General features: G+C 48.8%; 62 protein-coding genes and 8 tRNA genes (1 of these 70 only partly in view). 18 read left to right on the top strand and 52 right to left on the bottom strand.

Annotated features, from left to right (window positions below; all coding sequences use genetic code 11):
* From hisD to J4760_RS05755, 11 genes are all read left to right on the top strand, one after another.
* Window positions 1–854, top strand: partial view of a histidinol dehydrogenase gene (hisD, locus tag J4760_RS05805; RefSeq protein WP_237605080.1) — the 3' portion only. The gene continues 379 nt to the left of window position 1, outside the view; 854 of the gene's 1,233 nt are visible here — the last part of the coding sequence; its start codon lies off the left edge, out of view; the stop codon is at window positions 852–854.
* On the top strand, window positions 817–1,890 hold the full coding sequence (locus J4760_RS05800; RefSeq protein WP_237605079.1) for a pyridoxal phosphate-dependent aminotransferase: 1,074 nt from the start codon (window positions 817–819) through the stop codon (window positions 1,888–1,890). The genes hisD and J4760_RS05800 overlap by 38 nt, the downstream gene beginning before the upstream one ends.
* Window positions 1,838–2,416 (top strand): imidazoleglycerol-phosphate dehydratase HisB, encoded by a 579-nt coding sequence (hisB, locus tag J4760_RS05795; protein WP_145289862.1) that lies wholly within the window; start codon window positions 1,838–1,840, stop codon window positions 2,414–2,416. Before J4760_RS05800 ends, hisB begins: the two co-directional genes overlap by 53 nt.
* Entirely contained in the window at window positions 2,413–2,988 is a 576-nt protein-coding gene (gene hisH / locus J4760_RS05790) for an imidazole glycerol phosphate synthase subunit HisH (protein ID WP_237605078.1), read from the top strand. The genes hisB and hisH overlap by 4 nt, the downstream gene beginning before the upstream one ends.
* Complete coding sequence (hisA, locus tag J4760_RS05785; RefSeq protein WP_237605077.1) at window positions 2,989–3,690, top strand: 1-(5-phosphoribosyl)-5-[(5-phosphoribosylamino)methylideneamino]imidazole-4-carboxamide isomerase; 702 nt, start codon at window positions 2,989–2,991, stop codon at window positions 3,688–3,690.
* Window positions 3,687–4,451 carry an imidazole glycerol phosphate synthase subunit HisF gene (gene hisF, locus J4760_RS05780; protein WP_237605076.1) on the top strand — a complete coding sequence of 255 codons (765 nt, stop codon included), beginning with the start codon at window positions 3,687–3,689 and terminating at the stop codon, window positions 4,449–4,451. Before hisA ends, hisF begins: the two co-directional genes overlap by 4 nt.
* Window positions 4,448–5,071, top strand: coding sequence for a bifunctional phosphoribosyl-AMP cyclohydrolase/phosphoribosyl-ATP diphosphatase HisIE (hisIE, locus tag J4760_RS05775; protein WP_237605075.1), 624 nt, complete (start codon window positions 4,448–4,450; stop codon window positions 5,069–5,071). The genes hisF and hisIE overlap by 4 nt, the downstream gene beginning before the upstream one ends.
* Before the next feature lie 109 nt (window positions 5,072–5,180).
* A complete protein-coding gene (locus tag J4760_RS05770; protein ID WP_237605074.1) occupies window positions 5,181–5,528 on the top strand; it encodes a PadR family transcriptional regulator in 348 nt (115 codons plus the stop codon).
* Window positions 5,500–6,345 (top strand): hypothetical protein, encoded by an 846-nt coding sequence (locus J4760_RS05765; RefSeq protein ID WP_145289846.1) that lies wholly within the window; start codon window positions 5,500–5,502, stop codon window positions 6,343–6,345. Before J4760_RS05770 ends, J4760_RS05765 begins: the two co-directional genes overlap by 29 nt.
* 234 nt (window positions 6,346–6,579) lie before the next feature.
* Complete coding sequence (locus J4760_RS05760; RefSeq protein ID WP_237605073.1) at window positions 6,580–7,941, top strand: PepSY-associated TM helix domain-containing protein; 1,362 nt, start codon at window positions 6,580–6,582, stop codon at window positions 7,939–7,941.
* Window positions 7,941–8,405, top strand: coding sequence for a FixH family protein (locus J4760_RS05755; protein ID WP_145289840.1), 465 nt, complete (start codon window positions 7,941–7,943; stop codon window positions 8,403–8,405). Before J4760_RS05760 ends, J4760_RS05755 begins: the two co-directional genes overlap by 1 nt.
* Before the next feature lie 113 nt (window positions 8,406–8,518).
* On the opposite strand, the gene J4760_RS05750 is transcribed toward J4760_RS05755, so the two are convergent.
* Window positions 8,519–10,123 carry a MutS-related protein gene (locus tag J4760_RS05750; RefSeq protein WP_237605072.1) on the bottom strand — a complete coding sequence of 535 codons (1,605 nt, stop codon included), beginning with the start codon at window positions 10,121–10,123 and terminating at the stop codon, window positions 8,519–8,521.
* A 245-nt stretch (window positions 10,124–10,368) separates the two neighbouring features.
* On the opposite strand from J4760_RS05750, the gene J4760_RS05745 reads away from it, so the two are divergent.
* From J4760_RS05745 to J4760_RS05735, 3 genes are read left to right on the top strand one after another with little or no spacing between them, the layout of a single operon-like run.
* The gene (locus J4760_RS05745; protein WP_237605071.1) at window positions 10,369–11,211 is read left to right on the top strand and encodes an ABC transporter ATP-binding protein; all 843 of its coding nucleotides are present in this window, start codon (window positions 10,369–10,371) and stop codon (window positions 11,209–11,211) included.
* Window positions 11,144–11,923, top strand: a complete 780-nt coding sequence (locus J4760_RS05740; protein ID WP_237605070.1) for an ABC transporter permease — start codon at window positions 11,144–11,146, stop codon at window positions 11,921–11,923. Before J4760_RS05745 ends, J4760_RS05740 begins: the two co-directional genes overlap by 68 nt.
* 28 nt (window positions 11,924–11,951) lie before the next feature.
* Entirely contained in the window at window positions 11,952–12,953 is a 1,002-nt protein-coding gene (locus J4760_RS05735; RefSeq protein ID WP_145289829.1) for an ABC transporter substrate-binding protein, read from the top strand.
* Window positions 12,954–13,032: 79 nt separating this feature from the next.
* Here J4760_RS05735 and J4760_RS05730 read toward each other — a convergent pair whose 3' ends face one another.
* The gene (locus J4760_RS05730; protein ID WP_237605069.1) at window positions 13,033–13,806 is read right to left on the bottom strand and encodes a hypothetical protein; all 774 of its coding nucleotides are present in this window, start codon (window positions 13,804–13,806) and stop codon (window positions 13,033–13,035) included.
* On the bottom strand, window positions 13,796–14,134 hold the full coding sequence (locus tag J4760_RS05725; protein ID WP_237605068.1) for a PadR family transcriptional regulator: 339 nt from the start codon (window positions 14,132–14,134) through the stop codon (window positions 13,796–13,798). Before J4760_RS05725 ends, J4760_RS05730 begins: the two co-directional genes overlap by 11 nt.
* Before the next feature lie 170 nt (window positions 14,135–14,304).
* Here J4760_RS05725 and J4760_RS05720 point away from each other — a divergent pair, with 170 nt between their 5' ends.
* Complete coding sequence (locus J4760_RS05720) at window positions 14,305–15,216, top strand: SDR family NAD(P)-dependent oxidoreductase (RefSeq protein ID WP_145289819.1); 912 nt, start codon at window positions 14,305–14,307, stop codon at window positions 15,214–15,216.
* A gap of 45 nt (window positions 15,217–15,261) precedes the next feature.
* Here the strand turns inward: J4760_RS05720 and pdxT are convergent, their stop codons facing one another.
* Window positions 15,262–15,843 carry a pyridoxal 5'-phosphate synthase glutaminase subunit PdxT gene (gene pdxT, locus J4760_RS05715; RefSeq protein ID WP_237605067.1) on the bottom strand — a complete coding sequence of 194 codons (582 nt, stop codon included), beginning with the start codon at window positions 15,841–15,843 and terminating at the stop codon, window positions 15,262–15,264.
* Window positions 15,843–16,727, bottom strand: coding sequence for a pyridoxal 5'-phosphate synthase lyase subunit PdxS (pdxS, locus tag J4760_RS05710; RefSeq protein WP_237605066.1), 885 nt, complete (start codon window positions 16,725–16,727; stop codon window positions 15,843–15,845). Before pdxS ends, pdxT begins: the two co-directional genes overlap by 1 nt.
* A gap of 100 nt (window positions 16,728–16,827) precedes the next feature.
* Here pdxS and pdxR point away from each other — a divergent pair, with 100 nt between their 5' ends.
* Window positions 16,828–18,171: a MocR-like pyridoxine biosynthesis transcription factor PdxR gene (gene pdxR / locus J4760_RS05705; RefSeq protein ID WP_237605065.1), complete on the top strand. Its 1,344-nt coding sequence runs from the start codon at window positions 16,828–16,830 to the stop codon at window positions 18,169–18,171.
* A 49-nt stretch (window positions 18,172–18,220) separates the two neighbouring features.
* Here pdxR and J4760_RS05700 read toward each other — a convergent pair.
* The 33 genes from J4760_RS05700 to J4760_RS05540 all read right to left on the bottom strand — a co-directional run bounded on the left by J4760_RS05700 (window position 18,221) and on the right by J4760_RS05540 (window position 43,459).
* Window positions 18,221–18,294 (bottom strand) — tRNA-Ile (locus J4760_RS05700).
* A gap of 26 nt (window positions 18,295–18,320) precedes the next feature.
* Window positions 18,321–18,393 (bottom strand) — tRNA-Ala (locus tag J4760_RS05695).
* Between the two features lie 28 nt (window positions 18,394–18,421).
* A tRNA-Pro gene (locus J4760_RS05690) sits at window positions 18,422–18,495 on the bottom strand.
* Window positions 18,496–18,507: 12 nt separating this feature from the next.
* A tRNA-Arg gene (locus J4760_RS05685) sits at window positions 18,508–18,581 on the bottom strand.
* A gap of 42 nt (window positions 18,582–18,623) precedes the next feature.
* A tRNA-Gly gene (locus J4760_RS05680) sits at window positions 18,624–18,698 on the bottom strand.
* Between the two features lie 19 nt (window positions 18,699–18,717).
* A tRNA-Leu gene (locus J4760_RS05675) sits at window positions 18,718–18,804 on the bottom strand.
* A gap of 73 nt (window positions 18,805–18,877) precedes the next feature.
* Window positions 18,878–18,953, bottom strand: a tRNA-Thr gene (locus J4760_RS05670).
* Window positions 18,954–18,973: 20 nt separating this feature from the next.
* Window positions 18,974–19,049 (bottom strand) — tRNA-Val (locus J4760_RS05665).
* A gap of 135 nt (window positions 19,050–19,184) precedes the next feature.
* Window positions 19,185–20,672 carry a lysine--tRNA ligase gene (lysS, locus tag J4760_RS05660; RefSeq protein WP_237605064.1) on the bottom strand — a complete coding sequence of 496 codons (1,488 nt, stop codon included), beginning with the start codon at window positions 20,670–20,672 and terminating at the stop codon, window positions 19,185–19,187.
* A gap of 70 nt (window positions 20,673–20,742) precedes the next feature.
* Window positions 20,743–21,219: a 2-amino-4-hydroxy-6-hydroxymethyldihydropteridine diphosphokinase gene (gene folK / locus J4760_RS05655; protein WP_145289802.1), complete on the bottom strand. Its 477-nt coding sequence runs from the start codon at window positions 21,217–21,219 to the stop codon at window positions 20,743–20,745.
* Complete coding sequence (gene folB / locus J4760_RS05650) at window positions 21,219–21,584, bottom strand: dihydroneopterin aldolase (protein WP_145289799.1); 366 nt, start codon at window positions 21,582–21,584, stop codon at window positions 21,219–21,221. The genes folK and folB overlap by 1 nt, the downstream gene beginning before the upstream one ends.
* Window positions 21,577–22,365: a dihydropteroate synthase gene (folP, locus tag J4760_RS05645; RefSeq protein WP_237605063.1), complete on the bottom strand. Its 789-nt coding sequence runs from the start codon at window positions 22,363–22,365 to the stop codon at window positions 21,577–21,579. The genes folB and folP overlap by 8 nt, the downstream gene beginning before the upstream one ends.
* 120 nt (window positions 22,366–22,485) lie before the next feature.
* Window positions 22,486–23,415: a cysteine synthase A gene (gene cysK, locus J4760_RS05640; protein ID WP_237605062.1), complete on the bottom strand. Its 930-nt coding sequence runs from the start codon at window positions 23,413–23,415 to the stop codon at window positions 22,486–22,488.
* A gap of 67 nt (window positions 23,416–23,482) precedes the next feature.
* Window positions 23,483–24,358 (bottom strand): Hsp33 family molecular chaperone HslO, encoded by an 876-nt coding sequence (hslO, locus tag J4760_RS05635; RefSeq protein ID WP_370637547.1) that lies wholly within the window; start codon window positions 24,356–24,358, stop codon window positions 23,483–23,485.
* A 46-nt stretch (window positions 24,359–24,404) separates the two neighbouring features.
* A complete protein-coding gene (gene ftsH, locus J4760_RS05630) occupies window positions 24,405–26,501 on the bottom strand; it encodes an ATP-dependent zinc metalloprotease FtsH (RefSeq protein WP_145289790.1) in 2,097 nt (698 codons plus the stop codon).
* A 74-nt stretch (window positions 26,502–26,575) separates the two neighbouring features.
* Entirely contained in the window at window positions 26,576–27,109 is a 534-nt protein-coding gene (gene hpt, locus J4760_RS05625; RefSeq protein WP_237605332.1) for a hypoxanthine phosphoribosyltransferase, read from the bottom strand.
* Window positions 27,099–28,352 carry a tRNA lysidine(34) synthetase TilS gene (gene tilS / locus J4760_RS05620; RefSeq protein WP_237605061.1) on the bottom strand — a complete coding sequence of 418 codons (1,254 nt, stop codon included), beginning with the start codon at window positions 28,350–28,352 and terminating at the stop codon, window positions 27,099–27,101. The genes hpt and tilS overlap by 11 nt, the downstream gene beginning before the upstream one ends.
* A gap of 59 nt (window positions 28,353–28,411) precedes the next feature.
* Window positions 28,412–28,792 (bottom strand): S1 domain-containing RNA-binding protein, encoded by a 381-nt coding sequence (locus J4760_RS05615; RefSeq protein WP_145289785.1) that lies wholly within the window; start codon window positions 28,790–28,792, stop codon window positions 28,412–28,414.
* An 85-nt stretch (window positions 28,793–28,877) separates the two neighbouring features.
* Window positions 28,878–29,276, bottom strand: coding sequence for an FtsB family cell division protein (locus tag J4760_RS05610; protein ID WP_145289782.1), 399 nt, complete (start codon window positions 29,274–29,276; stop codon window positions 28,878–28,880).
* A gap of 62 nt (window positions 29,277–29,338) precedes the next feature.
* Window positions 29,339–29,614: an RNA-binding S4 domain-containing protein gene (locus J4760_RS05605; protein ID WP_145289779.1), complete on the bottom strand. Its 276-nt coding sequence runs from the start codon at window positions 29,612–29,614 to the stop codon at window positions 29,339–29,341.
* Window positions 29,604–30,782 (bottom strand): MazG nucleotide pyrophosphohydrolase domain-containing protein, encoded by a 1,179-nt coding sequence (locus tag J4760_RS05600; RefSeq protein WP_237605060.1) that lies wholly within the window; start codon window positions 30,780–30,782, stop codon window positions 29,604–29,606. The genes J4760_RS05605 and J4760_RS05600 overlap by 11 nt, the downstream gene beginning before the upstream one ends.
* Window positions 30,779–34,249: a transcription-repair coupling factor gene (gene mfd / locus J4760_RS05595; RefSeq protein WP_237605059.1), complete on the bottom strand. Its 3,471-nt coding sequence runs from the start codon at window positions 34,247–34,249 to the stop codon at window positions 30,779–30,781. The genes J4760_RS05600 and mfd overlap by 4 nt, the downstream gene beginning before the upstream one ends.
* Window positions 34,242–34,814 (bottom strand): aminoacyl-tRNA hydrolase, encoded by a 573-nt coding sequence (gene pth / locus J4760_RS05590; protein ID WP_145289770.1) that lies wholly within the window; start codon window positions 34,812–34,814, stop codon window positions 34,242–34,244. The genes mfd and pth overlap by 8 nt, the downstream gene beginning before the upstream one ends.
* 63 nt (window positions 34,815–34,877) lie before the next feature.
* Window positions 34,878–35,546, bottom strand: a complete 669-nt coding sequence (locus tag J4760_RS05585; RefSeq protein ID WP_145289768.1) for a 50S ribosomal protein L25/general stress protein Ctc — start codon at window positions 35,544–35,546, stop codon at window positions 34,878–34,880.
* A 118-nt stretch (window positions 35,547–35,664) separates the two neighbouring features.
* Entirely contained in the window at window positions 35,665–36,639 is a 975-nt protein-coding gene (locus tag J4760_RS05580) for a ribose-phosphate diphosphokinase (RefSeq protein WP_145289765.1), read from the bottom strand.
* A gap of 12 nt (window positions 36,640–36,651) precedes the next feature.
* Window positions 36,652–38,013, bottom strand: a complete 1,362-nt coding sequence (glmU, locus tag J4760_RS05575) for a bifunctional UDP-N-acetylglucosamine diphosphorylase/glucosamine-1-phosphate N-acetyltransferase GlmU (protein WP_145289762.1) — start codon at window positions 38,011–38,013, stop codon at window positions 36,652–36,654.
* 129 nt (window positions 38,014–38,142) lie between these two features.
* On the bottom strand, window positions 38,143–38,535 hold the full coding sequence (gene spoVG, locus J4760_RS05570) for a septation regulator SpoVG (protein ID WP_237605058.1): 393 nt from the start codon (window positions 38,533–38,535) through the stop codon (window positions 38,143–38,145).
* A 61-nt stretch (window positions 38,536–38,596) separates the two neighbouring features.
* Window positions 38,597–38,977, bottom strand: a complete 381-nt coding sequence (locus J4760_RS05565; protein ID WP_237605057.1) for a RidA family protein — start codon at window positions 38,975–38,977, stop codon at window positions 38,597–38,599.
* Between the two features lie 18 nt (window positions 38,978–38,995).
* A complete protein-coding gene (gene purR, locus J4760_RS05560; RefSeq protein WP_145289757.1) occupies window positions 38,996–39,844 on the bottom strand; it encodes a pur operon repressor in 849 nt (282 codons plus the stop codon).
* A gap of 63 nt (window positions 39,845–39,907) precedes the next feature.
* Window positions 39,908–40,753, bottom strand: a complete 846-nt coding sequence (gene ispE, locus J4760_RS05555) for a 4-(cytidine 5'-diphospho)-2-C-methyl-D-erythritol kinase (RefSeq protein ID WP_145289754.1) — start codon at window positions 40,751–40,753, stop codon at window positions 39,908–39,910.
* 77 nt (window positions 40,754–40,830) lie between these two features.
* A complete protein-coding gene (locus tag J4760_RS05550; RefSeq protein WP_145289751.1) occupies window positions 40,831–41,535 on the bottom strand; it encodes an ABC transporter permease in 705 nt (234 codons plus the stop codon).
* 1 nt (window position 41,536) lies between these two features.
* Window positions 41,537–42,385, bottom strand: a complete 849-nt coding sequence (locus J4760_RS05545) for an ABC transporter ATP-binding protein (protein WP_145289748.1) — start codon at window positions 42,383–42,385, stop codon at window positions 41,537–41,539.
* Window positions 42,386–42,547: 162 nt separating this feature from the next.
* Window positions 42,548–43,459: a response regulator transcription factor gene (locus tag J4760_RS05540; protein WP_237605056.1), complete on the bottom strand. Its 912-nt coding sequence runs from the start codon at window positions 43,457–43,459 to the stop codon at window positions 42,548–42,550.
* Between the two features lie 193 nt (window positions 43,460–43,652).
* Between J4760_RS05540 and J4760_RS05535 the strand changes: the two genes are divergently transcribed.
* Window positions 43,653–44,216 carry an NADPH-dependent FMN reductase gene (locus J4760_RS05535; protein ID WP_237605055.1) on the top strand — a complete coding sequence of 188 codons (564 nt, stop codon included), beginning with the start codon at window positions 43,653–43,655 and terminating at the stop codon, window positions 44,214–44,216.
* 82 nt (window positions 44,217–44,298) lie between these two features.
* Here the strand turns inward: J4760_RS05535 and J4760_RS05530 are convergent, their stop codons facing one another.
* The 5 genes from J4760_RS05530 to metG all read right to left on the bottom strand — a co-directional run bounded on the left by J4760_RS05530 (window position 44,299) and on the right by metG (window position 48,915).
* The gene (locus J4760_RS05530) at window positions 44,299–44,562 is read right to left on the bottom strand and encodes a Veg family protein (RefSeq protein WP_145289740.1); all 264 of its coding nucleotides are present in this window, start codon (window positions 44,560–44,562) and stop codon (window positions 44,299–44,301) included.
* Window positions 44,563–44,636: 74 nt separating this feature from the next.
* Window positions 44,637–45,533 carry a 16S rRNA (adenine(1518)-N(6)/adenine(1519)-N(6))-dimethyltransferase RsmA gene (gene rsmA, locus J4760_RS05525; RefSeq protein ID WP_237605054.1) on the bottom strand — a complete coding sequence of 299 codons (897 nt, stop codon included), beginning with the start codon at window positions 45,531–45,533 and terminating at the stop codon, window positions 44,637–44,639.
* A gap of 1 nt (window position 45,534) precedes the next feature.
* Window positions 45,535–46,089 (bottom strand): ribonuclease M5, encoded by a 555-nt coding sequence (gene rnmV, locus J4760_RS05520; protein WP_145289734.1) that lies wholly within the window; start codon window positions 46,087–46,089, stop codon window positions 45,535–45,537.
* 75 nt (window positions 46,090–46,164) lie between these two features.
* Window positions 46,165–46,929 carry a TatD family hydrolase gene (locus J4760_RS05515; protein WP_237605053.1) on the bottom strand — a complete coding sequence of 255 codons (765 nt, stop codon included), beginning with the start codon at window positions 46,927–46,929 and terminating at the stop codon, window positions 46,165–46,167.
* 12 nt (window positions 46,930–46,941) lie between these two features.
* Window positions 46,942–48,915, bottom strand: coding sequence for a methionine--tRNA ligase (metG, locus tag J4760_RS05510; RefSeq protein WP_237605052.1), 1,974 nt, complete (start codon window positions 48,913–48,915; stop codon window positions 46,942–46,944).
* Window positions 48,916–49,215: 300 nt separating this feature from the next.
* Here metG and J4760_RS05505 point away from each other — a divergent pair, with 300 nt between their 5' ends.
* The gene (locus tag J4760_RS05505; RefSeq protein ID WP_145289725.1) at window positions 49,216–49,494 is read left to right on the top strand and encodes a transition state genes transcriptional regulator AbrB; all 279 of its coding nucleotides are present in this window, start codon (window positions 49,216–49,218) and stop codon (window positions 49,492–49,494) included.
* Window positions 49,495–49,512: 18 nt separating this feature from the next.
* Here J4760_RS05505 and rsmI read toward each other — a convergent pair whose 3' ends face one another.
* The 9 genes from rsmI to J4760_RS05460 all read right to left on the bottom strand — a co-directional run bounded on the left by rsmI (window position 49,513) and on the right by J4760_RS05460 (window position 55,622).
* A complete protein-coding gene (gene rsmI, locus J4760_RS05500; RefSeq protein WP_145289721.1) occupies window positions 49,513–50,337 on the bottom strand; it encodes a 16S rRNA (cytidine(1402)-2'-O)-methyltransferase in 825 nt (274 codons plus the stop codon).
* Window positions 50,297–50,587 carry a GIY-YIG nuclease family protein gene (locus J4760_RS05495; RefSeq protein ID WP_237605051.1) on the bottom strand — a complete coding sequence of 97 codons (291 nt, stop codon included), beginning with the start codon at window positions 50,585–50,587 and terminating at the stop codon, window positions 50,297–50,299. The genes rsmI and J4760_RS05495 overlap by 41 nt, the downstream gene beginning before the upstream one ends.
* Window positions 50,580–51,308, bottom strand: a complete 729-nt coding sequence (locus J4760_RS05490; RefSeq protein WP_145289715.1) for a tRNA1(Val) (adenine(37)-N6)-methyltransferase — start codon at window positions 51,306–51,308, stop codon at window positions 50,580–50,582. Before J4760_RS05490 ends, J4760_RS05495 begins: the two co-directional genes overlap by 8 nt.
* A 37-nt stretch (window positions 51,309–51,345) precedes the next feature.
* Window positions 51,346–51,660 (bottom strand): initiation-control protein YabA, encoded by a 315-nt coding sequence (locus J4760_RS05485; protein ID WP_145289712.1) that lies wholly within the window; start codon window positions 51,658–51,660, stop codon window positions 51,346–51,348.
* Window positions 51,660–52,469 (bottom strand): PSP1 domain-containing protein, encoded by an 810-nt coding sequence (locus tag J4760_RS05480; RefSeq protein WP_237605050.1) that lies wholly within the window; start codon window positions 52,467–52,469, stop codon window positions 51,660–51,662. Before J4760_RS05480 ends, J4760_RS05485 begins: the two co-directional genes overlap by 1 nt.
* Window positions 52,470–52,474: 5 nt before the next feature.
* A complete protein-coding gene (locus J4760_RS05475) occupies window positions 52,475–53,329 on the bottom strand; it encodes a hypothetical protein (protein ID WP_237605049.1) in 855 nt (284 codons plus the stop codon).
* Between the two features lie 72 nt (window positions 53,330–53,401).
* Entirely contained in the window at window positions 53,402–53,731 is a 330-nt protein-coding gene (locus J4760_RS05470) for a cyclic-di-AMP receptor (RefSeq protein ID WP_145289703.1), read from the bottom strand.
* On the bottom strand, window positions 53,728–54,360 hold the full coding sequence (gene tmk / locus J4760_RS05465) for a dTMP kinase (RefSeq protein WP_145289701.1): 633 nt from the start codon (window positions 54,358–54,360) through the stop codon (window positions 53,728–53,730). The genes J4760_RS05470 and tmk overlap by 4 nt, the downstream gene beginning before the upstream one ends.
* Window positions 54,357–55,622: an Orn/Lys/Arg family decarboxylase gene (locus tag J4760_RS05460; protein WP_237605048.1), complete on the bottom strand. Its 1,266-nt coding sequence runs from the start codon at window positions 55,620–55,622 to the stop codon at window positions 54,357–54,359. Before J4760_RS05460 ends, tmk begins: the two co-directional genes overlap by 4 nt.
* Window positions 55,623–55,731 lie beyond the last annotated feature (109 nt).

Below are 55,731 nucleotides of genomic sequence, written 5' to 3'. Positions count from 1 at the left end.
TGATGACAGTTGTGCCGGCACTTGCGGCAGGCGTCAAGGAAATCCACGTCGTTACACCGACGTTCGAAGAAAACAACATCACCTTCGCCGCTCTCCATATATGTGGTGTCGAGAATGTCTATACAGTCGGCGGCGCGCAGGCGATTGCGGCACTTGCCTACGGTACAGAGACGATTCCTAAAGTCGACAAGATCGTCGGCCCAGGCAACTATTACGTGGCACTCGCAAAAAGACTGCTGTTCGGTGAAGTCGGCATCGACATGATAGCCGGACCGAGTGAGATTCTGATCTATGTCGATGAGAACGTCCACATCGACGCCATTGTCTACGATATATTCGCCCAGGCCGAGCATGATGCGAATGCCCGCACGTTTCTAATCAGCGAGGATGAAGCGGTCATCCAGACCATAGAAGACCGTCTCAAGCAGCTGATGGATGATCAGCCACGCAGTGACATCATCAAAGGTTCCATAAAGAACAACCACTACGCCGTCGTCGATTCCCAGGAAGCATTGATCGGCATGATCAACCATATCGCACCGGAGCACGTCTCCATCCAGCATCGTGATGCAGATCGAATCATCCGCAATATCAGATACGCGGGTGCTGTCTTCAACGGGTACTATTCACCGGAAGCCATCGGCGACTATGCAGCCGGCCCCTCCCACGTACTGCCGACCGATAAGACCGGACGGTTCAGCCATGGACTGAACGTCAATGACTTCCTGACGAGCCATGCGGTGATTTCACTTGAAAAAAGCACCTACAGCGAAATCGCGGGGCCAGCAAAGACCATCGCCAGACGCGAGCAGCTGGATGCCCACTACCAATCCCTACACATTCGAACGGAGTGATGACATGATCCATATGGACCGCAATACGAGCCCGATCTCCCCGCTTGGTGACGACGCCATCGCCGAAGTCATCAAGGCGACAAAAATCTACGAATATCCGGGAGACGAAATAAATCAATTTAAACAGCTGTATGCCGGCTACTATGATATCGACCCGGGCGCCATTGAAGCGGCCAATGGATCCGACGAATGGATCCAGAAAGCCATCATGACACTCGGTCGGAATGGCGTCATGACACTTGATCCAGATTTCGTCATGTATCATGAGTACGCCAATCAGGTGGATGTGCCCGTCCATACTATTTCATGTGATTCAGACTTCAAATTCGATTTCGATATGGTCATTGAAGAAATAAAAATACACGAGCCGTCTTTATTTTTGATATCCGTGCCGCATAACCCGACCGGGCGCATGTTCAGGGCGGAAGAACTCCAGGCACTGGCCGATGCCATGCAAAGGGTAGGCGGTTATCTCGTACTCGATGAAGCCTACTTCGAATTCGGTCCGGCATATACACGACCGGAAGGTAAGCATGTACTGATCATCCGGACGCTCAGCAAGATGTTCGGTGTGGCGGGACTCAGGATCGGCATTGCGATTGCCAAAGGTGAGACATTTGATAAAATCACCCGTCTCAACCACCCTTATCCGGTCAACTCACTATCATTGAATCTGGCCAGCAAGGTCTTCAGTGATCGAACAGCACTTGACCAATTTGTCCGCTACCAGCTCGATTCGAAAAAGCAGCTATCCGAGTCACTCCGATACGCATCTGATAAAATAAACATCATCGAATCCAGCACGAACTTCATCCTGACCTATGGCGACAATGCCCGTGATCTTGCCGACTATCTCATAGGGCATGGGTACCAGCCGAGAATATACAACAAGGCACCGCTTGAGAATGCCGTCAGATATTCAATCATCGGAAGCGAACACTATGAACGTTTCAACCAACTAATCAAGGAATGGAGCGATCAGTATGATAAAGAAGGAACGCGTGACAAAGGAAACAAAAATATCCATAGCACTTGATGAAGGCAAATCACCCGACGATTCCACCCTCTCGACCGGAGTCGGCTTCTTCGATCATATGCTGACACTGCTAAGCTTCCACTCCGGCCTCCATCTCAGTGTTGAAGCAGACGGTGACCTTGAAGTGGATGATCACCACACTGTCGAGGATGTCGGCATCATTCTCGGTCAGATGATCCGGGAACTCTATGTGGAAAAATCATCCTACCAGCGCTACGGCACGACCTATATACCGATGGATGAATCTCTGGCACGTGTGGTACTCGATCTCTCCGGCCGTCCGCACCTCAATTTCCAGGCACACTTCTCGAAAGAGAAGGTCGGCATGTTCGATACGGAACTGGTCATGGAGTTCTTCAATGCAGTGAGCATGAACAGCCGGATGACACTGCATATCGATCTGCTCAAAGGTGGTAACACGCACCACGAGATCGAGGCCATCTTCAAGGCATTTGCGAGAAGCCTGAAGGACGCACTTGCACCGAGTGATGCAGGCATCCCTTCTTCAAAGGGTGTCATCGAATGATCGGTATCATAGACTATTCCCTAGGAAATATACAGAACATAAAAAATGCACTCGAGAAGCTCGAATATGAATATATCCTTTCAAGCAAATATGAAGACCTGAAAAATTGCGACGCCATTCTGCTGCCGGGGGTCGGCCATTTCGGCAATGCCATGGAAACCATCGATCGCCTCGGCATCAGGGAAGATCTGCTGGCATTGGCTGAAACGAAGCGCTTCATCGGCATCTGTCTTGGCATGCAGCTGCTTTTTGAAGAGAGTGAAGAAGGCGATGCAAAAGGCCTCGGCCTGCTGTCAGGAAAAATCACTCGAATGGAAACGCCATATCCCGTGCCACACCTCGGATGGAATACACTCAGTAGCCAGAGCCCTGTGCTGGACGGCAAGGATGTCTATTTTGTACACAGCTTCATGGCTGAAAATACAGACGCCGTCATCGCCACAGCAGAATATGGCGTGACCGTACCGGCGGTCGTCAAAAAAGACAATATCATCGGCATCCAGTTCCACCCGGAAAAATCCGGAGACATCGGTGTGGACATGCTGAAGCAGGCCATCGAAGGAGGACTATAGATGAACATCATCCCAGCAATCGATATCATCGACGGTCAGAACGTCCGTCTGACACAAGGCGACTATGACAAGAAGACATCGATGAAGCGTACACCAGAGGAGGCCATCGCCTTCTACAGCAGTTTCGAGCAGGTTTCCCGCATCCATATCGTCGACCTGATGGGTGCACTGAAGCAGAATGCCCAGGAGTCGACAGTCATACAGGAACTGAAGACCAGAACTGCCCTTCCCCTCCAGATCGGTGGTGGACTGAGAAATACCGAAACGCTCGAAAAATATGACGCCATCGGCATCGACTATTTCATTCTCGGCACCCGAGCCATCACGGACCTTGAATGGCTCGGTTCTGTCGTTGCAAAATACCCGGGCCGCATATTTGTGGGTGTCGACGCCAGAGAGAATGATATCTACATCAACGGCTGGACAGAGAATAGTGGCATCACCATCGACGACTATATCCGACAGATTGAAGACCTTGATATCGCCGGCATCATCTATACTGATATCAACAAGGATGGCATGAACCAGGGGCCAAACTTCGACAATACAAAGCGGATCAGCGAGCTCACCCGGCATCCGGTCATTGCGAGCGGCGGTGTCAGAAACAAGACGGATCTCGATCAGCTCGAATCGATGGGTATTACTCAAGCGATCGTCGGCAAGGCGAGCCACAATGATGACTTCTGGAGGGATATCAGATGATCAAGAAACGTATCATCCCCTGCCTCGATGTTAAAGAAGGCCGTGTCGTCAAAGGAGTCAACTTCGTCGGACTGAGAGATGTCGGCGATCCGGTGGAGCTCGCAAAAAGATATAACGCAGAAGGCGCAGATGAACTCGTCTTCCTCGATATCTCCAAAACTCAGAATGGGCACGACCTGATGATCGATGTCATCCGTGCCACCGCGAAAACACTATTCATCCCCCTGACGATCGGTGGTGGCATCTCGACAGTCGATGACATCCGGCAGCTGCTGAACGCCGGTGCGGACAAAGTCAGCATCAACTCCGCAGCCATCAGAAATCCGGAGCTGATCCGTGAGGCGAGCGAAGTATTCGGCAGCCAGTGCATATGCGTCGCAATCGATGTGAAGTATGACCCGGAGGAAAAGGACTACTTCGTCCACACCCACGGTGGTTCGAAAAAGACCGATATCCGGGCTTTTGAATGGATTGCACAGTGTGCATCACTTGGTGCCGGGGAATTCCTGATCACCAGCATGGATCATGACGGCGTCAAGCAGGGCTTCGACATCGAATTCCTCGAGCGTGCAAACAGAATGGTGGATATTCCAATCATCGCAAGCGGCGGTGCCGGGGAAGCCGACCATTTCACCGAACTGTTCCAGAAAACCGGTGTATCCGCCGGTCTCGCGGCATCCATCTTTCACAACAAGGAAGTAGAAATAAAGGATCTTAAGACAGATCTCCATCAATCAGGAATCGAGGTGAGATTCATATGAAACCGGATTTTGACAAAGGCAATGGACTTCTTTCCGTCATCCTGCAGGACGACAGTACCGGCCAGGTGCTGATGAACGGCTTCATGAATGAAGCCGCCTACGAGAAGACCGTCGAAGAGAATGTCGTATGGTTCTATTCCCGCTCCAAGGAGCGTCTCTGGAAGAAGGGTGAGACGAGCGGACATATCCAGGTCGTCAGGAGCATGGCCCTCGACTGCGACGCTGATGCACTGCTCATCCAGGTCGATCCAAAAGGGCCGACATGCCACCTCGGCACACAGAGTTGCTTCGGCGATGATCACTTCAGTCTGCAGACACTCAGCCGGATTGTCGAACGTAAAGTCGACAATCCTGAGGAAGGCTCCTACACCAAGTATCTCACTGAAGAAGGCATCGACAAGATTCTCAAGAAATGCGGCGAGGAGATGACGGAAGTCGTTATTGCTGCTAAGAACAACGACAGCCTGGAACTTATAAATGAGACAAGCGACCTCTTCTATCACATGCTCGTGCTAATGAAGCACCAAGGTGTTTCATTGAAAGAAGTGGAAGAAAACTTGGAATCCCGTCATGGACAGAACCTGTCATACAAGGTACGCGGAGATATTAAAGAATGGTAGTACAACCAGCTGGATATGATTCCAGCTGTTTTTCTTCATCTAACTTGCTTTACAAGCTAATGTGTTTGCTCTACACTATCACTAAGTTGTTAAACAAGGATGTGATATTTTGAAGTCGCAAATGTTGAAGGGCATTCTCGAAGGATGCATATTGAAACTGATTGAGAAAGAGACACTCTATGGCTATGACATTATCATCCGTCTGAAGGAATTCAACCTCAGCATGGTCAGCGAAGGCAGCATCTATCCCCTACTCCACAAGCTGCAGAAGGCCGGATATATTACCGGCAGGCGTGTCAAATCTGCAGAAGGGCCAATGCGGAAGTATTATAAGATCACCGAGGCAGGCAAAGAGTACCTCGAAGAATTTGAGCTCCATTGGCAGGAACTGGACGATGCAGTCAATCAGATATTTGAGGAGGATCCCAATGACTATCCCGCTCGAAAGAGAATATAGACATATGCTATCGACACTCGATGAGCCAGATCGGCTGCATTTCCAAGAGCTTGAAGGTGTACTTGATGCCCATTATGTGGATGCAGCCGAAAAGTGGGATATCCTCCACGAAATGATGACGCACTTCTATGAAACAGAGCACACATCCTTCACCGAAATGTTCGGAAGTGATCCGAAGTCCTATGCGCTCGATCTGGCTTCAAGCACAGGCAGATCACCCGGCGGTTTCTGGCGTGACTACAAACTCATGCTCGGCTACTATACATTCATCTACTTTCTATGCGTCATCATTGTCGGCCGCCTGGCCTTTTCATGGCTCCTGATTGCCGTGCCTTTCCTGGTTCTCCTCATGGTCCCGCTGATGAATAGAAGCATCAAGCAGCAAGCGTTCAGAGGACCTGCCAAACAGACAGTGACCACCATCCTGTTCATTGTTCTTTTTGCAGGCACGAAACTCTACATCATATTCTCATTGCATGACCGTTTCGACCAGTTCTTCCTGTTCAACCATGAAAGCAGCATATTTACCATTCTCAGAGTGATGATCATGATCGCAGTCATCTTTGTCGGTATCAAAATCTTTCAATACTCAAAGGGCCTGTTCCAGAAAGCATTTGCCAGTGTGCTTATACTCTATGCGATAAATTCGATACTACAGACCTTGGAAGTCATATGGCCGGGGCATACAATCTTCAATGAGATTATCGATATCGCTACCATCGTGACGGTCATTGCATTTGCCATCCATGAGCTTAAAAATGAAAACAGGTTCTGGAACCGTAAAAATATCGACAGTGATGCAAGCAGAATACAATGACGATCCATTACAGCGAACGACCAGTGAACCTCTGGTCCGTTCGCTTTTTATTTTCTCTTGAACGTACTGTGACTGATCCATTCTGCCAGATCTGTCGTATATGTAATAACTAATCCGGATAATGCCAACCCTTTGAATTGGATGGAATTTTGTCGCCTTTATTACATTTTCGCCTTAACCCTATTTCTTAAGCATGCTATCATATATAATTTGACGTATTGAGGAGGAAATGAATTGAAAAAAACGCAAAGGAAACGCTATGCTGCCATATGGCGTTGGCATTTTTATGCAGGCATCATCATTACGCCGATACTGCTCCTTCTTGCCATTACCGGCTCAGTCTATCTCTTCAAATATGACATAGAAGCCGCTTTATATAAAGATTATTATCAGGTGGAGGCCACGGGAGAGCGTCTGGCGCCTGAAGAACAAGTAAATATTGCACAGAATGAAATAGAAGGCAGTGTCACCCGCTACCGCCCAGGTGAAGATCCCGAGCGCTCTGCTGAGGTCGCCATCGCAACCGAGGACGGAACTTCCTATACAGTCTTCGTCGATCCGTATGAGGGGACAGTTCTCGGTATACTGAATGATGACAGGCGCATCATGGATATCATTGAAAAGGTCCATGGTGAGCTGATGGCCGGTACGGTAGGTGACAGGATCGTCGAACTCGCTGCCTGCTGGACGATCATCATGATCATCACGGGACTCTATCTCTGGTTTCCAAGAAAAGCGAAGGATATCAGCGGCATACTGCTCCCCCGTCTGAAGCAGGGCAGGAAGATCATGATCCGCGACCTTCATGCTGTCACTGGATTCTGGTGGTCCGGCGGTCTGCTCCTCTTCCTTCTGACCGGCATGCTCTGGACCGGACTGTGGGGCAATAGTGTGCAGAATATCACCACCATGAGTGGTGCCGGCTATCCACCGTCCATCTGGATCGGACCCGCACCGGAATCCGGTGTGAAAACCGAAGAGATTGCAGATGTCTCGTGGGCAGCAGAAGATCTGCCAGCACCGAGGTCTGAAAATCTTTCCGGCCGCCTTCCAGTCTCCATCAACGATATTGTCGCCAGTGCTGAGGAAATGGGTGTCCATCCTACATATGATATCTTCTACCCAAGTGGTGAGACAGGGGTGTTCACACTGTCGACCTTCCCGAACCAGGCTCAGGATGAGGCCACTGTCCATATTGACCAGTATTCCGGAGTCACCCTTGCAGACTACCGCTTCCAGGACTACGGCTTCATCGGAAAAGTCATGGCACTCGGCATCACCACCCATAAAGGACTCCAGTTCGGGCTGATCAACCAGCTGTTCGGCCTTGTCATATGTCTCGGCCTCATCAGCATGATCATCACCGGCTTCTGGATGTGGCTCAAAAGAAAACCGCAGGGCAATACCGGTGCACCTGCCTCCGACAGGCTGATCCATCATAAAGTACCTTTCATCATTCTGATTGTATTGGCAATATTCTTCCCGCTTGTCGGAATTTCATTGATTGCAGTGTTCCTTTTCGATCTGCTTATCGTACAAAGAGTACCGATGCTCAGAAAATGGCTGAATGTCAAAGAGAAACGGAGGACTGATTGATGTATAGGCTACTGTTCGCCATCTTCGCAACAGCCCTGCTGACCGCCTGCGGCAGTGTAAGCAGTGAAACCCATGAGAAGTATACCGATATTCCTGAAATATCAGTGACAATGGATGCACGTGGCATTCCGGATGCAGCAGAAGACCAGCCACTCTTCATCGAGGTCAATAAAGACGGGAAAAACGTTGATACTGCAGACGTCAGTGTGGAAGTATGGAATGCAGCGGAAGACCCTTCGACCAGCACGACATATTCTGCCACACGTAGAGAAGACGGAATATACGTTGCACCCATTGATATAGAGATGACCGGCCTCTATCTTGCAAAGGCGCATGTATCGACCGGCGAAATAAAAGCCACACCACTCCAGTATTTCATGGTCGGCCACCTTAGCGCCAATGAATTCGATCTGCTCGAAGAACTTGTACCCGGAGAGAACAATGCTGTTGGAGGCCACCACTAGCATAAATCATATATAAAGAAGAAGGTTTTTCACTTGCCCTGTCGAGGTGCAGCGAAAAACCTTTTTTTATTCCATATTAACTGATGATTGCATCGAATTCGTTTTCCCAATATCTATTGACTGATCACCTTGCGCTTCGCTTCCTGATAGACTGCATCCGGAAAATCGTAGAGTCTGAGCAGTTCGATGGCGTTGGAGGTCGAAGCGACACCTTCCCGCAGCTTGTAGTCGAAGTAGATGTCATCACCTTCGAGATGTTCCCTGAAGTGGTAGAAGGTATACTGGTCTCGAAGAAGATGGGTCAGTTCCATATCATGGGTTGCCGCAATGACGAAAACGTCTGCTCTTTCATTCAGATAGCGCAGTACCGTTTCTGCTGCAGCGACTCTCTCCACAGTATTGGTCCCCTTGAAAATTTCATCGATGATGCAGTAGACATTGCCGCTGAAGTGCTCCACTTCCTCCATGATCCGCTTCAGTGATTTTATTTCGCTGATGAAGTAGCTGTCCCCTTCGATGACGCTATCCGTAATATCCATCGAGGAAATGACTTTGCCCGGCTTGTACTTGAAACCCGTGCTCGTCGATGTGTTGAGACCGTTGCTTATGATGACGTTGAGACCGAGTGCCTTCATGAAGGTCGATTTGCCGGCAGCATTCGATCCTGTCAGCAGAATGTCGTTATCATATTCCAGATCGTTTTCCACCGGATCTGCGAGCAGAGGATGATAGAGATCATCCGTGCTAATGTGCGCCGCTTCCGCTTCTTCCGGCACAGTATAGTAGGGCAGCGTCTCCCGCCAAAGTGCCACACTGTAGTTCACGTCCAGTTCGGCCAGATAGCGCCAGCTTTCCTCATATAACGTGTGGTTCCTGCTCAGTGATCTGATGATCTGGTGGTACAGATGATAGTCCAGAAGAAACGCGGATTTCAGTCCAATGAACAGCTGGATCCCGATGTTCATTTCACGCGTGCTTTCATCTGTCACAGATAGCGGGCTGATGAATGACAGCCGCTTCAGCCCTTCGCGGTTGTATTCAGGATTGAGCTTCCCTGCTGCAATGATGATATTGATGGCGTGGAAGATATCCGGATAGTCGAATCCTGTCGAGGCCTTGTGTTTTTGCGATATGGAGAGATTGGCGCCGAGCCCTCCAAGTACTGTCGCAATTGCCAGTAGTGGATGGATGAAGAACAGGAATACGCCGATGATCGGCAGCAGAGACAGCAGTATGAACAATGGGTTATATTCCATTCTTGGTCTGAATTCATACATGAACTTGCTTGTGTCCGAGTTCCTCGATTTGCCCAGTTTAGCAAGCGCATATGAAATCCGCTCCCGATATGAACGGTCATCCGTCAGCCTCCCGATCAGATCTTCGTCAATGACGCTGCTTTCGGTCGCATTCCTGAGCGAGGCATACAGCAGTTCATCACCGATCGTCGTAAATGTAAAGTTGATCTTCGGCAGCAGCTGGCCGACGTCGAGATCGCTCCATGTCTGGTCATCCACCACATTCCGATCATCCGTATCTTCATTTTCCATGATATTAACGAAATAGTTATGATAATGAACGTAGGGATTGTTGTTGTCGGATAAAGCCTGCTTCCTATCCCATAGTGTTTTGATATCACGCTTCATCTTATATTTTTCATAAATGCCCATCCCTATGGAAAGCAGGAAAGTCAGCGCAACGACAGTCAGAATCAAATACAACGTTTGAATAAAAATCACCCGTTCCAATAGATTATGTATACATCCACATTATACAGAAGTTGGAAGGTTCAATCTGTCGGAAACCATCATGAATTACAAAATAACTTTCACTTTTCCTCGACTATCAGCACCCGCCCCCAATAATCAGCATTTTATTAATTCCTACTTATGCACTTGTAATTAATTTTCCTCTCATATATAATTCGTATCATATAACTATGGATTAAAAGGAGGGCAGTTATGCCATGAAAGTGGATCTGAATAAAGTGAACAAATCATATACCAAAGGAAAAAACGATTCGCTCCATGTACTCGAGGACATCGACTTCAGTATTAAAGAAGGAGAATTCGTATCTTTGCTCGGTCCCTCCGGATGCGGCAAGTCGACCATCCTGAAGCTGATTGCAGGACTGAACCATCCGACATCAGGCGACCTCAAGGTCAATGGTACACCTGTTGAAGGGCCCGGCACCGATCGTGTCGTTGTATTTCAGGAAGGCGGCCTCTTCCCATGGATGACCGTGCTGGAGAATGTTACATATGGTCTTAAAATCAAAAAGATGAAGCGGATCGAAGCAGAAGAGAAGGCAATGGAAGGTCTACGGATGGTCCATCTGGCCAACTTCACCAATGCCTATCCTCATGAACTTTCAGGCGGCATGAAGCAACGTGTGGCGATTGCCCGGGCCCTTGTCATGGACCCGGACGTCCTGCTGATGGATGAACCTTTTGCTGCTCTGGACGAGCAGACCCGCCTGATACTCCATCAGGAGCTTCAGGATATCTGGCAGAAGACAGGCAAGACGATTCTGTTCATCACCCACAATATCCGGGAAGCATTGACGCTATCCGACCGGGTGCTCCTGATGAGCACGCGACCAGGCACGATTAAGCAGACATTCAATGTCCAGGCTTCAAGACCGCGCAATCCTTCCGACAGTATCATCGTCGATCTGGAGAAGCGTGTAATGGCTGAACTGGAAGAAGAGATGAATAAAGTACTGAAGGAGGAATTTGGCGATGACTACCGTTATAAGACGGATTCTATTCGTGACCGTGATAATAGCGATATGGGAAGTCATATCTAAACTGCAGCTTTTTCCGACTTTCATGTTTCCGCCCCTGATCATCCCCAATGATCCGGGGGGTGTCACCGTAATGAAGACACTGGTTGATGGCATAATATCCGGTCAGATACTGGAAGCGACCGGCATCACTCTCGGGCGCCTTCTTATCGGATTTTTCATTGCTGTCATACTCGGACTGACGTTCGGGTTTCTCATTGCCCGTTATAAATGGGTCGATGATACACTGGGGTTCTTCGTTACTGCACTGCAGTCCATACCGAGTATCGTATGGTTCCCTCTCGCAATCGTCTGGTTCGGCCTCGGCAATGTCGCTATACTGTTCATCGTGGCCATCGGGGCGACATGGACGATGACCGTCAACTCGAGTGCCGGATTCAAAAATGTGCCGAGCATCTATATCGATGCCGCACGGACGCTCGGGGCTTCAGGTCCCCACCTGCTCAGAACCGTCATCATACCCGCTTCAGTGCCGCACATCATATCGGGACTGCGCGTCGCCTGGGCATTTGCATGGCGTGCCATCATGGCCGGTGAGCTGCTCGGCGCTTCAGGCGGCCTCGGGTATCTGCTCGACCTCGGACGGTCCATCCAGGCCATGGATCTCGTCCTCTCCATCATGATCGTCATCGGCATCATCGGAACCATCATCGACAGCCAGGTATTCCTGAGAATGGAGCGCTCCGTCGCAAGGCGATGGGGCCTCAGAACGTAAATCCAATACGAGAGGATAGATCAATTTTATGAAAAAAATAATGGCCCCACTTGCTGCCCTGCTGCTTGTACTTATTGCAGGATGCGGCGGCGAAAACAGCAGTGCTGAAAATGGCGCTGAACAGGTGCGCATCGCTTATTTCCCGAACTTTACACATATCGCAACAATCGTTGCATTGGAACAGGGTTACTTTGAAGAGGCATTCGGAGAAGATATCACTATCGAAACCATGACTTTCCCGAACGGCAGTGCCTTCATGGAAGCATTGTCCACTGATGAATTCGATATCGGTACTGTCGGTCCGACACCTGCTACAACGACGTATCAGCGCAACTCGGGGCATGAAATCATTGCCGGTGCTGTAAACGGAGGAGCCGTCCTGGCTACAGCAGAAGGTTCAGGTATCGAAAGTGTCGAAGACCTTGATGGCAAAAGTGTCGCTGTACCGACCATCGGCTCCACACAGGACATCATGCTCAGAAAAGAACTGCAGGAAGTCGGATTGAACATCGAGGATGCCGGTGGTACAGTGAGCCTCGTACCACAAGCCCCTGCAGATACATCCACCCTTTTCCTGCAGGGGGATGTTGATGCGGCAGCCACACAGGAGCCTTGGGGCGTCTTCCTGGAAAATCAGGCCGATGCATCCATCCTGCTTGATGAAGAAGAATTCGCCTGGGGTACCGACCTGACTACGACAGTCGTAGCAGCAAACAATGCATTCACAGACAACAACCCGGAACTTACACAGGACTATTTAAGCGCACACCTCCAGGCGATTGAATTCATCGAAAACAACAATGAAGAAGCCGTACAGATCTTCGTTGATCATATCGAGGAGATTACAGGCAATACACTCGACTATGATGAAACACTCGAAGCCAGCAACCGACTGAACCCGGCATATGAAATCAATGAGGATGTACTTCAGGAGATGGCCACAATCAGTATGGAAGCAGGATATATTCCATCTGATGATATTGAGGGTCTCGTAAACAGAGAATTTCTGGATGCGGTCTTGGAAGAATAGAAATGGGAAGGAGGCAGCATGCCAGACGGTATGCTGCCTCCTCGTTTATTGCCAGAATTATCATTTGCCGATAGGCCATTCATGACTCACTTTTCTTACCTTCCTTTTTTCCCGTATATAACAGGATGCTCATGATGACGATGGAGCAGACGAACAGCGAGATGCTTGAAATGATCAGGTAGTTCTCACTCGTCGGCGAAGCGCCATCAGTTACGAACCTTGCGATGAGTTCGGGTGCAGACAGCAGAATCGGCAGTAGTGCAAAGAACCAACGTCTCATGATCAGGGTGACGGCGACTACAATGATGAGTAGTGACAATCCGATGATGAAATTCAAGTTCGGGCTGCCTTCATAGATGACGAATCCCGGATGGGCACGGATCAGGAACTGTCCACCGACCATTCCGGCAAATATGATGATGCCGTATAGAATCGAATAGATATATGTTTTTTTACTGTCCCCAAACTTCAGAATCATCTCTTTCATGACATAGAGCGATCCATAGCCCAGGAACAGAATGACGAGCAGATAATATATGATCATCGAAGTGGATAGCTCGAACTGTCCGCTGATCAGCCTTGGTATGGTGAACAGGCCGAACAGGTAGATGATGAGCTGTGTCCCTTTCTGCTTCAGTCCAGGCTCCAGTGACAGCTCTTCCGATATCGACCGGATATATGACTTCACTGAGCCGCCTGTAACACTGTCGACGCTTTTGCCATGTGCTTCCGCTTCAGTCAGATGATCACGCAATTCCTCCTCCATCTCTTCAATGTCATCGCTGCTTTTGCCCCGGGCCATCAGCTCCACTCTCAGATCCAGCAGAAATTTCTCCGACTTCCTACTCAGCATTTTCAACACTCCTCATCAGATTATTCATTCCTTTATTAAGATAGGTCCATCTGCTTCGAAAAATCTCCAGTTCATGAAGACCACTTTCAGTAATGGAATAGTACTTTCTCTTCGGGCCTCCCGTATCCGATTTCTTCGTCTGCGTACTGACATAGCCTTTCCTGCTCAGCCTCAGCAGCACCGGATATATGCTGCCATCGCTGATTTCCGGAAAATCCTTCTCCTTCAGTTTTTCGAGAATTTCATAGCCATACGTCTCACCCTGGGCAATCAGCCCCAGTATGGCACCATCCAGCAAACCTTTCATCATCTGATCCGATACCGACATAAACTTCCCCCAATCAACTAACTTATAATGTAATATAGTTCATCATAAGGCAGTTGTCAACTATGTTACATAAAAAGATAGTTCGCTGTTCTTTACATGAAGCCACGAGTAATTTCTAGTATTAAGGGAAAAGAAAGATGGAGACTGAATATAAATGGGGGGATCCAATTATGAGCAGCAATCGCGAAGGACTGACAGTTGTCATTGCCGGCGCATCCAGTGGGTTTGGCAAGGAAACCGCAAAGCAGCTTGCTGAAGAGGGCGCCAATGTGGTCATCGGTGCCCGCCGTACCCGACTGATCGAGGAGCTTGCAGACCAGCTCGGTGCATCTGTCATACCTGTAACAATGGATATCAGCAAGGAAGCGGATGTTAAAAAGCTGTATGATACTGCCTTGGACAATTTCGGAAAGATTGACGTGTGGATCAATATGGCCGGCATCGGCCTGATCGGCAACTATACTGAAATACCCGTTGAGGACATGAAGCGCATGCTCGACATCAATGTGCTCGGAACGATGATCGGCAGCCAGTATGCACTGAAGCATTTCAGGCAGCAGAAGAAAGGCACCATCATCAATCTCGGCTCGGTAGCCGCCCAGGTGCCGTTCCCATACTATACAGCCTACAGCGCAAGCAAATACGCCGTGTCATCCCTGAGCTATGCACTGCAGCGGGAAATGGAAGTGGATGGCTATGAGGACATCCACGTCTGCACCGTCCACCCCTGGGCAACGGATACACCATGGTTCGACCATTCGGCCAACTATTCCGGTCACCGCGCCCAGATGAAGCCGATGGACAAGCCGGAAAGTGTCGTCAAAGCGATCATCGGACTGATAGACGAACCTGAGGAAAGCGTGGAAGTCGGCATCAAGACAAAAGGCACCGGCATCTCTGAAAGCCTGCTGCCGGGACTGACCGAGAAATTCAATGCCAATTATGTGAAGAGTGTCATCGAAGATGCACCGGAAGCACCATATACGTCAGGCAGCCTGCATGAACCGATGGAAAGCGGCACTGAAACCTCAGCCGGTATGAAAACTCGGATGAAAGCGGATAAGAAATATAATAACGACTGATACGAAAAACTGCCAGACCTCGTTTTAGGTCTGGCAGCTTTATTTCTAGACAGTCATTTCCTTTGAAATGTTCTCTTTTACCATATCCATGAAATACTGATGGAACACGAGTGAATCCGTCAGCTCCGGATGGAAGGAGATGCCGAGGTGGCGGTCGGAGCGCACAGCAACGATCTTGCCTTCCGCTTCCGAAAGTACTTGTACACCCTCTCCGGCCAAAGCGATATGCGGCGCCCTGATGAATACGGCGAGTGCACGTTCTTCCACGCCCTCGACCGTAAGCTCAGCTTCGAAGCTGTCGACCTGTCTGCCGAAGGAATTCCTCTCTACCGCTATGTCCAGTTTGCCGAGATGCTTCGTCTCTTCACCGACGACCTCACGAGCGAGCAGGATGACGCCGGCGCATGTGCCGAACATCGGCAGTGTGCTCGATCTGAGAACTTCTGTGAAACCGTAGCGGTCCATCAGCCTTCTGATGGCTGTCGATTCCCCACCAGGCAGGATGAGCCCATCAATCTCGGACAGCATCTCCACTTTTTTGACAAGCACCGCTTCCTCACCGCACGCTTCGACCATCCGCTGGTGCTCCCTGAATGCACCCTGTAATGCGAGTATGCCGATTTTCATTACCAGCCACGCTCCTGCATCCTGTCTTCCAGTGACAGCTGGCTGATTTCGAGGCCTTTCATCGCTGTACCGAGCTCCTTGGCGAGCTTGCCGATCAGTTCATAGTCCTGGTAGTGTGTTGTCGCCTCGACGATGGCTTTCGCAAATTTCTCCGGGTTATCGGACTTGAAGACGCCGGATCCGACGAAGACACCATCTGCACCGAGTTCCATCATCAGTGCCGCGTCCTGCGGTGTTGCGACGCCTCCTGCTGCGAAGTTGACGACCGGCAGCTTGCCGAGGGCCTTGATCTCTTTCAGAATCTCATAAGGCGCACCGTGGTTCTTCGCTTCAGTCATCAGCTCGTCATCGCTCATCACAGCAATCTGACGCACCTGCTGATTAACCATTCTCATATGTCTGACCGCTTCAACAATATTGCCGGTACCGGGCTCCCCTTTTGTTCTAAGCATGGACGCGCCTTCTGCGATACGTCGGGCTGCTTCTCCGATATTGCGGCAGCCGCATACGAACGGGACTATGTAGTCGTCCTTCTTGAGGTGGAATACTTCATCGGCAGGCGTCAGCACTTCCGACTCGTCTATGTAGTCGACACCCATTGCTTCAAGTACTCTTGCTTCCGTAATATGTCCGATCCTGCATTTTGCCATGACCGGGATGGATACGGCATTCATTACGTCTTCCACAATCCTCGGGTCACATGCCCTTGCCACACCACCGGCTGCCCGGATGTCGGACGGGACGCGCTCAAGTGCCATGACTGCGACTGCACCGGCTGCTTCAGCCACACGCGCCTGCTCCGCATTGACAACGTCCATGATGACACCGCCCTTCTGCATTTCGGCCATTCCTCTTTTGACTCTCTCTGTACCTGTCTGCTGCATTCAAAACGACTCCTTTATTTTCAGATTATTATATCGTAGTATAGAGATAAATCTGATTACCTGAAAGTATCAGTTTGGAATCATTTAAGGAGGTCAGATTATGCTGATCACACTCGACAGACAATCGGAAACACCGCTTTTCAAACAACTTTATAATGTACTCAAGTCCCAGATACTGGACGGCTCCCTCGACAGTGACGAAAAACTGCCGAGTAAACGCCAGTTGATGACGGACCTGTCCATCAGCCAGACAACCGTCGAACATGCCTATCACCTGCTGCTGGACGAAGATCTGATCTACAGCCGGGAGAAGAGCGGCTTCTACGTCTCCGTCATTGAACAGCTGAAGCAGACGGATCGGCGTATGCAGCCTGAAATCAGACGACCGAAGGAGAAGGAATATGCGCTGCCGCTCGGTACCATCGATACGACACTTGTCCAGAGTGATGTCCTGAAGCAGATTGCCCGGGAAGTCCATGCTGATCCGGAACTGCTCAATAAAGGAGATGACAGCGGGGAAAGGGCTTTGAAGGAACAGCTCAGACAATATCTGCATATCAATCGGGGGGTCACATGCGCAGTGGATCAGATATTCATCGGGCCTTCCACGGAATTTCTGCTCGAGCAGGTACTGTATCTGCTCAAGCATCCGAAAATGACCATTGAGGATCCCGGCTATCCAATCATACGACGCGTGCTCGACCGCCTCGGCAGCGGCATGGACTTCGCACCGGTCCAGGAGGATGGCATCGACATTGATGCCGTTGAAGCGCTCGATAACCCGGTCACCCATGTGACCCCGTCCCACCAATTCCCGAGTGGTGCTGTCATGTCGCTGCAAAAACGCATCCAGCTATTGAATCATGCCAGCACCCGCGGACACTACATCATCGAAGATGACTACGACAGCGAGTTCAGATATACCGGCCGGCCGCTCCCGTCCCTCCAGGGACTCGACCAGAACGACCATACAATCTATATGAGTACATTTTCGAAATCACTCTATCCCTCACTAAGATTATCCTGCATGGTGCTCCCCGCCGCTCTGGCAGAACGCTACTACCAGGAGGCACTCTCCTGCAACGTTCCCAGGCAGATGCAGCATATAGTGGCACAGTTTATGGCTGAGGGCTATCTGAACCGCCATATCAACCGGATGCGCAAGATGTACAGGAAGAAGATGGCGGATGTTACACAATGGCTCAGAGCGGCCCACAGCGTGGAAATATACGGTGAGCATACCGGCATGCACTTCATGCTCAGAATACCTGGAACAGACCTTCAGGAACTTGCCAGAAAGCATGGCCTGGTTCCTGGTAATATCTACGCCAATAATGGGGATCTCCGAGATACTGTCGTCATTGGTATCGGGGAGAAGGAAGTGGAGGAGATAAGGCAGATTCTCGATGCTTTCCTTGAAGATGCACCAATAACAAGAGGATGACCATTTCAAGGCATAAAAAAAAGACATGGATGTTTCCATGTCTTTTGAGTGGGCCTAAGTGGACTCGAACCACCGACCTCACGCTTATCAGGCGTGCGCTCTAACCAGCTGAGCTATAGGCCCAAGATTATGTATTAAAATAAAAAAAGTGGAGACTAGCGGGATCGAACCGCTGACCTCCTGCGTGCAAAGCAGGCGCTCTCCCAGCTGAGCTAAGCCCCCATCATAAGATGAAAATTAAAAACAAGAGTCGGGAAGACAGGATTCGAACCTGCGACCCCTTGGTCCCAAACCAAGTGCTCTACCAAGCTGAGCTACTTCCCGTGAATTACTGAGCGCGCCCGAGAGGAGTCGAACCCCTAACCTCTTGATCCGTAGTCAAACGCTCTATCCAATTGAGCTACGGGCGCATGAAAAAAAATAAAAACGGTATCCACCGCTTAAAATAATAATGGAGCGGAAGACGGGATTCGAACCCGCGACCCCCACCTTGGCAAGGTGATGTTCTACCACTGAACTACTTCCGCGTCTTATGAAATTAAAATATGGTGCGGGTGAAGGGACTCGAACCCCCACGCCGATTAAGGCACTAGATCCTGATTCTAGCGCGTCTGCCAATTCCGCCACACCCGCATATGTTAATTCGGAGGATTTATCCTCTGATGATTTCTGTTGTTCCGTCAACTGGCTTCCGATTTGAATCAGATGGTGCCGGCCAGAGGAATCGAACCCCCAACCTACTGATTACAAGTCAGTTGCTCTGCCAATTGAGCTAGACCGGCTGAATCACCAAGTTTATGAATGGTGGAGAATGACGGGTTCGAACCGCCGACCCTCTGCTTGTAAGGCAGATGCTCTCCCAGCTGAGCTAATTCTCCTGAGATGGTTGAGTTGGTTAACAACGACTGTTTTATATAATACTACATTTCAGCATAAAGTCAACAAATTTCATGATTTTAAAATGGAAATAATACACCGGAGCGCGTTGCCCGGTGTATTATTAAATATAATGATTATTTTTGCCTCATATAAGGGAAGAGCAGTACGTCACGGATGGACGCAGAGTCGGTCAGCAGCATGATGAGACGATCGATTCCGATACCCAGTCCACCTGTTGGCGGCATACCGTATTCGAGTGATTCGAGGAAGTCCTCGTCCATTTCATGAGCTTCGTCATTACCCGCTTCCTTCTCGGCAACCTGTGCTTCGAAACGCTTCCTCTGATCGATCGGATCATTCAGCTCCGTGAAGGCATTGGCATGCTCGCGGCCCACGATGAACAGTTCGAAGCGGTCCGTGAACCTCGGGTCTTCCGGATTCTGTTTCGCGAGTGGAGAGATTTCAATCGGATGACCGAAGATGAACGTCGGCTGGATGAGTGTCTCCTCGACCTTCTGCTCGAAGAATTCATTCAGAATATGTCCGTATTTCATCGTTTCTTTCACTTCGATGCCATGTTCTTTGGCAAGCTCGTGTGCTTCCGCGTCGGATTTGACTGCATAGAAGTCGACACCAGTCTGCTCCTTGACTGCATCCACCATGTGCACGCGTTTCCACTGCGGCGTCAGATCAATTTCTTCTCCGCCATACTCGATGACTGTCGTACCATTGACGTGCTTGGCGATGTGCGCCACCATCTCTTCAGTCAGGTCCATGATGTCATGGAAGTCTGCATAGGCTTCATAGAGCTCGATCATTGTAAATTCAGGGTTGTGACGTGTGGATACACCTTCATTTCTGAATACACGGCCGATTTCATAGACCTTCTCCATTCCGCCGACAATCAGACGCTTCAAGTGCAGCTCGATCGCAATACGCATAAAGAGCTCCATATCGAGTGCATTATGGTGCGTCACAAATGGACGCGCCTGTGCGCCGCCTGCAATGGTATGCATCATCGGTGTCTCCACTTCAAGGAATCCACGCTGATTCAGATAATTGCGCATCTCCTGGATGATCCGGCTGCGCTTGATGAATGTATCCTTGGAGCCTTCACTTGTAATCAGATCGAGATAGCGTTTGCGATAGCGCTCCTCCACGTCCTTCAGACCGTGATACTTATCCGGTAGTGGGCGCAATGCTTTCGTCAGCAGCGTAAATTCCTTTGCCTTGATGGAAAGCTCTCCAGTATTGGTCTTGAACATGACACCTCTGACACCGACGATGTCCCCGAGATCCGCCTGGTTCCATACATCGAATGCCGCGTCACCGACCTGGTCCTTGCGTACATACAGCTGGATCTGTCCTTTTATATCCTGGATATGTGCAAATCCCGCCTTGCCTTTACCACGTTTCGTCATCAGACGACCCGCGATGACTGTCTCGGATTCCGCTTCCTTGTCTGCAAGTTCCTCTTTGGAAAATGCATCCCACGTCTCTTTCAATGCGTCCGTGTAGGATGTACGTTCAAATTTCTCGCCGAACGGATCGATGCCGAGATCGATGAGCTGCTGCATTTTTTCTCTTCTGACTGCTATCTGGTCATTTATTTCTTCACTCAATGATTTTCTCTCCTATACTATCTGTTGTTTTTCAAGTTCATCCCTTACCACCTGGTGAGACATCCGTCTCTCAACTGTTCGTTTTTCCTGCCTCAAGCTCCTGTCTGAGCGTTTCGATTGTCCTGCCGAATCCCGGATGCACGACATCTCCCGCAATTTCTGCAAGCGGCTCAAGCACAAAAGCACGCTTGTGCATTTCTGTATGAGGAATATTCAGTTCATCCAGGGACAGCTCCAGATCCTCATAGAGCAGTATGTCTATATCAATTATACGCGGTCCCCATATTTCCTTCCGGACACGCCCCATGTCGTGTTCGACAGAGAGGACAACTTCAAGGAGGTCAAGGGGAGAAACGCGTGTTTCAACCATGATGCACATATTCATGAAATCCGGCTGGTCTGTTTTTCCGTATGGTGCTGTCTCAAGGATGGATGAGCGTCTGACCACTTCGATGGATGCATGGTCTTCAAGCTTGTGTATGGCAGATTCGAGGTTCTCCCTGCGATCTCCCAGGTTACTTCCAAGTCCCAAATATACAACCGCCATTAATCTTCCCGCTTTCTATTCAATGTAATACTGACGTTATCATAATTACCCTCTATCGGAGGATTTATTTTAGTGATGGTCACTTCTGTCCCTACTATTTTATCATACTGGTCAAACAGCGCCATCGATACCTTTTCTGCAAGATGTTCGATCAGATCGACCGGCTCCCCTTTGATGATCTTCTCGATCATCTGGTACGCTTCGCCGTAATGGACAGTCTCGGTCAGGTTGTCGGTCCTGGAGGCAGCGGACAGGTCCAGATACATGACGACGTCGGTAATGAAAAACTGTCCGAGCGTACGTTCCGCCTCAAGGACGCCATGATATGCATATGTTTTGATGCCATTGATTCTGATATTATCCATCGAACCCCTCCTTGAGCTTCATATAGGCGTCAGCGAGCCTGCGGTTGAGGGCCACATTATGCACGCGGACCGCACTGATGCCCTTGTCGATGCCATAGATGGTCGTGGCGGCTGTCGCCTCATCCCGCTCCGTGGCCGTGGTTTCCTGTCCGATCAGTTCCTTGATCATGCGCTTCCGGCTTGTTGCGAGCAGCACCGGGAAACCTGTTGCCACAAGTTCTTCCAGACGGTGCATCACCTCAATCTCCTCGCTGCGCGATTTGACGAAACCGATGCCCGGATCGAGCCATATATTCTCACGGGGAACGCCGTGGGACTCCGCAAGTTTCACCGAGGCCATCAGCTCTTCAATCATTTCCGGAACGACATCCAAGTATGTAGCATGCGTATTGTTGTGCATCAGGAATATCGGCACATTACAGTCACTCGCCACATCAAGAATCGTTTCGTCATATGTTCCACGCCACTGGTCGTTGATCATCGTTGCGCCTGCTTCCACTGCCCGCCTTGCCACTGCGCCACGGAAAGTGTCGACTGAAATATCCGGACCGATATTGCGGATTGCTTCGATGACAGGAACGACCCGGCTGATCTCCTCCTCTGTACTGACCTCACTATGGCCCGGACGTGTGGAATAGCCGCCGACATCGATGATATCCGCGCCCTCCCGGGCCATCTGCTCTGCCTGCGCCACTGCATCTTCCACAGTATGGTATCTGCCGCCATCACTGAAAGAATCCGGTGTCACATTCAGTATGCCCATGATCTGAAGTCGCTTCATACTATCCCTCTATTCCATAAGAATAGCAATATTATAACATGTATGGACAACGAAGCATAAGTCTCCACCACGGAAAATAAAAAACCATATCCCCCGGGGGATATGGTTGTGCGCAGGCTATCAGCCTTCAAAGTTGAATAATGGTGTGGACAGGTAGCGCTCGCCATTGGACGGCAGTACTGTGACGACACTCTTGCCTTTGCCGAGCTGCTTCGCCACTTCAAGGCTCGCCTTCACTGCTGCGCCGGAAGAGATGCCACCGAGGATGCCTTCCTTCGCTGCCAGTTCACGTGCCCATTCCATCGCGACTTCATTGCCGATCTGGATGACTTCATCATATATTTCCGTGTTGAGGATCTTTGGTACAAAACCTGCGCCAAGCCCCTGCAGTTTATGCGGTCCCGGCTTCCCGCCACTCAGAACAGGAGAGTCTTCAGGCTCCACTGCATAGATCCTGATATCCGGATATTTGTCTTTGAGCACCTTGCCGGCACCTGAGATGGTGCCGCCTGTACCGATGCCGGCAACAAACGCCGCAACATCCAGTCCTTCGGTCTGCTCGACAAGTTCCGGTCCTGTTGTGTTTTCATGGATTTCAGGGTTCGCCATGTTTTCAAACTGCTGCGGCATGAAATAGCCGTGCTTCTCGGCAAGCTCTTCCGCTTTCCCGATTGCCCCCTTCATGCCTTCGGCACCCGGTGTCAGAATCAGTTCTGCACCATATGCCTTGAGCAGGTTGCGTCGTTCCTTACTCATCGTATCTGGCATGACGAGTACAGTTCTGTAGCCTTTGCTTGCTGCAACCATCGCCAGCCCGATGCCGGTATTGCCGCTTGTCGGCTCGATGATTGTCGTATCTGCGTCGAGGACACCTTCTTTTTCAGCGCGTTCGATCATGGACAGTGCAATGCGGTCCTTGACCGAGCTTCCGGGATTCATGAATTCCAACTTTACGTAAATGTCTGCCATGCTGTCGTCTGTCAGGTTATTAAGCTTCACAAGTGGCGTGTTGCCAATCACTTCTGTAATGCTATTATAAAGTTTGCTCATAACAGTCTCCTTTATCCCTACTTATTTACTATGGAAAATATACCATTTCCATTGTCAGAAATCAATTCTAATGGGTGATGAGCTCCTGCAGTTCTTCCTTCTCGATCCAGACTTTGTTGCGGCAGAAGTGGCAGTCCGCTTCGGCGCCGCCATCTTCCTGGATCATGGAAATGATTTCAGACGGGTCAAGTGATGCGATGGCGTTCAGGAAGCGGTCCTTGGAACAGCTGCATTCGAACTGGACCGGCATTTCATCAAGTGATCTCCAGTTCTCCTCGCCGATAGCCTCATTGATGATCTCTTCGGGCGTGAGACCCTGGTCGATCAGTTTCGATACAGGTGTCATCTCTTTTGCACGTCTATCAAGAAATTCGACCGTTTCGTCACTGGCACCTGGCAGCACCTGGATGATGAAGCCGCCTGCCGCCTTGATCGAATTGTCCGGGTTCACCAGCACACCCAGTGCCACGATGGATGGCACCTGCTCACTGGCATAGAAATAGTAGGAGAAGTCTTCACCCAGTTCGCCGGATACGATCTCCGTCGAACCTGTAAAGTGCTCCTTCAGACCGATATCCTTGGCCACATTCAGGAAGCCATCTGTACCGACTGCACGTCTGACATCAAGTTTGCCGATATCATTGAGTGGAAAATGGACATGCGGATTGCTCAAGTACCCACGGACGTTCCCTTTGGCGTCGCTGTCCACAACAATTGCACCAATCGGGCCCCCACCTTGTATGGTGATGGTCACCTTCTCTTCATTTTTAAGCATTGCACCCATCATGAGACCTGCTGTCATGGAGCGGCCGAGTGCTGCGGCCGCTGTCGGATAAGCGCCGTGCCTTCTTACTGCTTCGTTTACTGTATCTGTTGTATCAACAGAAAAAATACGAATTTCATCATTCATTCCAATTCCTCTGATCATGCGATCCACTGGAATTCCTCCTTATAAATGACCAAAAGTCGCCCAGGAGGGCGACTTGGCATCAGTTTCTTCGGTTATCTTCTTCCCATCGCTGTTCTCTTTCTCTCTGTTCATCAAGTGATGGGCTTTCCTGCGGGTAGTTACGCTGTTCAACCGGCTGTTCACCAGGTTCAGCGAAACGGGATGTTTCTTCTTTTTCTGCTTCTTCTTCAGCTGGGTCTTCTTCAGAACGCTTTTTCAGCTCTTCTTTAGCTTCTTCATAGGATGGACCAATCTTGTCGTCCTCTACATGACTATCGTCATAATTGCGTTCAGGCAATTTGCCATTGTAGAAGAGCCCTTCGATCTGTTCACGGTCCAGCGTCTCTACTTCAAGCAGTGTTTCTGCAATCAGGTTGAGCTGTTCCTGGTGTTCAGTCAGAATCTGGCGGCAGCGTTCATACTGCGTCTTGATGATATTCTGCATTTCCTGGTCGATTTCATAGGCAATGCTGTCGGAATAGTTCGGGTCGGACTGCATGTCCTTCCCAAGGAACACCTGTCCATTGGAATCACCAAACTGCAATGGCCCAAGCTTTTCGCTCATACCATATTCCGTCACCATGCTGCGTGCAATGCCTGTGGACCTCTGGAAGTCATTGTGGGCCCCTGTGGAAACTTCACCGAATGTAATTTCCTCGGATACACGGCCACCAAGAAGGCCGACGATCTTGTCTTCGAGTTCCGGCTTCGTCATGAAGTAGCGGTCCTCTTTCGGGAGCATTACTGCATATCCACCAGCCTGGCCACGAGGGACAATCGTCACCTTATGGACCATATCTGCATCATCCAGCACCATGCCGATGATGGTGTGGCCTGCTTCGTGGTATGCCACGATATTGCGCTCTTTCTTCGAAATGACGCGGCTCTTCTTCGCTGGACCGGCAATGACCCTGTCCGTCGCTTCGTCCACATCACGCATATCAATCTTCGACTTTTCCTGTCTGGCAGCAACAAGTGCCGCTTCATTCAGCAGATTCTCAAGATCTGCACCCGAGAAGCCTGGTGTTCTGGCGGCGAGTGCACCCAGATCCACTGTATCATCGAGCGGCTTGTTCTTGGCGTGTACTCTGAGTACCGCTTCACGTCCTTTGACATCCGGACGGCCAACTGGAATCTGTCTGTCGAAACGACCTGGGCGCAGGAGCGCCGGGTCAAGGATGTCCGGTCTGTTTGTCGCTGCAATCATGATGATGCCTTCGTTCTCTCCGAAACCATCCATTTCAACAAGCAGCTGGTTCAGTGTCTGCTCACGCTCATCATGACCGCCGCCGACGCCTGCGCCACGCTGGCGTCCAACCGCATCAATCTCATCAATGAAGATGATGCACGGTGCGTTCTTCTTGGCATTCTCAAACAGGTCACGTACACGGGAGGCACCGACACCAACGAACATCTCTACAAAGTCGGAACCACTGATTGAGAAGAATGGTACACCTGCTTCTCCAGCGACCGCTTTTGCGATCAATGTCTTACCTGTACCCGGCGGGCCGACAAGCAGCACACCTTTAGGGATTTTTGCACCGATGCGGTCGAAACGGCGCGGGTCTTTCAGGAAGTCGACCACTTCGACGAGTTCCTGCTTCTCTTCGTCCGCACCTGCAACATCTTCGAAGCGGACTTTCTTCTTGCTCTGGTCATAGAGCTTCGCCTTGCTCTTACCAAAGTTCATGACGCGGCCGCCACCGCCACCGCCGCCCTGTGCCTGACTCATCAGGAACAGGAAGAGGAACAGGATGAGCAGCAATGGAATGAACGTGAACAGCATGCTCGTCCAAGGACTCTGCTCTTCAGCAGGTTCGATCGAGAAGTTCAGTCCTTCCTGGGCTCTTGCTGTATCAAGAATCTGATCGAGGTCTTCGGTGCTGTTGTATGGAATCACGGAAGTAAAGGATTCCTGTTCGTTCTGTCCAGCCAGACGTCCTTCAACGAGATAGACGTTCTGCTCCGGCTGTATCATCAGTTCTTCTATGTTACCGGCATCCAGTTCCTCGAGGAATTCACCATACTGGAGCTCCTCTTCAAGAGCTGAATTGCCATTGAAACTTTGAAATATACCAAACATGATGACTGATAGGATGAGTATCAGCAAAATGTTACGGCCTACATTCTTAGGCATCCGTAAACCTCCATTTCTAATACGACTAAGAGAAATAATACCATATTTTCACAAGGTTATTCCACTGTTTTGCCTTACTGGTAGAGCTCAGGCTTCAATAGTCCGATATATGGCAGGTTACGATATTTTTCATCAAAATCCAGTCCATATCCGACAACAAAACCATCGGGTATTTCCGTTCCTACGTACTTCACGTCAACTTCAAGTTCTCTGTTTATCGGCTTATCCAGCAGTGTCACTATTTCCAATGAAGCTGCGTTCCTGTATTGAATCAGATCGACGATCGAATTCAATGTTGTGCCGGTCTCTATGATGTCTTCCACTACAAGCACATGGCGGCCATCCACTGAAGTGGAAAGGTCTTTCAGAATTTTCACTTCACCGGAAGATTTTGTTCCGACATAGCTTGAAACATCCATGAAATCTATTTCCAGATGCGTATCTATGTACTTGATCAGGTCTCCCATGAACATGACGGAACCTTTCAGAAGGCCGACCAGTATCGGTGTCTTCCCTTCATAGTCTTCAGTGATCTTTCTGCCGAGCCGTTCTGCTATTTTCTGAATATCCTCTTCAGAAAGCACAATCTCGCTAATGTCATTTCTCAGGCCCATTCGTAAACTCCTTTTCAATAATTAATCGACGGTTCTTTTCCTTGCTATCCATTATATTATAAATTTCACCCAGTGCAATAATTTGACGATTTTTATCCACGACAACAGGCATCGTGCCACGCTCATCCGCTGGTATCTTATTGTCGATGAAGATGCGTGACAGCTTCTTTGTACCTACGCCGGGGATGTACATGCGATCCCCCTCAGCCCTGGTCCTGACTGTCATTGGATAGCATTCCGCGTCCAGGCGGGATGTTATCGTATAGCCATTGAAGCGGTAGATGCCGTCGCCACCCATCTGCAGCATCTCCATCTTCTCATCCTGACCCTGCTTCTTCACGATACGGTCATATGAGATGATGATCCTGGTATGATCCATCTCAAAAGATGCATTCGAAATATCAGACCAGATGGCATCCATGATGGCATCGATATGACGGCGTCTCGGTGCATCGCCATGCTGCGCCAGCCAGGCTTTCAGTATATAGAATCTGACGATGCGCTTTTCCCTGTTGAAGGCATGCCGGTCGATGTTTTTCTCATGATGTGCCAAAAAGGCAGCCGCCCTGGCTTTCAATATGTCATCGACATCGCTCATGTCCTGCTTTACACGGAGCAGCTGATGCGCCTGCAGGTGCGCGCTCTCCCTGATCGGCGGCATGAGCCGGTGGCGGATATAGTTCCTTGTGTAGTCGGTCCCGCTGTTCGTTTCATCCTCGAAATAGTGGACATCGTGCGCTCTGGCATAGCCTGCAATCTCTGCGCGTCCGATATCGATCATGGGGCGGACGATCGTGTATCCGGGCATATGCCTTTCTGCCGGAATCCCCATTTCTCCAGGCAGATGCCGTCCAGTAAGAACGGCATGGAGTATGGTTTCATACTGGTCATCCAGATGATGTGCAGTGAGCAGCATTGATGCACCGTGCCTGGCCATCATCTCATCAAAGAAATGATAGCGTGCTTCCCGTGCGCTTTCCTGGCTGAACGTACCAGGCGGGATATCAAGCACCACCATTTCGCACACACGGCCGTCCTGCTGCGCCATTTCCATGATGTATGCCGCCTCGTCGACCGAAGCCGCCCGCTGCCCATGATTCACATGGAGCAGAATGAGTGACCCATAACTCTCTCTATATACCGTATTCAGCAGGTTGTACAGGACCATGGAATCCATTCCGCCCGAAATTGCGAGCGCAATCTTTTCCTCTCGCCCCCAGGGGGTGAAGAGTTCCATACTATCATCCTTCTCGGAAAATAAAATAAGACGATTACTGGAATCGTCTGTATGTTTATTTATCTTTTACCTCTTCCACCACGACGTGATTCGGCCTGTCTCTTGATTGTCGACATGCGGTCTTCGCTGTCTTTCAGGAAGCTTGAAAGTTTCTTTTCAAAGTCTTCCGGAGACGGATCTTTACGTGGTTTCGGCTTAGGTTTTTGATCTTTGGCTTTTTTGATGGACAGACTGATTTTACCGTCATCCCCAACGGTCAGGACCTTAACTTCTACTTCTTCTCCTACACTAAGGTGCTCATTGATATCCTCTACATACTGATCTGCAACCTCACTGATGTGAACGAGCCCTGTCTTTCCTCCCGGAAGTTCTACGAACGCTCCGAAATTCTTGATACCGGTGACTTTCCCTTTTACTTTACTGCCCACTTCGACTGACATCTTAATATATTATCCTCCCAATTATCATTTAATCTTTCTTTATCATATCACTAAAAAGAAAAATAATCATTACATATTGCAATGATTATTCCTCGTTTTCATTTTTTTCAGGCTTCTCTTCCTGTTCTTCCGATTCAGCAAGATTGAACACAATTTCGCCTTCTTCGGAGAGGAAGAATTCGCTTCTTGCAATTCGTGTAATATAGTTATCGTCGTTCAATTGTTTGATCTGCTGTTCCAGATCTTTCGCTTCATCCACACGCTCATCCAGTACAACCTGCGCCTGGACCAGTTCTTCATGAAGGAGCTGATTCTGGTTCTTCTGATTAAAAGCAACAATGAGCAGAATACCCACTATTACCAGCAGCATGCTGCCGAACAGCAGCGTCCGTTTCTTCGCTGCACGATTTTCGTTCTGTTTTGTCTTCTTTTCCTTTTCGCGTCTGCTAGTGTAATTATTGATGACCTTGACTACCTTGCTCACGGCTCCACACCTTCAATCTGTCCGTTGTCTATCTATAAAATACACCATACACACGCTGTTTGCTAGAGAAAACTGGTATCCTTTTCAATTTTCTGTTCTTTTACCACTTTGTACATCCGGTCTGCGTCCTCCTTGCGCGCATGCGCCCCGAGCTGCAGAACTTCAAGCGTCACAATCTTTCTGCCGAATTCAATCTCCACGATGTCGCCGACAGACAGTTCCGTCCCTGCTTTTGCGACTCTGTCATTGACCTTCACCCGACCATCATCACTGATCTCCTTGGCGAGTGTCCGTCTTTTGATTACTCTGGACACTTTAAGAAATTTATCAAGTCTCATCGTTTTGCCCCCTCTCCTTCAGAATATCCTCCAATGGCTTCCCTTCATGGATAGTCTCCTTCATCCATTCAAGCACAATGCTGCCATAGGATTTTTCGTACTTTATCTTTTCCTTCTTGCCCTCTTTCACCTTCGCCTCGGACCATACACGGTCCAGGTCGTCAAGCGTTTCAACAGAGGCATCGCCAAATACATGCGGGTGGCGTCTGATGACTTTCGCCGTCACACTGTCCAGTACATCGAAGAAGTCGAAGTATCCATCCTTCTTGCCGATGGCACTGTGAAGGGCGACCTGCAGCAGAATATCGCCAAGCTCCTCGACGATTCCTTCATCATCCTGCCTCTCGATGGCTTCGATCACTTCATACGTCTCTTCGAGCAGATAGCGTTCAAGCGATTCATGCGTCTGCACCTTGTCCCACGGACAGCCATTCTCGCCGACGAGCGTATCGAATACTTCCGTCATATGATGGATGTCGCGCTGTGACAGCCGTGCATCTTCAACTTTCGGAATATAGAGGCAGAGCAGATTGCTCTGGATGTCCAGATGATCGATTTCATGCAGTGGTCGGCTTATGACCTGCTCATGGGTGCTGCCGGCAGCATCGACAATCTTCACCTGTGTCTCCGCGGGATAGTATTCGAGCAGTGACAGTTTGACTTCGCCGAGACTGTACTGGTCATATACCTGTGTAATCAGAGTGTGCTGATGGTGGTCGAGGTCCCGCGTCTTGAATGCCATGCCGTCAAGCACCTGGAACCCTTCATTTACAGGAACTTTCACCGCTGAAATGACTGCATCGATAAAGCTCTGGCCGCCGGATACCGATACTTCCAGTCCACCCTGTTTCTCTTGTTCGAGCAGAAGCTCGGTCGTCGTTTCATAGAATAGCGGGTGCCCCGGCACCGCATAGACCACATCCTCATGTTCTGCTGCTGCTACGAGGCTGTCGACGATTGCTTGATACGTGCCTTCGAATGTTTCATTCTGCTCATATATATGATCCAGATTGACCAGTTCAGCACCTTTCTCCTTCAAGGCTGATACAGCCGGATGATCCTCGGTGCGCAAATGGATGCGGTCCGCCTGTTCAAGGCGCCGCCATACACCAAGCGGCATCTGATCCAGGTCCGAACTTCCAAGTCCGATCACTTCTATACGCTTCATAGCACTTCCTCCATTCTACTGTTCTGTACCGCTTCAAGAATAGTGACAAGCTGATTGATATCCTTGTTCCGGATCGTTATCAGCATTTCACCGTCCTGTACGGATATTTTCATGATGCGACCATAGTCCTGTGTATCGTTGAACAGCTTCTCACCATCGATCTGCCCGGTTGCTTTCCTTGAAACCTGCAGATAGAAGTTACGACTGTCCTCTTTGACGTGGTAGATGCCGAACATCAGTGAGAAGACTTTGATACGGACAAGCTGGAGCAGACGCTCCACTTCGATCGGGTACTCCCCGAAACGGTCCAGCAGCTCGTCCTGGATATCATGGATGACATCGATCGACTCCGCCTTCCTAAGCCGCTTGTATATGTCGATCTTCGACTGCTCATGCGAAATATAGGATGCAGGGATATACGCATCAACCGTAATATCAATCGGTATATTGACCGGTTCCGGCTCAGGTTCAAGCCCCTGCTTCTCCTTGACTGCCGTCTCGAGCATTTCGGAATAGAGCTCGTAACCGACCGAATCGATGAACCCGGACTGGTGCTTGCCGAGCAGATTGCCGGCGCCACGGATGTTGAGATCCCGCATCGCAATCTTGAAGCCGCTGCCGAGTTCCGTATATTCCTTGATTGCCTCAAGACGCTTTTCTGCCACTTCGGTCAGCACCTTGTCCGGCTGGTGGAAGAGGTAGGCGTAGCTGATGCGGTTGCTCCGTCCGACACGGCCGCGCAGCTGGTACAGCTGGCTCAGCCCGAAACGGTCGGCATCCTCGATGATCAGCGTGTTGGCATTCGGCACGTCGACGCCCGTCTCGATGATGGTCGTCGTCACCAGCACATCATACTCGCCATTGACGAAAGCAAGCATCGTCTCCTCAATCTCCTTCTCATTCATCTTGGCATGCATGACGCCCACTTCGGCATCCGGCACCATTGCTTCGACATGCGCCTTCTTCTGATAGATCGTATCCACCCGGTTGTGCAGATAGAAGACCTGCCCATCGCGTGCCAGCTCCCGCTCTATCGCTTCGCGCACGAAATCACCCTGGTACTCGAGCACATACGTCTGCACCGGGAAACGGTTCTCAGGCGGTGTCTCGATGACGGAGAGATCCCTGACACCGGATAGACTCATATGGAGTGTCCTCGGAATCGGCGTCGCCGTCAGAGTCAGCACATCCACATTCGTCTTCAGCTGCTTGATCTTCTCCTTGTGTCTGACACCAAAGCGCTGCTCTTCATCGATGATCAGCATGCCGAGATCCTTGAACTCGATATCTTTTGCCAGCACCTTGTGCGTACCGACCACGATGTCGACCGTGCCCTTCTTCAAACCTTCCTTCGTCTTCTTCAGCTGGCCTGCTGTTCTGAAACGGCTCATCATATCGACGTTGACAGGAAAGTCCTCAATCCGCTCGATCAGGCTTTCATAGTGCTGGGCTGCAAGTATGGTCGTCGGCACGAGGAAAGCCACCTGCTTGCCATCCTGTACAGCCTTGAAGGCAGCCCGTATGGCCACTTCCGTCTTGCCGTACCCCACATCACCGCAGAGCAGCCGGTCCATCGGCTGCAGGGATTCCATATCCTTCTTGATCTCGCCGACCGAAGCCACCTGGTCGGCCGTTGGTTCATAAGGGAACCGCTCCTCGAATGAAGCCTGCATGTCCGTATCCATTGAAAATGCAAACCCTTCGGCCTGGCTTCTCTCCTGATACAGCTTGATCAGTTCATCCGCAATTTCATTGACGTTGGCTTCCACTTTCGCCTTCGTCTTCTTCCAGTCGGTGCCGCCAAGCTTATGCATCTTCGGCTGGCCATCATCACTCGCAACATACTTCTGCACAAGGTTCATCTGATCGACCGGAATATAGAGCTGGTCGGTCCCCTTATACTGCAGTTTCATATAGTCATTGTGTATGCCGCTGATTTCAAGCGTTTCGATGCCGAGGTAGCGGCCGACACCGTGGTGCACATGGACGACGTAGTCGCCGACATTGAGCTCCTGGTATGACTTGATCTTTTCTGCATTTGAGATTTTGCGGGCCCGCTTCTTCTTGCGTGATGTCTTGTTGTACAGCTCTTTCGAGCCGAGGACGGCCACTTTCATGAAGGGCAGAATGAAGCCTTTCGACAGCACACCCTTCGTCAGGACAATACCTGAATCCACCGGGATTTCTTCAATGTAGCTCGGAATCTTCAGATCTTCGAGCAGCTGACGGGTCTTGTCGATCTCATCATCATCCCTCAGCACCAGATTGATCATGTATTCATCATTCAGCATCCTGTTGAGATTCGAGGCAAGAATATCATATTGCCCATAATAGACTTCCGTCGGCCGGACAGATATCTTTACGATATGGCCGATCTCGACCGGCATGCTTTTTGTAAACAGGTTGAAGTAGGTGCTGCCTTTAAGCGACAGCAGACGTTCATACTGGCCCTCGAGGAAGTTGCCCCCGCCCTTGAACATGCGGCCGGCTTCAACCATCGATTCATAGTAGCTACTGACCGAATTGAACTCCGATTCGTAGGCTGCAGCCATATTCTTCACTTCGTCGACGATGACACGGTGGTCGTCAGTAATATAGTCGATGATCGATATGCCCCGGTCGGTGAGCAGCCGGCTGTAGTGGACCAGATGATTGAATGTCTGATCGGGATGGGTGACCGTGTCATAGTATTCATCCAGCGCCTCCTGTGATGTCTGGTCGAGATGCGGTCTTGTGTCCTGGTACATCTGTTCGATCTTACCGAGCAGCTTTTCACGCTCATCCCGTTCAATAATGTATTCGGCATGCGGCTTCATTTGGACGGCATCGATATTCTCGATGGAACGCTGGGTTTCGGGATCGATCGATCTCAGTGAATCCACTTCGTCATCAAACAGCTCGATCCGGATGAGCTGTTCGGACATATAGACGTCTATGATGTCTCCTCGGACCGCAAATTCTCCAAAGTGCACCGCCTGGTTCATCCTTCTATAGCCGAGGCTCACCAGATCTTCGATGAACTGGTCATATTCGAGGATGCTGCCGACTTCTATCGTCTTTTCAAAACCGAGCAGCTTGTCTTTCGGCATCATCGGTTTCAGCAGCGCATGAACCGGTACGACAAATAGCCCTGGTTCATTATGCGCCAGAGCAAAGAGGCTGCTCATCCGCGATTTCATGAATTCAGGACTCTGTTTGGCATGGTTCTCAATCATAATATCTCCAACCGGGAACGTATGGACATTATCCATCATGTCCATCAGAGGCGCAGCCAGTTTCTCCATCTGGTGGTTGTTCTGCACAAATAGAACAACCGGACGTCCTTCAGACTGCACCAGTTCATATAGCAGAGCCGGCTTGAAGTCATCATTGATGCCCGTGACCATCATGTTCAGATCATCTTTATGATTGGCGACTTCAAGAAAACGTTCATCATTCTGTATTCTTTTTGAAACTTTCTCATTCATCTACATCACCGTTATATTCCGTCATCACTTCTTCGAACGGCTCCGTCAGAAACGCAGTCGAGGCTTCGGAAGAACGTGTGACCACTTTTTCAATTACAGGCTGTTCACTTCTAGTAAATCTGCCGAGGACATAGCCGGGAATCGAGCCGCCAGGTGCCGGGCGGTCGATGCCGATCCTGACCCTTTTATACTTCTCGGTACCCAGATGCTGATTGAGCGACTTGATGCCGTTATGACCCCCGCCACTCCCCTTCTTACGAAGACGCAGTCTGCCTACAGGAAGATCCAGATCATCATATAGGACAAGGATGTCATCAACATCGATCTTGTAGTAGTCGAGGAGTGGACGTACACCTTCACCACTCAGATTCATGAAAGTCTCGGGCTTTACGAGCATCACTCTTTGACCTTTGTAGTAGCCTACACCGAAAAGACATTTGAATTTTCTGCTGGATAATTCGATGCCGAGCGCGTCCGCCATATGGTCGATCACCATGAAGCCGATATTATGCCTCGTATAGTCATACTTCTTCCCTGGATTTCCAAGTCCAATCACACATTTCATTTCATCACCTCATACAACGTTAAAAAAGGCGATGGGAAATCCACCGCCATGATCATGCTTATATTACGCTTCGTCTTTGTTATCTTCGTCGGAAGATTCTTCAGATCCTTCTGCTGCTTCTTCAGATCCTTCAGTTTCTTCACCTTCAGTTTCAGCGCCCTCTTCCTCTTCAGGCTCTTCTTCGAGCTGAGGTGGAACGATTGAAACGATTGCTTCTTCATCTTCATTCTCGATTGTGAAATTGCCTTTGGAACGGATGTCGGATACGTAGAGTGTATCGCCGATCTGCATTTCCTCAACATTGACCTGGATGGATTCCGGAATGTTGTCCGGTGTTGCTGTAACGGAAACTTCGAAGATCGGGTGTTCAACTATACCACCTTCAGCTACACCAGCTGCTTCTCCAACTGTTTCGATTGCTACATCCACTGTAACTTCGGACTTCATGTTGATTGCTACGAAGTCGATGTGTGTGATCTGGTTCTTGAGGGAGTCAGCCTGGTACTCGGTTACCATTACTTTAACCGGTTTACCGGAAACATCAAGATCGATGACACCGTTACGTCCCACTTCACGGATGACTTTGATGAATTCGTTCTCGTCTACAGCGACTGGAGTGTTGTCCACTTCATAGCCGTATACAACAGCAGGAATCTTGCCCGCTGCGCGCAGTTCAGTTACTTCTGAACGCTTTGCTTTGCCTTCTCTATTCGTTGAGGCCAATTTTGCCATGGTATATTTCCACCTTTCATTTACAGACAGTTTTGCATTACTTCATTTAACACATAGCCATGCATAATAATAGCATACTACCCGTGTGTTTGTAAAAAAAACATGCAGGATTCCGGGATCAGTTGTCAAACAGTATGCTGACGGACTCCTCTTCGTAGACACGGACAATGGCCTGGGCCATGAGTTCGCCTACGGAAAGTTCTACGATTTTGCTGCTCTTCTTCTCTTCAGGCAGCTGGATGGAGTTTGTCACTACCAGTTCCTTGATGACGGATTCTTCGATTCTCGAGATTGCCGGTCCTGACAGTACCGGATGTGTACAGCATGCATAGACTTCCTTGGCACCCTTATCGAGCAGTGCCTGTGCTGCAAGCTTCATCGTGCCGCCAGTATCGATGATGTCATCGATGATGATGGCAGTACGCCCTTCAATTTCACCTACAATATTCATCACTTCCGCAACATTCGGTTTCGGACGGCGCTTGTCGATGATGGCGATCGGTGTCTTCAGACGATCCGCCATCTTGCGTGCACGTGTCACACCGCCGTGGTCCGGGGAAACGACAACCACTTCATCAAAGTTGAAGTCCTTGTTCTCCTGGAAGTAGTCACTCAGAATCGGTACCCCCATGAGGTGGTCGATCGGAATATCGAAGAATCCCTGGATTTGTGGTGCGTGCAGGTCGAGGGAAATGACACGGTCCGCACCAGCTGTTTCAATCAGGTTGGCAACCAGTTTGGCAGTAATCGGCTCGCGGGAACGGCTCTTCCTGTCCTGACGTGCATAGCCATAGTAAGGCATTACGATATTGATTGTTGCTGCAGAGGCACGCTTCAGTGCATCAATCATGATCAGAAGCTCCATCAGGTGTTCATTTACCGGCTGGCTTGTCGGCTGGACAATGAACACATCGCATCCACGGACGCTTTCTTCTATATTGATCTGGACCTCTTCGTCGGAAAATCGTTTGACCTGGCATTTTCCAAGTGGAATGCCGATATGTTCAGCAATCTCCCTTGCAAGGGGTTCATTGGCCTGCAGGGAAAAAAGGCGTAGATTTGAATTCTTGTACTGGTTGCTAGAAGCTAACATGTTCTTCCTCCATTAATTATCTTTTTTGTAGTATCCGTCTTTTGTCGTCTGCCTGTTTCTGGCAATCGCAAGGCTGTCGTCAGGCACCTCATCTGTAATTGTGGAGCCGGCGGCTATGAACGAACGCGCGCCGATCTTCACCGGTGCCACCAGATTCGAATTGCATCCGATGAATGCATCCTGTCCGATTTCAGTCCTGAATTTGTTCTTGCCGTCATAGTTTACGGTGATGGTGCCGCAGCCGATGTTGGAACGCGCGCCGATGGAGGCGTCTCCGATATAGCTGAGGTGGGAGACCTTGGCTTCATTTTCAAGTTTGGCTTTTTTGACTTCGACAAAGTTGCCGATCTTCACTTCTTCACCAAGCTCCGATTCAGGTCTGAGCTGGGCGAACGGTCCGACTTTTGTTCCTCTGCCCACTTTTGAGGATGTAACAACGGACTGTCTGATTTCCACTCCATCGCCGATGATGGAGTCCTTGATCTCGGAACCGGAGGAAATCATTGCACTCCTGCCGATTTCCGTTTTGCCGCGAATGATGGCACCTGGATAGATGACCGTATCGCTGCCGATTTCAACTTCCTTGTCGATATACGTCATTTCCGGGTGGATCAGCGTTACACCGTTCTGCATATGCAGTGTATTGATGCGTTTTCTCATGACCTCTTCGGCATTGGCCAGAGCGACCCTGTCATTGATGCCGAGTGTCTCTTCAAAGTCAGGTGTCACATATGCTTCCACCCGTGCCCGCTGATCACGCAGAATGGAGATGACATCAGGAAGATAGTATTCGTTCTGCGCATTATCGTTATTGACCTTGTCGAGTGCTTCAAACAGCGTGCGGTTATCAAAGATGAATGTCCCGGAACTTACCTCTTTGATCTCCCGTTCCAGATCAGTCGCATCCTTCTCCTCCACAATGCGCTTGACAGAACCATTCTCTTTTCTCACAATACGCCCATAGCCGAATGGCATCTGTGTACGTGAAGAGAGGATGGTCGCCTTCGATCCGGTCTCGAGATGATAGTGCATGAACGCCTGCATCGTCGTATCACTGATGAGTGGAGTGTCTCCGCATACGACCATCGTATGGCCGTCCTTATCATGAAGCGTATCCTGCCATTGGCGTACTGCATGCGCTGTACCAAGCTGTTCTTCCTGGATTGTCGTATGTATACTCTCACCCAGGTAGTTGCTGACTGTTTCAGAACCATGTCCAAGGACTACGTAGATGTCTGAAATGCCTGCTTCCCTCAAATTGCCAATGACGTGCTGGATCATTGGAGTACCGCACACTTCATGCAGTACCTTGTACTTTTCGGACTTCATCCGTGTACCTTTTCCGGCCGCCAGGATAATTGCTCTCGTTTGCATAGTCTACCTCCATTTTATAACTAACCCAATTATATTTTAGAAGCGGGGGAGTTTCAAGGTGTAAGCGGATACAACCACAAAGTTCTTCATGGCAAAAAACCCACAAAGCATGTGCTTTGCGGGCTGCCGCTATTTATCGTCTTCAGTGTTGTCCTGTCCTGATTCTTCCTGATGGTACTCTGCGTCTTCACGGCTTACTGCATCCTTCGTCGGGTCGACAATCGTTTCGGATGTTTCAGGCGCGTCCTCTATCTGTGGTTCAGGGTCTTCCGTCTCTTCATATACCCGCATCACTTCTTCCTGGACGTGCTGGCGCATATCGGAATGGATCGGGTGGGCAATGTCCCTGAACTCTCCGTCAGGTGTTCTTTTGCTCGGCATTGCTACAAACAGACCATTATTCCCTTCAATGACCCTGAGGTCATGGATGACAAATGCATCTTCAAAAGTAATGGATGCCAGTGCTTTCATTCGAGTGTCTTGGTTATTTACTTTCCGCAGTCTAACATCTGTTATCTTCATCGTTTGTTCCCCCAATAATAGTTATTGTTGGATCGTATGTGTACTGCTTCAGCCAACCAATCTATTCGTTCATTTCAGATGCAATCACTTCAATTTCCACTTTCACATCTTTCGGTAAACGACTGACTTCTACACATGATCTTGCTGGTAGTTTACCCGTAAAATAGGCGCCGTAAACTTCGTTGATCAGTGGGAAATCATTCATATCACTGATGAAAATCGTGGTTTTGACAATATTTTCATAACCCATGCCTGCTGCTGCGAGAACATGACCGACGTTCTCCATCACCTGCTTGGTCTGTTCCTGGACATCATCGGAGACGATCTCCCCTTCAAGGTTGAGCGGAATCTGACCTGAGGAATAGAACATATTCCCCACTTTCATGCCGTGGCTGTAGGGTCCGAGTGCTTCTGGTGCTTTTGAAGAATTGATGGTTTCCATTGTACGGATCTCTCCTGACTATGCTTTATATTTATCATTTCCACTTTCAATATACTCTAAACAGTTGCCCTCTTCCACCAGGAAGGACTGGTTGAATTCATCGATCTCCGATACTTTCAATAGAGAGGTGTAGTCATTGAAACGGCGGTTTTCCACCTGTTTCGCCTCGACAAGCACACTGACCCCGATCACTTCTGCAGAAAACTCCTCCATCAGATTGATCACACCTGTAATAGAGCCGCCGGCCCGCAGGAAATCATCCACAACGAGCACTTTGGAGCCTTCCTTCAAAGTGCGTTTCGACAGGACCATCGTCTCTATCTTACGCGTCGATCCCGACACATAGTTCACAGAGACAGTAGACCCTTCCGTCACCTTGTTATCCTTGCGGATGACGGCCACTGGCACATTCAGTTTTCTTGCCACTGCATTGGCAAACGAGATGCCTTTGGTTGCGATGGTGACGACCGCGTCGATTGTTTCATCACCATACATCGTTGCAATCAGTTCGCCGATGTCATCCATCAGATGCGGATTGCCCATGATATCGGACATATAGAGATATCCGCCCGGGAGCAGCCGCTCCTTCGTTTTAAGTACTTCCATGAAGTTCCCGACAATTTCTCGAGCCCGCTGGCAGCTGATCTTCGGCTGGAATGTGACACCGCCACCTGCACCGGCTGTGGTCCGCACAGTGCCGATGCCTTCATTCTCAAAAACATCCTTGATGATGCGGATGTCTTCGCTGATTGATGATTTCGCCTGGGTAAACTTGTCTACAAAATATGTAAGTGGAATCAGCTGATTCGGATGGGAAGTGAGATGCTGGGTCATGAAGACCAGTCGTTCACTGCGTTTGAATTTCATAAAATAACTCCTGATACCGTATTTAATATAGCGATTTTACCATAAAAGTTCGGTTTTCAGCAATCATCCGAGCAATCTTACTTTGTAAACTTCGTGACAGCAGCCTTTGATGGCATTATATAATTGTGTCGCCTGCCGTTCCTTGTGGGTGAAACCGAAAACGGTCGGACCGCTTCCACTCATCATTGCACCATCCGCACCGTTGTCGAGCATGGTATCAATAAGCTTTTTGACATCAGGATGCTTTTTCATGGTCACTTCCTGCAAGTCATTCTTCATCAGCTTCATCATCATCTGGTAGTTTCCTGCTTCTATTGCTTTGACCATATCCTCTGAGGCTGGATGGTTCTTGCCCGGTTCCAGTGCCTGATAGATGGTCTTTGTAGAAACGTTCACTTTCGGTTTGGCCAGGATCACCCAGGCATTCGGCGGTTTGCATAGATGTTCGATCCTTTCTCCCCTGCCTGTTGCCAGTGCCGTGCCTCCGTAGACGCAAAATGGGATATCAGAACCGAGCTGACCGGATAGTTCGGCCAGCTCGTTGATATCAGCGCCCAGATCATAGAGCGCATCGATCCCCCTGAATGTAGCGGCAGCGTCAGCTGACCCCCCTGCAAGCCCTGCAGCGATGGGTATGTTCTTTTCTATCGCAATGGTAACGCCAGTATCGATACCGTACGTACGAATCATCAGAGCCGCCGCCTGATAAGCCAGGTTGCGCCGATCCGAAGGCACATACTGGTGTTCGGTTTCAATGACGATTCTTTTATCATTTCTCTTCTCAAAAGTCAGCTGATCATTCAGATCGACGGTCGTCATGACCATGTTCACTTCATGGTAGCCGTCTTCCCTTTTGAACAGTGTATCCAATGTCAGATTGATTTTTGCTGGTGCAGTTTCAAAATGCATACTTTCACATCCATTATACGGTCATTTTTGTATCAGTTTATCATAAATCGGAACGATACAATATGACTTTGGGACATCTATTTCGCCTCGTCACTCATACGTTTCCTGAAAGCCCATGTGACATAGAGGAAACTGGCAAGTGTCCAGGCGGCCAGAATGAGCAAGGGAACCACTGTTTCGCCGTCATGGATCGCTATATTCTGATAGAGCGGCAGGTAATCGGTGATCTGTCTTACAAAGTGGTCCGGTTCAGGTACGACTATTTCAACCATTGGAGTAAATCCGAATATGAACATGATCGGCAGCAGATAGACTGAAGTCGTTGCCACACTATCAACGGTGAGACCGACGGCTATGCCGACATTGAGGAAAAATAGTGCGAGCAGCAGCAGAGCTCCGATTGAGGCCACCGACCATTCGAGCGCCGCGTTCATGAGCAGAAAGGCGGCAGTGAGGGAAGCGGCAGTCATCAATGTAACGACAAGGCTTTTACCAATCAGGATATCCATCATCGAGGCAGGCGATTGAATCAGCCCTCTTAACGTATTCTTCTCATTCTCTTCAGCCATCATGGTCATGATGCCGCTGCAAAGTATCGCCGAAAACGCGACACCTACAATGAGATAGACGAGCATTGCGGGAAGGGCTGCCTCTCCATCACCCATGCGTGAATACATGAATGCCAGAAAAATAGGGAGCAGTATTGTCGTGAAAAGCATCATATTGCGGGTGAACTCTTTAAGGTCCTTTTCAAAAATTGCCATGATTCTACCTGTATTCATATCAGACAAGCTCCTTTCCTGTTACTTTTTTGAACACTTCACCAAGTGTCGGGTAGTCACTCTTCATATTGACGACATTCGTGTCGAACAGTGCTGCTTCAAGCTGTACTTTATTTTCCGGACTCAGTGATATTTGCTTTGTCCTACCATCGTCATAGGTGATATGCATGTCATTGGTTTTATAGGATTGTCTCAGTGCATCCGGCGACCCATTGTCGATGATGATCCCCTCGTTCAGAAATGCAACTGTATCGCACAGTACCGTCGCCTCGTCCATATTGTGTGTCGTCAGCATGATTGTCGTACCCCGTGCTTTGATTTTGAGGAGCATATCATGGATGCTGTCTGTCGTCACAGGGTCGAGCGCACTCGTCGGCTCATCAAGGAAGAGTACTGCCGGTTCATGCAGCACCGCCTTGCAAAGCAGTATACGCTGCTTCATACCTTTGGATAGATCCTTGACCCGCTTGTTGATATGCTTTTCCAGTCCGACATCCTTCAGCACCTGATCCACTTTTGATTGTTCTGTGTTATACAGCTTCCTGAAAAGTGCCAGATTGTCCTTTACTGTAAGACGTTCATACAATGAGCTGTTATCGGAAAGTATACCGAGCGACCTGACATATTCGGATTTTTTGAATGCGCCATGCTGATAGCCGAGCACCTCCACAAGGCCCCCGGACGGTTCCAGTTCCCCGGTCAGTATTTTGATGGTAGTGGTCTTGCCTGAGCCACTCGGTCCGAGCAACCCGAAAATCTCTCCTTTACCGACCTCGAAGGAAATGTCTTTCAACGCCTCTTCATTATCAAATTGTTTTTTCAAGCCTTCCACACTAATTACAGACTTCATAAATTCGACCTCCATTTCTAGGATGTCTCCATTCTAGAACGGTGGGATGACAGCTGCGATATATACTGGATGAAATGTTGCCAGATTGCTCTTAGAAGTATGGATACAGGGATAAACTGCTGTTTCATCTGCTGAAGTGTACTCTATTCCAGACAGAGTGTACTAGCGAAGCACGAGCAGTTCCTGAATTTCATTATATTTTGTTCTGGACAGTGGAATTTTGGTCTTATCCGGGTTGTCTATGACGACAGAGTATGTATTTTTCGACCAGTTGATGATTTCCTTCACCTTTTTCAGATTGACGATATACGAACGGTGACACCTATAGAAGCCGTAATCCTTCAATTTCTGCTCCGCTTCAGTCAGATTGCCCTCTATCACGAACTTTTCCCGGGAAATATTTATATAGACTTTCCCATCGCTGCTCTCCAAGTATTCAATATCTTCCAGATCCACGAAAATCGTCTTGTCTTCAGATTTTGCTTTCATACGGTTGAGCGCACTTTGTGGTTCGTCAGACATTTCCTCTGTTTCCACCGATTTGATTCCTTGATCATTAAGTTTCATAATATCCTGGGAGATGACGAAGGCATCTTCTGTACTGTGTGTGACGACCATGACAGCCTTGCCCATCCGCTTCATCTGATCGATCGCTTTATGAAAAAGATGGATGTTGTCCACTGTTGCATTATATAGCGGATTTACGGCCAGCACACATGTGCGGTCGGACATCAGCGCATGGATGTAGGACATTCGCTGGGTAATCTCGTCACTGCATTTCCCAAGCCGCATCTTCTTGAAAGCTTCCAGCTCGAACTGTCTCAGGATATTATCGATATCCAGATCACTGTTGTACCACTTCCTGTAGAACTTGAGCTGCTCCTTTACCGTCAGACGGTCGTAGTTCCGAGCTGAACTTTCAAGGCGGAAGACCTCCGGTGAATGCTCGGTCAGTGCCATGACCTTATGGATATACTCGATGGGCATCTGGATGACAGTTACATCCTCACTTCTGAATCTTATGAACTGTTCATTCTCTTTATCAATTACTTTGGAGACTTTGATTTCAAGCATGGCTCTCACCTCACGATCCGTTTATATTCATCAATTATATTATACTTTGCCTTCTGATGCTGTCATCCGCAGTATTCACATCAGCAGACAAAAAAGTTGAATTTCGGCCTCATTGCTTTATCATGTACATAGCAGGTTACTTTTTATTACTATAAACGTCCAGTTGTATTGATGGACATTGGAGGAATTCAGTATGGTCAGAATCGGAATCATTACAGGCAGTACACGTCCTGCGCGCGTCAATCTTCAGGTGGCCGAATGGGTCAGGACATTTGCAGAGGAACTCGATCTCGATGCCCAGTTTGAAATCGTTGATATTATGGAATATGACTTCCCGATGTTTAGTGAAGATGTTCCGCCTGCAATGGCCAACAAGGAATATTCAAAGGATACGGTCAATGCCTGGTCCAGAAAAATAGATGATCTGGATGGTTTTATTTTCATCACGCCTGAATACAACAAGAGCATCACTGCATCGCTTAAGAACGCAATCGACTATATCGGCCCCGAATGGGCGAATAAGGCCGCTGGAATCGTCGGCTACGGTTCCACATTGGCTGTCGCAGCTACGCTCTCGCTCCGGCAGATTCTTGGGAATCTGAATATCGCCACTGTAACGCCGTTCGGCGCCTTCAGCCTATTCACCGATTTTGAAAACATGAAGACATTCAAGCCTGCAGAGATACATCATGCAACAATGGAGAATGTCGTTACAACGACGGTGAACTGGTCAAAAGGACTTAAGACGATCCGATAGCAGACACAGTGGGAAAGGTCGTACGCGGCCTGTTTTTTGTATACAAAAAGGCTGCTATCCTGGGATAGCAGCCACCGTTCGATTATTGGATTACAAATGCTTCTCTCTGTTCATTATAGAATGTCACTTCAACGTTGGATGTCAATACATCAGTATATGTATATGACACTCTTTCAAAGCTATGTTCCTCCTGATCGAGTTCTACGACGAAGACAGAAGGATATGTCTCTCTCAGAATACCTCGTCGTTCAATCAACTTCTTGCGTCCTCCATTTGCACGGAGTAAAACTGGACAACCCAATTGACAATCAAGAATTTTTTTGATGTCGACTAAAGTTTTTGGCATTTGGCCCACCTCACTACTGATAGTATAGCAAGTTTACATAATTCTGTCAAAATTTCGCGTAAATTCTGTCACTTCTATGCCCCGCCAGAGACCTTCAGATCGGGAAAAGAGCGGACCGACTGGTATATTTTTGCGAAATCCTCAATCGAAAGACTCTCCCCACGTCTTCTCGGGTCGATACCGGCCTGCTCAAGCATCTGATGGAGTGCTTCCTTCTTCTCTTTGCCATTTTCAAAGATGTTCGAGTAGTTGTTGAGTATCGTCTTTCTTCTCTGGCCGAACGCCCCACGCGTCAACTTGAAGAACAGTACTTCATCATCAACATCCACTTTCGGCGTCTTGCGGCGCACCATCTCCACGATGATGGAATCCACATTCGGCGGCGGCATGAAGACGGATTTGGGTACATTCTGAACAACGCGTGCCTCCGTATAGTAGTCGATGGCGATGGATAGTGAACCATATGATTTGCTGTTCGGCCCGGCGCTGATCCGCTCCCCGACTTCCTTCTGCATCATGACATAATAGCGTTCAATCGGCAGGTTCTGCTCGAGGAAATGCATCAGTATCGGCGTTGTAATGTAGTACGGCAGATTGGCGACGACAATCACTTCATCGCATCCCGCTAGCGACTCCGAAATGGTGGCCATGACATCCGCCTTCAATATATCCTCATTTACGACCTCGACATTATCATATGGCGACAGCGTATCCTCAAGTACAGGGATCAGCCGCTGATCTATTTCATAAGCAACCACTTTTCCGCCGCGTTTCGCAAGCTGCTCTGTAAGAGAGCCGATTCCCGGGCCCACCTCGATGATGCCGGTCCGGTCCGTGATATCCGCCTTGTCAAGCACTTCCCTGATCACATTCAGGTCGACCAGGAAGTTCTGGCCGAGACTCTTCTTGAAGGTGAAACCATGGTCATTCAATATTTGTTTTGTTCTGCCTACTGTGGCAATATCCTTCATTCTACTCACCTTCTAGTTCATTTAATGTCCGTTCAACCTGTGCATGCGAAATGCTGTAGCGGTTCAGCTTCTTCCTGAGCTGGCCCGCATTGGCATACCCGATGTTCAACCGGTTGCACAAGTATGTTCTGCGGCTGGCAGCTTCCCTGTTACCGGACAGCCGCCACCTCACCATGTCCTGTATGGTGATATTTTCCTCATAACCCGAAACGCTCGTATATACTTTCGACAGACTGTCGATGATGTCCTCTATGGATGCATGCTCTATCCCGATGCCGCCATTCCGGCCCTTCGCCTTTGCACGCGGCATGAACGCCTCTTTTATGTCCGGAAAGCGCTCCAGTATCGTATTTCTGATCTTCTGCCCCGGATAGTCCGGGTCCGTGAATATAATGGCACCTCTCGTTGATAGGGCCACCTCGATTTCACGCATCACCGTCTCATCGATGGCTGACCCGTTCGTCTCTATTGTTTCACAGGAAACAGCTTCATTCAGACGCCGTGTATCATCCCTGCCTTCGACAACGATGACTTCCTTTATTATCGGTTTTTCCATTCGTGCACCTCATTTCAATCATATCACATTTTTCATATAAAAAATAAAATCACCGCAATGACGGTGATTTCATCTCTATATCTTGAAGAGTGCTTCGGCGTTTTCTGTCGTCTGCTTCGCCAGATCCTCATAGGATATCTCTCTAAGCTCTGCTATTTTTTCTGCCACCAGTTTCACCAGGGCAGGTTCATTCCTTTTGCCACGGTAGGGGTGAGGCGTCAGAAATGGTGCATCCGTTTCGACAAGCAGCCTGTCGAGCGGCACATGCTTGGCAATGTCCTTTGGGTCCTGTGCGTTTTTGAATGTGACAGGGCCTCCGAGAGACACATGGAAGTTCATATCGATGACTTCATCTGCGACATCCGGTGTACCGCTGAAAGCATGCATGATGCCGCCAATCTCGTCTGCACCTTCCGCCTTCAGTATATCGACACAGTCCCGCGTGGCTTCACGGTTATGGATGATGATGGGCAGCTTCACCCGCTTCGCCAGAGCAATCTGTTTCCTGAAAATCTCTTTCTGAACATCTTTCGGAGATTTATCCCAATGATAGTCGAGGCCTGTTTCTCCAATACCTACTATCTTCTCATGACTGGACAGTTCTTCGATCCACTTGAGATCTTTATCCGTACAGTCCACCGCATCCACTGGATGCCAGCCGATGACACCATAGATGTTGGCATATCTATCGATCAGATCCATAGTGCGTTCAATTGTTTTCCTGTCGAAACCGACTACAACCATCTTCTCGACACCGGCTTCCTCTGCACGGCCGAGAACCGCTTCGAGATCTTCATCATACTGGTCAGCATTCAGATGTACATGAGTGTCTATCAGCATGAAAATCCTCCTCTACTTGACTGTACTGCCATTTTCAATACCATTCGGCACTGAGATCAGTGTGAGATGCTTGCCCATCTCTGCAGTCAGAATCATTCCTTCCGACATCTCTCCCCTGAGTTTGACAGGCTCAAGATTCGTTACGACAAGCACTTTCTTGCCGACAATATCTTCAGGCTCATATGCTTCGCGTATGCCGGAGACGATCTGCCGTTTCTCCTCGCCAAGATCGACTTGGATCTTGAGTAGTTTATCCGCCTTTTTGATGCCTTCTGCATGGATGACTGTCGCCACTTTGATTTCAACCTTATTGAAATCATTGATTGTAATCTTGCCGGATGCATCTTCCGCTTCGTCTTCCTCTGCCGGTGCATCCGGTGTCATCAGATCTTTCAGATGAGCAACTTCCGCCTCCACATCGAGACGTGGATAGATCGGTTCAGGTTTACTGATCATCGATCCAGCTGTTCTGATGCTGCCGTATGTCATGATGGAGTCGAATGTCTGAAGTTCTGTATCCGTCACATTCATCTGTCTGAAGATTTCCTTCGGTCCGTGCGTGAGGTAAGGTTTCAGCAGGATGGCAACGATGCGGATGTTCTCAGCCAGATGTACCATGACATTGCCGAGCGCCTGACGATTCGATTCATCTTTCGCAAGCACCCACGGTGCTGTTTCATCAATATACTTATTCGTACGGCTGACGATCGACCATACCGCTCTCAGCGACTTGCTGAATTCCGTCTCATCCATGCTCTCTTCATACAGTCTGATATTCTCATATACTGTCTGCTCAAGTTCTTCATCAAATTCCGTTTCATGTCCGGTATACTCCGGCAGCTCACCATCAAAATATTTGTTGATCATGGAGATGGTACGGTTGACCAGGTTGCCAAGATCGTTTGCGAGATCAAAGTTCGTCCGGTCAACAAATGCTTCCGGTGTGAATACGCCATCAGAACCAAACGGCACTTCGCGCATCAGATAATAGCGAAGGGCATCAAGACCATACCGTTCAACAACTGTTTCAGGATAGATGACATTGCCTTTCGACTTCGACATCTTGCCATCCTTCATGACGAGCCAGCCGTGGCCGAGAATCTTCTTCGGCAGCGGCAGATCGAGTGCCATCAGCATGATCGGCCAGTAGATTGCATGGAAACGGACAATTTCCTTACCTATCATATGTGTGTCCGCCGGCCAGTATTTCTGGAACAGTGCATCGTCATCGGAACCGTAGCCCAGAGCAGTAATATAATTGCACAATGCATCTATCCACACATATACAACATGCTCAGGATCGGACTCGACCGGAATGCCCCAGTCGAATGTCGTACGGGAGACCGCAAGATCTTCGAGACCTGGACGGATGAAGTTGTTCAGCATTTCATTCTTGCGGGATTCCGGCTGGATGAAGCCCGGATTCTCCTCATAGAATTTTTCCAGACGGTCTGCATATTTACTCATTTTAAAGAAATAACTTTCTTCTTTTACGAGTTCCACTTCATGACCGCTCGGTGCCATGCCACCAATCATTCTACCTGCTTCATCGCGGTACACTTCATCGAGCTGGGTTTCTGTAAAAAATTCCTCATCTTCGACGGAATACCAGCCTTCATACTCACCAAGATATATATCGCCCTGCGCGTAGAGCTTATTGAAAATCTTCTGGATTGCCGCTTTGTGACCCGGACTCGTCGTACGGATGAACTGATCATTCGTAATCTCAAGGAGTGACCACAGGTTCTGCATATATGCAGCCATTTCATCCACATAATCCTGAGGTGAAATGCCCATTTTTTCTGCTTTCTGCTCTATTTTCTGACCATGCTCATCGGCACCTGTCAGATAGTATACATCGAAGCCGCGCATGCGCTTGTATCTCGCCATGACATCGCACGCAATGGTTGTATAGGCATTGCCGATATGCAGCTTTCCACTTGGATAATATATCGGTGTGGTGATATAGTAAGTTGGTTTTTCCATGCTCTTCCTCCTATTTGTTCATTTACTAAATATAACGAATTTAAGTCAAATTTTCAATAATATCGGTTGTTTATGTTGGCGGAAGGCGAAGCGGTATGCTATAATCAGCAAGAACTCAACAGAGGGGCGGTATATGTTCATTGACATTCATCTGCCTTTATGTTAGGTCATGTTTCAACCGATTTATTTTGGGTAGCCAATCTAAATACCGATCTTCCCTTCTTCATGATATCTTCTGGAGACATAGATAGGGAGATGGAATAGGTCATGTGGATGAATGAAAATTTGGAGGGATTCTTTATGAAATCAACTGGAATTGTACGCAAAGTGGATGAACTTGGACGGGTAGTAATACCAATAGAACTCAGACGTGTACTTGATATCGAAGTCAAGGATGCGCTTGAAATATATACTGATGACGACACAATCATACTGAAGAAATATAAACCGCAGATGACTTGTGCCGTTACAGGAGATGTCTCCGAGCAGAATATGCGCCTTGCTGATGGCCGCATCATTCTGAGCCAGGAAGGCGCAGAAAAACTCATCGAGGAAATCCAATCAAAAATGGACAAATAAAAATAAGCGGTGCGCCGCTTATTTTTTTGTTTCATGAAATTCGTCATATACATCCTGCTTCTTCAGCCCCCGCACGTCCGCTACCTTCTTGATTGCCTGCTTTGGTGTCATGCCTTCCTTTATCAGCGCTTCCACATGTTCCATGACCGGTATATCGAATTCGACCGCTTCTGATTCCGCCCCTTCAATGACGAGGACAAATTCCCCTTTTAGAGAAATTTCCGAACCCAGCATCTGAAGCATCTCATCGGCTGGCCGTCTGACGTGCTGCTCGAACTTCTTGGTGATTTCCCTCGATATGCTGACCGTTCTGTGTCCATCAATATCTGCGATTACAGCCAATGTATCCTTTATCTTATGAGGAGATTCATACAGAACTGATGTCCGTTCATGAGCCATGATCTCCTGGAGCTTCTTTTTACGCTTTGCATTCGTTTTCGGCAGAAACCCGAAATAGGTGAACTCATATGAGGGAATACCGCTTGCAACAAGGGCCAGTGTAAAAGCAGAGCCTGAAGGGATGATGGAATATGCCAACCCTGCATCCTGCATTCTTGCAACCAGCTCGAAACCGGGATCCGAAATGACCGGCATGCCGGCATCCGTCACGAGTGCGAATGTGCGTCCTTCATGCATCTCTTCTATGATTCCGTCCTCCACTTTCCCCTTATTGAAGTCGTGATAGGCTCTGAGAGGCGTATCAATATCAAAATGTGTCGTCAGCTTGCGCGTCGTACGCGTATCTTCACATAGTATGACATCCACATTCCTCAGTGTATCAATCGCCCGGTAAGTCATATCGTCAAGGTTGCCGAGTGGCGTACCCGTGATATAGAGTTTCATTTACACCCCTCCTGATCAGTGCCAGCTTCTGCTGCCTGGTCAACTTTTTGATTTCATGCTCGCGTTTCAATGCCTCGCTTTTTGTCTGATATGCTTCCGAATGCATCAGCCGGACCGGCCCACGGTTCCGTGTATACTTCGCACCATTACCGCTGTTATGCTTGGCTATTCTTGAGGTGACATCTTTTGCATAGCCGGTATAGAGTGACCCATCTGCGCATTCTACAATATAGACATGGTGTTCATCCATAGTAGACCGCCAGCATTTCTTTTGTATAGTTGCCCGCTTCATCGTATATATATAGCGGCGGCAGGACATCGGCGTACGCCTGGCTGTTGAATATCGCCTCCACCAGCACAAATAATGCCGTTTCCGATGACTGGTCATTATAGACATACTGAAGCCTTCTGATACGGAATCCGGCATTGAACATTTCACTGGCCACTTCCATGCTGCGTTCCGCCCGATGCACCATATACAGACGCCCCTTGTTTTTAACAAGGAAGCGTGCCGCTTCGATTACACCTTTCAGATCGATATGTATCTCATGGCGGGCAATGCTGTGGGGGCCTTTATTCTTAATGGGCTGGTTGTTCGTAAAGTAGGGCGGGTTCACCGTGATGACATCAAAAGTCGAATGAGCATGCATCTCCCTGATGTTCCTGATATCCCCCTCGACCATCGTAATCTGTTTTTCTTTATGATTCATCCGGATGCTGCGCTCTGCCATATCAACAAGTTCCGGCTGCAGCTCGAGCCCTCTTATGGGAAGTGCGGTCCGGTGTGACAGCAGCAATGGAATGATGCCATTGCCGGAGCACAGATCGATGATAGTGCTGTCCCTCTTCAAGAAACGTGTAAAGTTTGCAAGCAGTAGTGCATCGACTGAAAATGAAAAGACTTCACTGCTCTGGATGATTTGCATAGACTCCCGGAACAGCTCATCCATACGCTCTCCTTCTTTTAACATATATTTCACCCTCAATAAATAAGACGGCCGAGGCCGTCTATTTGTTTCTATGCTGAAGGAATCCCTGGCAGAACAGACAGTCCTCACCATGCCGATGCGTTCCAAAATGGATGCTGCAAACATGGAATCCTTCGTCATATAGATTGTTCAATGTATTCTGTTTGAATGACTTTGCCTTTTCCGACTCTTCCTTCGCCAGAAGCTGCTCATAATTTTCCTTTTCCATCTGCAGGCTGACATTCTCCTCCACCAGACGGACGGACAGCTCCTTCAAGGTCTGAAGCTCGTCATACATATGGTTCATGTCCGCTTCAAGCTTACTGATGTGCGTGAACAGTCTTTCACGATCCATTACTGCACCCCGCCTGCCGCATTCAGTTCATCACAGTGATATTCCCGGATGTAGTCATCCTTGTATTTCACCTTGACGACCAGGTCCAGTATATTCATGCCGATGACAACAGCACGACCATCCGGCGTGTCGATCGTCTGTCCAACATCAGGCATCTGTTCACGTGCATCTTCATAATACTCATCTTCATAGTTCAGACAGCACATCAGACGGCCGCATGCACCTGAAATCTTGGTCGGACTGAGCGAAAGGTCCTGGTTCTTGGCCATCTGGATACTGACGGGCACGAAGTCACCAAGGAATGTGGAACAGCAGTGTGCACGACCACATGGACCAATGCCGCCCAGATATTTCGCCTCGTCCCTTACACCGATCTGGCGCAGTTCGATGCGCGTTTTGAAACGGTTTGCCAGAATGCGCACAAGACTGCGGAAATCCACACGTTCATCTGCAGTGAAATTGAAAATCAGTTTCTTGCGGTCCAGTGTGTACTTCGCATTGACGAGCTGCATGTCGAGTTTTTCCTGTACCGTAGCTTCCTTGCAGAAACTTAGAGCTTCTCTTGCCATGCTGTCATTCTTATCGAATGTCTTCACGTCTTCGTCTGTCGCCCGACGGACAAATCTGCCGTCCGGTTCTACAATATTGTCTTTTGGGACACGGTAGTTCGACTTTACAACACGAAGCATTTCAAATCCGCGCTTTGTCTCCGCGACAATATAATCGTCGCGTGTGACCGCATCCCCCTTCGCTTCTATATATAGATTATCAAAATAATCGAGTTGGGTCGCGGTGATGAGTTCTATCATATCATTCAACCTTTCGAGCAGATGACCATGCTTTCGAATACAAGCATGGGATGCACATTGGACTGGAGCAGACGGTTTGCTGTCTGCACCTCTTCCAGCATGCGCGACAGTCGCTCAAGACGCTGTCCTGCTGTTGTTTTATTCACTTCGCCACCAAACGGCCTGAAATTCTCGAGTTCCAGCAATTCATGCATGCACTGCCTGACGTAACCGTCGATCATCTGCAGTAGAAGAGCATGATCCCTTCTATTCTGTCCAAGATCGAGCATCGGTTTGATTTCTATCAGAACAAGTGGATGGTTGCCAAGCCACTTCGCTGAAAATCCCATGGCTGCCTGCCTCAACTCGGAAAATGAAGATCCGAGCTCTTTGACATGCTGGGCATTCAGCGCCAGTACATCCACAGTATTCAGCTCAGCTTCACTCAAACCTTCGAGCGTTTTGATGCGATCATCACGTTCGCCTTTGATATGGATATGCTGAGCTCGCGAATGGATCGTCGGCAGAATGCTGCTTTTATCGATTGTAAGCAGAATGGCGATTGTCTTCTCCGGCGGATCTTCAAGAAATTTGAGAACACTGTTCTCTGCCTGTGGTGTCAGCTTTTCAAACGCTTCAATTACATACACCTTGTATTCCGATTCTGTCGGCTTGCGGTTCATTCTTCTGACGAGATCTTCAACAGCTTCCTTCTTGATACTTGTTTCCTGCGTTTCAAGATAGAAGAAGTCCGGATGGTTGCCTTCTGAAATCAGCATTTCATTTCTTGATGTATTTCCAAGAATGTTCAGTGCGAAGTATCTGCTATAGCGCTTTAACGTTTCTATTGCGTCTCCTTCAAACATATAAGTATGACTCAACCGGCCATTCTCTATAATTCTGTTCAATTGGGTTTCTACGACGCTGTTCTCAGCTTTCATAGCCAATTGTACTTAAAATCTTTCAAATTGTTCAATAGGCAGAACGAATACCGTTGCGCCACCCACTTCAACTTCCACAGGATAAGGGATATATGAATCCGCATTCCCACCCATTGGAGTCACTGGAGCCACTGTCTGTTCTCTATTGCCGCATGTATCATCAATCACTCTGAGCAGTTCATCCACACGATCATCTTCCAGACCACATAGGAACGTTGTATTTCCTGCTCTCAGAAAACCACCTGTCGAAGCAAGTTTTGTACTCCTGAAGTTGTTTTTAGTCAACCGATCAGACAATCTCTGACTGTCATGATCCTGTACAATTGCGATTACCATTTTCATGACTGATTCACCTCTTGATTCAAGTATTGGTTGATTATGTTCATTGCGTCTTCCATCACCTTTTCAGGTGACCGGCTTGCGTCTATAGTTCTGATGCGATCAGGGTAATTTTCTGATAATTTATTATACCCTGAAACAACTGCTTTATGAAAGTCTATTTTCTCGGCATCCAGCCTATTATGATCTCTTTGATTGCTGGAAATGCGTTCAAGACCGACCTCCGGGTCCAGCTTAAGATAGATAGTCAAATCAGGCATATGATCCTCTATCGCAAAGCGATTGATTTCCATCACTGCTTCAGTTCCTATGCCACGGGCATATCCCTGGTAGGCAATGGAGCTGTCTATGAAACGGTCGCACAGGACTATCTTTCCAGCCTCCAATGAAGGTATGACCTTCTCTACAAGATGCTGGCGTCTGGAGGCTGCAAACAGCAGCGCTTCAGTCCGTTCGTCCATATCGTTGCCCTTGGCCAGAAGTATTTCCCTGATCATTTCGCTGACCCCTATACCACCGGGTTCACGCGTCATGATGACTTCATGCGACTTTGAAAGCTGCGTGTGGACTTTGGAGATGAGCGTTGTCTTCCCCGAGCCCTCAGGGCCTTCAAATGTTATGAAATAGCTCATTGGTCATCCTCATTCTTGTAATGTTGTATATTTGATTTTATACCTTCTATTCTAACACGATTGCGCAGATAGTGCGTAATCGATTTGAGGTGCTCCGAGGTGATGACTTCTCCTTCATGTACAAGTGGCACTCCTGGAGGATAAGGAATAATACTCTGAATGCAGATGCGACTCTCCAATAGATCCACCGAAAATCCGCCGAGTGACGGTATACTTCCATTGAAGTCCATCACACCGATACGCTCCAATAGCGAATGGAATGGATAGCGGTCTCCATCATGGAAGAGCGGCAGACAGAAGAGCACACCTTCATCCGACCACATCTCTGGAAAGATATTCTGTGCAATAAAAGCATCCGCCAGCGACAAGGAAGTGATGTCCGGATGCAGCAGCAGAAGCTTGGCAGGATCATCCTGTATTCGGACCTCGATATTTCTCCTCCTCAGTGCTTCAATCAGTACTTTCCTTTTCTCAAAGAATCCTGCTGGATGGTAGTCAACGTAGAATGCATGTGCCTGCTCGATCGACAGCATGACAAGATAGGAGGGACTGGACGTTTCAAAGTAGTCGATATACTTCATGATGGAGCTATGCAGCGTTTCATCTCTTGTAAACACGACTGAAGCCATTGTCAACGCCGGCAACATCTTGTGGTAAGATTGGATGGTTACATCCGATTGGTAGCTCATGGACGACCGAGGAAAGCCATGAGCGATATCACAATGCGCACCATGTGCCTCATCCGTAACAACAAGCCCACCTTTGGAGTGAACAAGCGCAATCATATTTTCAATATCAAAGCATTCACCCATGTAGGTTGGATAGGTGACCACCACAACATCACCTTTCTCAAAAGGGAAAGAGGCGCACTCACCCAGCGTAATCGTCTTATGATAGGCACCCGCAAGATCAAGAGCATGGTAGACGGACTTATGGGCACCCTCAATAATGATAAAACGTTCGTGCAATTTAGATAGGGCATATACGGTTGCCAGGATGCCGTTCGTTGTGCCATTGACCATCATCTGCGCCGTGTATCCCTTATACTTCATACTCAGCCGATCATTCAATCGCTGTAGTACACCACTTGGTTCATGAAGGTCGTCAAGGCCCTCAATTTCTGTCATGTCATAGCGCCAGTCGATATCCGATAAAGCGCCGATTGTATTATTCTTATGACCGGGTACATGCATGGATATACTTTCGTCATCAAGCATCCCGGTTATTTTGCGGTATAGCTCCATCATTTCACCAACTATCATTCAGTCTCTTATTTCTTCCTATTATAATGAATGCAAGATATCAAACCAAAACCTTTATATCGAACACAAAAAAGAGGATTCCTTGTAAAAGGAATCCTCTTTATGTAAT

Source organism: Salinicoccus sp. ID82-1 (assembly GCF_021991715.1).
In the GTDB taxonomy this organism is placed as follows: Bacteria; Bacillota; Bacilli; order Staphylococcales; family Salinicoccaceae; genus Salinicoccus; species Salinicoccus cyprini.
The sequence above is the reverse complement of the archived record's forward strand: the minus strand, read 5'-3'. Positions and strand labels throughout refer to the sequence as shown.

What these genes read in the sequence shown, in the direction of transcription:
- J4760_RS05615 (WP_145289785.1), bottom strand. Translation starts at nt 28,792, where the DNA reads ATGTCAGTCGAAGTGGGCAGTAAAGTAAAAGGGAAAGTCACCGGTATC.
- J4760_RS05605 (WP_145289779.1), bottom strand. Translation starts at nt 29,614, where the DNA reads ATGAGACTTGATAAATTTCTTAAAGTGTCCAGAGTAATCAAAAGACGG.
- rnmV (WP_145289734.1), bottom strand. Translation starts at nt 46,089, where the DNA reads ATGGAAAAACCGATAATAAAGGAAGTCATCGTTGTCGAAGGCAGGGAT.
- J4760_RS05470 (WP_145289703.1), bottom strand. Translation starts at nt 53,731, where the DNA reads ATGAAAATGGTAATCGCAATTGTACAGGATCATGACAGTCAGAGATTG.
- tmk (WP_145289701.1), bottom strand. Translation starts at nt 54,360, where the DNA reads ATGAGCTATTTCATAACATTTGAAGGCCCTGAGGGCTCGGGGAAGACA.
- J4760_RS05505 (WP_145289725.1), top strand. Translation starts at nt 49,216, where the DNA reads ATGAAATCAACTGGAATTGTACGCAAAGTGGATGAACTTGGACGGGTA.
- purR (WP_145289757.1), bottom strand. Translation starts at nt 39,844, where the DNA reads ATGAAATTCAAACGCAGTGAACGACTGGTCTTCATGACCCAGCATCTC.
- J4760_RS05515 (WP_237605053.1), bottom strand. Translation starts at nt 46,929, where the DNA reads ATGCTGATAGACACTCATGTACATCTGAATGCTGACCAGTATGATGAA.
- hisA (WP_237605077.1), top strand. Translation starts at nt 2,989, where the DNA reads ATGAACATCATCCCAGCAATCGATATCATCGACGGTCAGAACGTCCGT.
- mfd (WP_237605059.1), bottom strand. Translation starts at nt 34,249, where the DNA reads ATGAATGAGAAAGTTTCAAAAAGAATACAGAATGATGAACGTTTTCTT.
- J4760_RS05730 (WP_237605069.1), bottom strand. Translation starts at nt 13,806, where the DNA reads ATGCTGAGTAGGAAGTCGGAGAAATTTCTGCTGGATCTGAGAGTGGAG.
- rsmI (WP_145289721.1), bottom strand. Translation starts at nt 50,337, where the DNA reads ATGAAACTCTATATCACGGGTACGCCACTCGGCAACCTTGACGATATG.
- ispE (WP_145289754.1), bottom strand. Translation starts at nt 40,753, where the DNA reads ATGCATTTTGAAACTGCACCAGCAAAAATCAATCTGACATTGGATACA.
- hisH (WP_237605078.1), top strand. Translation starts at nt 2,413, where the DNA reads ATGATCGGTATCATAGACTATTCCCTAGGAAATATACAGAACATAAAA.
- hisIE (WP_237605075.1), top strand. Translation starts at nt 4,448, where the DNA reads ATGAAACCGGATTTTGACAAAGGCAATGGACTTCTTTCCGTCATCCTG.
- rsmA (WP_237605054.1), bottom strand. Translation starts at nt 45,533, where the DNA reads ATGAAGGATATTGCCACAGTAGGCAGAACAAAACAAATATTGAATGAC.
- spoVG (WP_237605058.1), bottom strand. Translation starts at nt 38,535, where the DNA reads ATGAAGATAACAGATGTTAGACTGCGGAAAGTAAATAACCAAGACACT.
- pdxT (WP_237605067.1), bottom strand. Translation starts at nt 15,843, where the DNA reads ATGAAAATCGGCATACTCGCATTACAGGGTGCATTCAGGGAGCACCAG.
- J4760_RS05725 (WP_237605068.1), bottom strand. Translation starts at nt 14,134, where the DNA reads ATGTCGGTATCGGATCAGATGATGAAAGGTTTGCTGGATGGTGCCATA.
- metG (WP_237605052.1), bottom strand. Translation starts at nt 48,915, where the DNA reads ATGGAAAAACCAACTTACTATATCACCACACCGATATATTATCCAAGT.
- glmU (WP_145289762.1), bottom strand. Translation starts at nt 38,013, where the DNA reads ATGCAAACGAGAGCAATTATCCTGGCGGCCGGAAAAGGTACACGGATG.
- J4760_RS05755 (WP_145289840.1), top strand. Translation starts at nt 7,941, where the DNA reads ATGTATAGGCTACTGTTCGCCATCTTCGCAACAGCCCTGCTGACCGCC.
- J4760_RS05530 (WP_145289740.1), bottom strand. Translation starts at nt 44,562, where the DNA reads ATGCCAAAAACTTTAGTCGACATCAAAAAAATTCTTGATTGTCAATTG.
- J4760_RS05535 (WP_237605055.1), top strand. Translation starts at nt 43,653, where the DNA reads ATGGTCAGAATCGGAATCATTACAGGCAGTACACGTCCTGCGCGCGTC.
- J4760_RS05735 (WP_145289829.1), top strand. Translation starts at nt 11,952, where the DNA reads ATGAAAAAAATAATGGCCCCACTTGCTGCCCTGCTGCTTGTACTTATT.
- tilS (WP_237605061.1), bottom strand. Translation starts at nt 28,352, where the DNA reads ATGGAACTCTTCACCCCCTGGGGGCGAGAGGAAAAGATTGCGCTCGCA.
- hisB (WP_145289862.1), top strand. Translation starts at nt 1,838, where the DNA reads ATGATAAAGAAGGAACGCGTGACAAAGGAAACAAAAATATCCATAGCA.
- folP (WP_237605063.1), bottom strand. Translation starts at nt 22,365, where the DNA reads ATGAAGCGACTTCAGATCATGGGCATACTGAATGTGACACCGGATTCT.
- folB (WP_145289799.1), bottom strand. Translation starts at nt 21,584, where the DNA reads ATGGATAATATCAGAATCAATGGCATCAAAACATATGCATATCATGGC.
- J4760_RS05720 (WP_145289819.1), top strand. Translation starts at nt 14,305, where the DNA reads ATGAGCAGCAATCGCGAAGGACTGACAGTTGTCATTGCCGGCGCATCC.
- hisF (WP_237605076.1), top strand. Translation starts at nt 3,687, where the DNA reads ATGATCAAGAAACGTATCATCCCCTGCCTCGATGTTAAAGAAGGCCGT.
- pdxS (WP_237605066.1), bottom strand. Translation starts at nt 16,727, where the DNA reads ATGCAGCAGACAGGTACAGAGAGAGTCAAAAGAGGAATGGCCGAAATG.
- J4760_RS05745 (WP_237605071.1), top strand. Translation starts at nt 10,369, where the DNA reads ATGAAAGTGGATCTGAATAAAGTGAACAAATCATATACCAAAGGAAAA.
- J4760_RS05550 (WP_145289751.1), bottom strand. Translation starts at nt 41,535, where the DNA reads ATGAATACAGGTAGAATCATGGCAATTTTTGAAAAGGACCTTAAAGAG.
- J4760_RS05540 (WP_237605056.1), bottom strand. Translation starts at nt 43,459, where the DNA reads ATGCTTGAAATCAAAGTCTCCAAAGTAATTGATAAAGAGAATGAACAG.
- J4760_RS05585 (WP_145289768.1), bottom strand. Translation starts at nt 35,546, where the DNA reads ATGGCAAAATTGGCCTCAACGAATAGAGAAGGCAAAGCAAAGCGTTCA.
- J4760_RS05800 (WP_237605079.1), top strand. Translation starts at nt 817, where the DNA reads ATGCCCACTACCAATCCCTACACATTCGAACGGAGTGATGACATGATC.
- J4760_RS05460 (WP_237605048.1), bottom strand. Translation starts at nt 55,622, where the DNA reads ATGATAGTTGGTGAAATGATGGAGCTATACCGCAAAATAACCGGGATG.
- J4760_RS05580 (WP_145289765.1), bottom strand. Translation starts at nt 36,639, where the DNA reads ATGTTAGCTTCTAGCAACCAGTACAAGAATTCAAATCTACGCCTTTTT.
- pth (WP_145289770.1), bottom strand. Translation starts at nt 34,814, where the DNA reads ATGAAATGTGTGATTGGACTTGGAAATCCAGGGAAGAAGTATGACTAT.
- cysK (WP_237605062.1), bottom strand. Translation starts at nt 23,415, where the DNA reads ATGAGCAAACTTTATAATAGCATTACAGAAGTGATTGGCAACACGCCA.
- folK (WP_145289802.1), bottom strand. Translation starts at nt 21,219, where the DNA reads ATGGCGGTTGTATATTTGGGACTTGGAAGTAACCTGGGAGATCGCAGG.
- J4760_RS05565 (WP_237605057.1), bottom strand. Translation starts at nt 38,977, where the DNA reads ATGGAAACCATCAATTCTTCAAAAGCACCAGAAGCACTCGGACCCTAC.
- J4760_RS05495 (WP_237605051.1), bottom strand. Translation starts at nt 50,587, where the DNA reads ATGGATGAACACCATGTCTATATTGTAGAATGCGCAGATGGGTCACTC.
- J4760_RS05545 (WP_145289748.1), bottom strand. Translation starts at nt 42,385, where the DNA reads ATGAAGTCTGTAATTAGTGTGGAAGGCTTGAAAAAACAATTTGATAAT.
- J4760_RS05600 (WP_237605060.1), bottom strand. Translation starts at nt 30,782, where the DNA reads ATGAAGCGTATAGAAGTGATCGGACTTGGAAGTTCGGACCTGGATCAG.
- J4760_RS05740 (WP_237605070.1), top strand. Translation starts at nt 11,144, where the DNA reads ATGACTACCGTTATAAGACGGATTCTATTCGTGACCGTGATAATAGCG.
- J4760_RS05485 (WP_145289712.1), bottom strand. Translation starts at nt 51,660, where the DNA reads ATGGATCGTGAAAGACTGTTCACGCACATCAGTAAGCTTGAAGCGGAC.
- ftsH (WP_145289790.1), bottom strand. Translation starts at nt 26,501, where the DNA reads ATGCCTAAGAATGTAGGCCGTAACATTTTGCTGATACTCATCCTATCA.
- J4760_RS05490 (WP_145289715.1), bottom strand. Translation starts at nt 51,308, where the DNA reads ATGTTAAAAGAAGGAGAGCGTATGGATGAGCTGTTCCGGGAGTCTATG.
- J4760_RS05480 (WP_237605050.1), bottom strand. Translation starts at nt 52,469, where the DNA reads ATGATAGAACTCATCACCGCGACCCAACTCGATTATTTTGATAATCTA.
- pdxR (WP_237605065.1), top strand. Translation starts at nt 16,828, where the DNA reads ATGCTGATCACACTCGACAGACAATCGGAAACACCGCTTTTCAAACAA.
- J4760_RS05765 (WP_145289846.1), top strand. Translation starts at nt 5,500, where the DNA reads ATGACTATCCCGCTCGAAAGAGAATATAGACATATGCTATCGACACTC.